This is a genomic window from Serratia sp. TMDUHS_CL (assembly GCF_037137105.1).
Lineage (GTDB): Bacteria > Pseudomonadota > Gammaproteobacteria > Enterobacterales > Enterobacteriaceae > Serratia > Serratia nevei.
In genome coordinates this window covers 111749-168340 of record NZ_JBBBDV010000007.1, presented here as the reverse complement: position 1 = coordinate 168340, position 56592 = coordinate 111749, and the positions used below count along the sequence as shown (strand labels likewise).

At 58.8% G+C, this 56592-nt stretch carries 58 protein-coding genes and 1 other RNA gene (2 of these 59 only partly in view); 20 read left to right on the top strand and 39 right to left on the bottom strand.

Annotated features, from left to right (window positions below):
* Together WCL58_RS15050 and acrR are read right to left on the bottom strand one after the other, a co-directional pair.
* On the bottom strand, positions 1-234 hold the 5' portion of the coding sequence (locus WCL58_RS15050; RefSeq protein ID WP_033647269.1) for a DsrE/DsrF/TusD sulfur relay family protein. The gene continues 120 nt to the left of window position 1, outside the view; 234 of the gene's 354 nt are visible here — the first part of the coding sequence; it begins with the start codon at positions 232-234; its stop codon lies beyond the left edge, outside the window.
* Between the two features lie 11 nt (positions 235-245).
* On the bottom strand, positions 246-920 hold the full coding sequence (gene acrR / locus WCL58_RS15045; protein ID WP_049235198.1) for a multidrug efflux transporter transcriptional repressor AcrR: 675 nt from the start codon (positions 918-920) through the stop codon (positions 246-248).
* 142 nt (positions 921-1062) lie between these two features.
* Between acrR and sdeX the strand changes: the two genes are divergently transcribed.
* The 4 genes from sdeX to ykgO all read left to right on the top strand — a co-directional run bounded on the left by sdeX (position 1063) and on the right by ykgO (position 6008).
* Entirely contained in the window at positions 1063-2250 is a 1188-nt protein-coding gene (sdeX, locus tag WCL58_RS15040) for a multidrug efflux RND transporter periplasmic adaptor subunit SdeX (protein WP_049199912.1), read from the top strand.
* Between the two features lie 17 nt (positions 2251-2267).
* Positions 2268-5414 carry a multidrug efflux RND transporter permease subunit SdeY gene (sdeY, locus tag WCL58_RS15035; protein ID WP_060423439.1) on the top strand — a complete coding sequence of 1049 codons (3147 nt, stop codon included), beginning with the start codon at positions 2268-2270 and terminating at the stop codon, positions 5412-5414.
* Positions 5415-5600: 186 nt separating this feature from the next.
* Positions 5601-5855, top strand: a complete 255-nt coding sequence (locus WCL58_RS15030; protein ID WP_336851329.1) for a type B 50S ribosomal protein L31 — start codon at positions 5601-5603, stop codon at positions 5853-5855.
* Between the two features lie 12 nt (positions 5856-5867).
* Complete coding sequence (gene ykgO, locus WCL58_RS15025) at positions 5868-6008, top strand: type B 50S ribosomal protein L36 (protein WP_004940304.1); 141 nt, start codon at positions 5868-5870, stop codon at positions 6006-6008.
* A 106-nt stretch (positions 6009-6114) separates the two neighbouring features.
* On the opposite strand, the gene WCL58_RS15020 is transcribed toward ykgO, so the two are convergent.
* Genes WCL58_RS15020 through WCL58_RS15010 form a run of 3 tightly spaced genes read right to left on the bottom strand, consistent with a single transcriptional unit; the run spans position 6115 to position 8586 of the window.
* Positions 6115-6993 (bottom strand): metal ABC transporter substrate-binding protein, encoded by an 879-nt coding sequence (locus tag WCL58_RS15020; RefSeq protein ID WP_089185570.1) that lies wholly within the window; start codon positions 6991-6993, stop codon positions 6115-6117.
* A gap of 25 nt (positions 6994-7018) precedes the next feature.
* Complete coding sequence (locus WCL58_RS15015) at positions 7019-7876, bottom strand: metal ABC transporter permease (RefSeq protein WP_060440564.1); 858 nt, start codon at positions 7874-7876, stop codon at positions 7019-7021.
* On the bottom strand, positions 7873-8586 hold the full coding sequence (locus tag WCL58_RS15010; RefSeq protein ID WP_060423430.1) for a metal ABC transporter ATP-binding protein: 714 nt from the start codon (positions 8584-8586) through the stop codon (positions 7873-7875). Before WCL58_RS15010 ends, WCL58_RS15015 begins: the two co-directional genes overlap by 4 nt.
* Before the next feature lie 407 nt (positions 8587-8993).
* Between WCL58_RS15010 and WCL58_RS15005 the strand changes: the two genes are divergently transcribed.
* The 3 genes from WCL58_RS15005 (at position 8994) to WCL58_RS14995 (ending at position 10128) form a co-directional block, all read left to right on the top strand.
* Positions 8994-9347: a hypothetical protein gene (locus tag WCL58_RS15005; RefSeq protein ID WP_336851328.1), complete on the top strand. Its 354-nt coding sequence runs from the start codon at positions 8994-8996 to the stop codon at positions 9345-9347.
* A gap of 158 nt (positions 9348-9505) precedes the next feature.
* On the top strand, positions 9506-9874 hold the full coding sequence (tomB, locus tag WCL58_RS15000; protein ID WP_004940312.1) for an Hha toxicity modulator TomB: 369 nt from the start codon (positions 9506-9508) through the stop codon (positions 9872-9874).
* A 50-nt stretch (positions 9875-9924) separates the two neighbouring features.
* Entirely contained in the window at positions 9925-10128 is a 204-nt protein-coding gene (locus WCL58_RS14995) for an HHA domain-containing protein (RefSeq protein WP_004940313.1), read from the top strand.
* A 282-nt stretch (positions 10129-10410) separates the two neighbouring features.
* Here the strand turns inward: WCL58_RS14995 and WCL58_RS14990 are convergent, their stop codons facing one another.
* Positions 10411-10929 carry a cytochrome b gene (locus WCL58_RS14990; protein WP_047728667.1) on the bottom strand — a complete coding sequence of 173 codons (519 nt, stop codon included), beginning with the start codon at positions 10927-10929 and terminating at the stop codon, positions 10411-10413.
* 52 nt (positions 10930-10981) lie between these two features.
* Complete coding sequence (gene gbpA / locus WCL58_RS14985; protein WP_060423422.1) at positions 10982-12409, bottom strand: N-acetylglucosamine-binding protein GbpA; 1428 nt, start codon at positions 12407-12409, stop codon at positions 10982-10984.
* 252 nt (positions 12410-12661) lie between these two features.
* On the opposite strand from gbpA, the gene gspS reads away from it, so the two are divergent.
* Positions 12662-13024, top strand: a complete 363-nt coding sequence (gene gspS / locus WCL58_RS14980; RefSeq protein WP_060423419.1) for a type II secretion system pilot lipoprotein GspS — start codon at positions 12662-12664, stop codon at positions 13022-13024.
* Here the strand turns inward: gspS and WCL58_RS14975 are convergent.
* The 16 genes from WCL58_RS14975 to ffs form a co-directional block, all read right to left on the bottom strand.
* Positions 13021-13836: a prepilin peptidase gene (locus WCL58_RS14975; RefSeq protein ID WP_147839403.1), complete on the bottom strand. Its 816-nt coding sequence runs from the start codon at positions 13834-13836 to the stop codon at positions 13021-13023. The two genes, gspS and WCL58_RS14975, sit on opposite strands and share 4 nt — an antisense overlap.
* Positions 13837-13871: 35 nt before the next feature.
* On the bottom strand, positions 13872-14318 hold the full coding sequence (gspM, locus tag WCL58_RS14970) for a type II secretion system protein GspM (RefSeq protein WP_141958128.1): 447 nt from the start codon (positions 14316-14318) through the stop codon (positions 13872-13874).
* Complete coding sequence (gspL, locus tag WCL58_RS14965) at positions 14315-15445, bottom strand: type II secretion system protein GspL (RefSeq protein WP_084826741.1); 1131 nt, start codon at positions 15443-15445, stop codon at positions 14315-14317. The genes gspM and gspL overlap by 4 nt, the downstream gene beginning before the upstream one ends.
* 3 nt (positions 15446-15448) lie before the next feature.
* On the bottom strand, positions 15449-16354 hold the full coding sequence (gene gspK, locus WCL58_RS14960) for a type II secretion system minor pseudopilin GspK (RefSeq protein ID WP_260439588.1): 906 nt from the start codon (positions 16352-16354) through the stop codon (positions 15449-15451).
* A complete protein-coding gene (gene gspJ / locus WCL58_RS14955; protein ID WP_060440570.1) occupies positions 16351-16962 on the bottom strand; it encodes a type II secretion system minor pseudopilin GspJ in 612 nt (203 codons plus the stop codon). Before gspJ ends, gspK begins: the two co-directional genes overlap by 4 nt.
* Positions 16959-17306: a type II secretion system minor pseudopilin GspI gene (gene gspI / locus WCL58_RS14950; RefSeq protein ID WP_047728681.1), complete on the bottom strand. Its 348-nt coding sequence runs from the start codon at positions 17304-17306 to the stop codon at positions 16959-16961. The genes gspJ and gspI overlap by 4 nt, the downstream gene beginning before the upstream one ends.
* The gene (locus tag WCL58_RS14945; protein WP_141958127.1) at positions 17218-17796 is read right to left on the bottom strand and encodes a prepilin-type N-terminal cleavage/methylation domain-containing protein; all 579 of its coding nucleotides are present in this window, start codon (positions 17794-17796) and stop codon (positions 17218-17220) included. Before WCL58_RS14945 ends, gspI begins: the two co-directional genes overlap by 89 nt.
* The gene (gene gspG, locus WCL58_RS14940; RefSeq protein WP_047730782.1) at positions 17793-18227 is read right to left on the bottom strand and encodes a type II secretion system major pseudopilin GspG; all 435 of its coding nucleotides are present in this window, start codon (positions 18225-18227) and stop codon (positions 17793-17795) included. Before gspG ends, WCL58_RS14945 begins: the two co-directional genes overlap by 4 nt.
* A 41-nt stretch (positions 18228-18268) precedes the next feature.
* The gene (gene gspF / locus WCL58_RS14935; protein WP_060423402.1) at positions 18269-19480 is read right to left on the bottom strand and encodes a type II secretion system inner membrane protein GspF; all 1212 of its coding nucleotides are present in this window, start codon (positions 19478-19480) and stop codon (positions 18269-18271) included.
* Positions 19470-20966, bottom strand: coding sequence for a type II secretion system ATPase GspE (gene gspE, locus WCL58_RS14930; protein ID WP_060440571.1), 1497 nt, complete (start codon positions 20964-20966; stop codon positions 19470-19472). The genes gspF and gspE overlap by 11 nt, the downstream gene beginning before the upstream one ends.
* The gene (gene gspD / locus WCL58_RS14925; protein WP_141960592.1) at positions 20963-22852 is read right to left on the bottom strand and encodes a type II secretion system secretin GspD; all 1890 of its coding nucleotides are present in this window, start codon (positions 22850-22852) and stop codon (positions 20963-20965) included. The genes gspE and gspD overlap by 4 nt, the downstream gene beginning before the upstream one ends.
* A 126-nt stretch (positions 22853-22978) precedes the next feature.
* Positions 22979-23482, bottom strand: a complete 504-nt coding sequence (locus WCL58_RS14920; RefSeq protein WP_072265459.1) for a type II secretion system protein N — start codon at positions 23480-23482, stop codon at positions 22979-22981.
* Positions 23483-23512: 30 nt separating this feature from the next.
* Entirely contained in the window at positions 23513-23998 is a 486-nt protein-coding gene (locus WCL58_RS14915; RefSeq protein ID WP_141958125.1) for a winged helix-turn-helix domain-containing protein, read from the bottom strand.
* A 403-nt stretch (positions 23999-24401) separates the two neighbouring features.
* Positions 24402-24896, bottom strand: a complete 495-nt coding sequence (locus WCL58_RS14910) for a FidL-like protein (RefSeq protein WP_047728690.1) — start codon at positions 24894-24896, stop codon at positions 24402-24404.
* Entirely contained in the window at positions 24881-25678 is a 798-nt protein-coding gene (locus WCL58_RS14905; RefSeq protein ID WP_060423389.1) for a winged helix-turn-helix domain-containing protein, read from the bottom strand. The genes WCL58_RS14910 and WCL58_RS14905 overlap by 16 nt, the downstream gene beginning before the upstream one ends.
* A 358-nt stretch (positions 25679-26036) precedes the next feature.
* Positions 26037-26133, bottom strand: an RNA gene (gene ffs / locus WCL58_RS14900) — signal recognition particle sRNA small type.
* Between the two features lie 156 nt (positions 26134-26289).
* Between ffs and WCL58_RS14895 the strand changes: the two genes are divergently transcribed.
* Complete coding sequence (locus WCL58_RS14895; RefSeq protein ID WP_033642088.1) at positions 26290-26604, top strand: MGMT family protein; 315 nt, start codon at positions 26290-26292, stop codon at positions 26602-26604.
* Between the two features lie 64 nt (positions 26605-26668).
* Here WCL58_RS14895 and WCL58_RS14890 read toward each other — a convergent pair whose 3' ends face one another.
* A complete protein-coding gene (locus tag WCL58_RS14890; RefSeq protein WP_016928846.1) occupies positions 26669-27160 on the bottom strand; it encodes a YbaY family lipoprotein in 492 nt (163 codons plus the stop codon).
* Between the two features lie 231 nt (positions 27161-27391).
* Between WCL58_RS14890 and tesB the strand changes: the two genes are divergently transcribed.
* Positions 27392-28255, top strand: a complete 864-nt coding sequence (tesB, locus tag WCL58_RS14885) for an acyl-CoA thioesterase II (RefSeq protein ID WP_004940320.1) — start codon at positions 27392-27394, stop codon at positions 28253-28255.
* 90 nt (positions 28256-28345) lie between these two features.
* Here tesB and amtB read toward each other — a convergent pair whose 3' ends face one another.
* The 5 genes from amtB to WCL58_RS14860 form a co-directional block, all read right to left on the bottom strand.
* Positions 28346-29632, bottom strand: a complete 1287-nt coding sequence (gene amtB / locus WCL58_RS14880; RefSeq protein ID WP_180548178.1) for an ammonium transporter AmtB — start codon at positions 29630-29632, stop codon at positions 28346-28348.
* A gap of 36 nt (positions 29633-29668) precedes the next feature.
* A complete protein-coding gene (gene glnK, locus WCL58_RS14875) occupies positions 29669-30007 on the bottom strand; it encodes a P-II family nitrogen regulator (RefSeq protein WP_004940327.1) in 339 nt (112 codons plus the stop codon).
* A gap of 278 nt (positions 30008-30285) precedes the next feature.
* Positions 30286-32064, bottom strand: a complete 1779-nt coding sequence (smdB, locus tag WCL58_RS14870; RefSeq protein ID WP_055312256.1) for a multidrug efflux ABC transporter permease/ATP-binding subunit SmdB — start codon at positions 32062-32064, stop codon at positions 30286-30288.
* Positions 32057-33832, bottom strand: a complete 1776-nt coding sequence (smdA, locus tag WCL58_RS14865; RefSeq protein ID WP_060440573.1) for a multidrug efflux ABC transporter permease/ATP-binding subunit SmdA — start codon at positions 33830-33832, stop codon at positions 32057-32059. Before smdA ends, smdB begins: the two co-directional genes overlap by 8 nt.
* 92 nt (positions 33833-33924) lie before the next feature.
* Positions 33925-34386 (bottom strand): Lrp/AsnC family transcriptional regulator, encoded by a 462-nt coding sequence (locus WCL58_RS14860; protein WP_004940330.1) that lies wholly within the window; start codon positions 34384-34386, stop codon positions 33925-33927.
* A gap of 122 nt (positions 34387-34508) precedes the next feature.
* Here WCL58_RS14860 and WCL58_RS14855 point away from each other — a divergent pair, with 122 nt between their 5' ends.
* A complete protein-coding gene (locus tag WCL58_RS14855) occupies positions 34509-35549 on the top strand; it encodes a PLP-dependent cysteine synthase family protein (RefSeq protein ID WP_015376851.1) in 1041 nt (346 codons plus the stop codon).
* A 60-nt stretch (positions 35550-35609) separates the two neighbouring features.
* Here the strand turns inward: WCL58_RS14855 and cof are convergent, their stop codons facing one another.
* Positions 35610-36434, bottom strand: a complete 825-nt coding sequence (cof, locus tag WCL58_RS14850; RefSeq protein ID WP_033647299.1) for an HMP-PP phosphatase — start codon at positions 36432-36434, stop codon at positions 35610-35612.
* 104 nt (positions 36435-36538) lie between these two features.
* Between cof and WCL58_RS14845 the strand changes: the two genes are divergently transcribed.
* Complete coding sequence (locus WCL58_RS14845) at positions 36539-38254, top strand: SgrR family transcriptional regulator (protein ID WP_336851327.1); 1716 nt, start codon at positions 36539-36541, stop codon at positions 38252-38254.
* Positions 38255-38369: 115 nt separating this feature from the next.
* Entirely contained in the window at positions 38370-39068 is a 699-nt protein-coding gene (gene queC / locus WCL58_RS14840) for a 7-cyano-7-deazaguanine synthase QueC (RefSeq protein ID WP_087763283.1), read from the top strand.
* Between the two features lie 35 nt (positions 39069-39103).
* Here the strand turns inward: queC and WCL58_RS14835 are convergent, their stop codons facing one another.
* From WCL58_RS14835 to bolA, 9 genes are all read right to left on the bottom strand, one after another.
* Positions 39104-39517, bottom strand: a complete 414-nt coding sequence (locus WCL58_RS14835) for an acyl-CoA thioesterase (RefSeq protein ID WP_060423376.1) — start codon at positions 39515-39517, stop codon at positions 39104-39106.
* Positions 39518-39671: 154 nt separating this feature from the next.
* The gene (locus tag WCL58_RS14830) at positions 39672-40052 is read right to left on the bottom strand and encodes a ComEA family DNA-binding protein (RefSeq protein ID WP_336851326.1); all 381 of its coding nucleotides are present in this window, start codon (positions 40050-40052) and stop codon (positions 39672-39674) included.
* 138 nt (positions 40053-40190) lie between these two features.
* Positions 40191-42074 (bottom strand): peptidylprolyl isomerase, encoded by a 1884-nt coding sequence (gene ppiD / locus WCL58_RS14825; RefSeq protein ID WP_049199887.1) that lies wholly within the window; start codon positions 42072-42074, stop codon positions 40191-40193.
* A gap of 178 nt (positions 42075-42252) precedes the next feature.
* Positions 42253-42525, bottom strand: a complete 273-nt coding sequence (gene hupB / locus WCL58_RS14820; protein WP_004940351.1) for a nucleoid-associated protein HU-beta — start codon at positions 42523-42525, stop codon at positions 42253-42255.
* Between the two features lie 216 nt (positions 42526-42741).
* Positions 42742-45096 (bottom strand): endopeptidase La, encoded by a 2355-nt coding sequence (lon, locus tag WCL58_RS14815; RefSeq protein ID WP_019454189.1) that lies wholly within the window; start codon positions 45094-45096, stop codon positions 42742-42744.
* A 194-nt stretch (positions 45097-45290) separates the two neighbouring features.
* Positions 45291-46562: an ATP-dependent protease ATP-binding subunit ClpX gene (clpX, locus tag WCL58_RS14810; protein ID WP_004940354.1), complete on the bottom strand. Its 1272-nt coding sequence runs from the start codon at positions 46560-46562 to the stop codon at positions 45291-45293.
* A 143-nt stretch (positions 46563-46705) separates the two neighbouring features.
* Complete coding sequence (gene clpP, locus WCL58_RS14805) at positions 46706-47329, bottom strand: ATP-dependent Clp endopeptidase proteolytic subunit ClpP (RefSeq protein WP_004940356.1); 624 nt, start codon at positions 47327-47329, stop codon at positions 46706-46708.
* A gap of 438 nt (positions 47330-47767) precedes the next feature.
* A complete protein-coding gene (gene tig, locus WCL58_RS14800; protein ID WP_004940358.1) occupies positions 47768-49072 on the bottom strand; it encodes a trigger factor in 1305 nt (434 codons plus the stop codon).
* A gap of 367 nt (positions 49073-49439) precedes the next feature.
* Entirely contained in the window at positions 49440-49754 is a 315-nt protein-coding gene (bolA, locus tag WCL58_RS14795) for a transcriptional regulator BolA (RefSeq protein ID WP_004940361.1), read from the bottom strand.
* Positions 49755-50068: 314 nt separating this feature from the next.
* Between bolA and WCL58_RS14790 the strand changes: the two genes are divergently transcribed.
* The 7 genes from WCL58_RS14790 to cyoE form a co-directional block, all read left to right on the top strand.
* Positions 50069-50647: a lipoprotein gene (locus WCL58_RS14790; protein WP_025160064.1), complete on the top strand. Its 579-nt coding sequence runs from the start codon at positions 50069-50071 to the stop codon at positions 50645-50647.
* A 51-nt stretch (positions 50648-50698) separates the two neighbouring features.
* Entirely contained in the window at positions 50699-52177 is a 1479-nt protein-coding gene (gene ampG / locus WCL58_RS14785; RefSeq protein ID WP_060423369.1) for a muropeptide MFS transporter AmpG, read from the top strand.
* A 440-nt stretch (positions 52178-52617) separates the two neighbouring features.
* Positions 52618-53568, top strand: coding sequence for a cytochrome o ubiquinol oxidase subunit II (gene cyoA / locus WCL58_RS14780; RefSeq protein ID WP_060440576.1), 951 nt, complete (start codon positions 52618-52620; stop codon positions 53566-53568).
* A gap of 3 nt (positions 53569-53571) precedes the next feature.
* Positions 53572-55563, top strand: a complete 1992-nt coding sequence (gene cyoB, locus WCL58_RS14775) for a cytochrome o ubiquinol oxidase subunit I (RefSeq protein ID WP_033637313.1) — start codon at positions 53572-53574, stop codon at positions 55561-55563.
* The gene (locus WCL58_RS14770) at positions 55553-56167 is read left to right on the top strand and encodes a cytochrome o ubiquinol oxidase subunit III (protein WP_019454194.1); all 615 of its coding nucleotides are present in this window, start codon (positions 55553-55555) and stop codon (positions 56165-56167) included. Before cyoB ends, WCL58_RS14770 begins: the two co-directional genes overlap by 11 nt.
* Positions 56167-56505, top strand: coding sequence for a cytochrome o ubiquinol oxidase subunit IV (locus WCL58_RS14765; protein WP_004940369.1), 339 nt, complete (start codon positions 56167-56169; stop codon positions 56503-56505). Before WCL58_RS14770 ends, WCL58_RS14765 begins: the two co-directional genes overlap by 1 nt.
* Positions 56506-56522: 17 nt before the next feature.
* Positions 56523-56592 carry the beginning of a heme o synthase gene (gene cyoE / locus WCL58_RS14760; RefSeq protein WP_025301761.1) on the top strand. The gene runs 821 nt beyond the window's last position, so 70 of the gene's 891 nt are visible here — the first part of the coding sequence; its start codon is at positions 56523-56525; its stop codon lies beyond the right edge, outside the window.

Sequence of the window (56592 nt, the reverse complement as noted above, 5' to 3'; positions counted from 1 at the left end):
GCACAGCTTGACCGGCACCTGCTGCGCGGTGAGGATCTCCAGCATCTGCTGCAGGTGATACCCTTCGTGCGGCTGCTGCCCGGCCAGCCCGGCCACCACCGCGTCGGACATCAGAAACAGCCGCAGATCGAGGCTGCTCTGCTGCTCTTTCATGGCAATGGCCAACCGCAGCGCATTGAACAAGGATTCATGGCCATAGGCGGCGCCATTGGCGATGAGAACGATGGATGACATGAAATCTCTCCTTATAAAGGAAGGCGGTCGGCGTCAGGCGTCGCCGCATCGGGTTTGAGGCGCAAGGTGGGGCAAAACTGCAGCATCTCCAGAAACGCGTCCACCAGCGCTTCGGCTTCGGCCCGCAGATCGAAACTTTCCGGCATAAACAGCCAGTTTTCCATCAGGCCGGTGATATAACCGCGCAGGATGATCGCCGCACGGCGGGTATGTAAATCGGCAGGCAATTGCTCGTGGTGAATGCAGTTATACAGCACCGCTTCAATGCGTTCGTAGCCGGCGAGGTACAGCACCTTGCGCGAATCCAGCAATGGCATCATTTCACCGACAAACTCGCATTTGTGGAATATAATTTCCATCAACGCCCGTCTACGGCCGTCTTCAACCGTAGACGTCAGAATGTAAATCAGAATTTCTCGGATAACCCGCAGTGGATTATCGGGAAACTTTGCCTGATACTCTGTTTCGAGCTGGTCAATTTTCGGCTCGGTAGATTCCCAAACTTCATTAAACAGGTCTACCTTATTCTTGAAGTGCCAGTAGATGGCTCCACGCGTAACCCCGGCAGCGGTGGCAATATCTGTCAGTGACGTTGCAGCAACGCCACGTTCAGAGAACTCTCTCACCGCAGCATCAAGGATTTGCTGTCGGGTTTCTTGCGCCTGCTGTTTGGTTTTTCGTGCCATGGCATTGTTATTTAGGGGGAGTGTGATTTACATACATTCGCGAATGTATGTACCATAGCACGCACATATAATTAACGCAGCAATGGGTTTTAAAGCTTGTGATCCATTGATCATTTTGAAATCGGACACTTGAGGTTTTTCTATGAACAAAAACAGAGGGTTAACGCCTCTGGCGGCCGTTCTGATGCTTTCAGGCAGCTTAGTGCTAACAGGATGTAACGATAAAGAAACCCAACAGCAAGGCGCCCACCAGCAGGCTCCTGAAGTGGGCGTGGTGACCTTGAAGGCCGAGCCTCTCAACATCACTACCGATCTTCCTGGCCGTACCGCTGCGTATCGTATCGCCGAAGTTCGCCCTCAGGTCAGCGGCATCATCCTGAAGCGCAATTTCGTTGAAGGCAGCGATATCAAGGCCGGGACGTCCCTGTACCAAATCGATCCCGCCACCTATCAGGCCAGCTACGACAGCGCAAAAGGCGATTTGGCCAAAGCACAGGCCAGCGCTTCCATCGCGCGCGTGACGGTAAACCGCTACAAGCCATTGCTGGGTACCAGCTACATCAGTAAGCAGGACTACGACAACGCCGTCTCCACGCTGCAGCAGGCGGATGCCGCCGTGGTGGCCGCCAAGGCCGCCGTGGAAACCGCGCGCATCAACCTGGCGTACACCAAGGTGACCTCCCCGATCTCCGGCCGCATCGGCAAATCCGCCGTGACCGAAGGCGCGCTGGTCAGCAACGGCCAGGCGACCGCCCTGTCTACCGTGCAGCAGCTGGATCCGATGTATGTCGACGTCACCCAGTCGAGCACCGACTTCCTGCGCCTGAAGCAAGAACTGGCCAGCGGCGCGCTGAAGCAGGAAAACGGCAAGGCCAAGGTGAAACTGATGCTGGAAAACGGCGCTGAATACGCGCAGGAAGGCACGCTGGAATTCTCTGACGTCACCGTCGATGAGACCACCGGCTCCATCACCATTCGCGCCCTGTTCCCTAACCCGAACGATACGCTGTTGCCGGGCATGTTCGTGCGCGCCCGTCTGGACGAAGGCGTGCGCAGCGATGCGCTGCTGGTGCCTCAGCAAGGCGTTACCCGCAACCCGCGCGGCGACGCAACGGCGTTGGTGGTCGGGGCAGACGACAAAGTTGAGCTGCGTACGCTGAAGGCAGACCAGGCGATTGGCGACAAATGGCTGGTTACCGATGGCCTGAAAGCCGGCGATCGCGTGATCGTCTCCGGCCTGATGAAAGTGCATCCGGGCGCGCAGGTAAAAGTGCAGGAAGTTGACACTCAGGCGCAAAAACAGCCGCAGTCTGAAGCGCAGAAGTCATAAAAAGGAGCCTGTAATACATGGCTAAGTTCTTTATAGATCGCCCAATTTTCGCCTGGGTAATCGCCATCATCGTCATGTTGGCGGGGGTGCTTGCAATAATGAAACTGCCTATCGCGCAGTATCCCACTATTGCACCGCCGGCGGTGAGCATTTCCGCCAACTACCCGGGCGCAGATGCCAAAACGGTGCAGGATACCGTCACGCAGATTATCGAACAGAACATGAACGGTATCGATAACCTGATGTACATGTCCTCCACCAGTGATTCCTCTGGTAGCGTCACCATTACCCTGACGTTTGATTCCGGCACCGATCCTGACATCGCGCAGGTTCAGGTCCAGAACAAACTGTCGTTGGCCACCCCGTTGCTGCCGCAAGAAGTTCAGCAACAGGGCCTGAAAGTAGAAAAATCCAGCAGCAGCTTCCTGATGGTGGCCGGCTTCGTTTCCGACGATCCGAACATGACTCAGGACGATATTGCGGACTACGTGGCGTCCAACATCAAGGACCCGATCAGCCGTTCGTCCGGCGTGGGTGAAGTGCAGCTGTTCGGTGCCCAGTACGCGATGCGTATCTGGCTGGATCCGAACAAGCTGAACAACTACCAGCTGACGACCACGGACGTAACCTCCGCCATCACCGAGCAGAACAACCAGATCGCCGCTGGCCAGCTGGGCGGCCTGCCGCCGGTGCCGGGGCAGCAGTTGAACGCCTCGATCATCGCGCAGACCCGTCTGACTTCGCCGGAAGAGTTCGGCAAGATCCTGCTGAAGGTGAATACCGACGGTTCCCAGGTGCGCCTGCGCGACGTCGCTCACATCGAGCGCGGCGCGGAAAGCTACGCGGTTACCGCTCGCTATAACGGCAAGCCTGCCGCCGGTCTGGGTATCAAACTGGCTACCGGTGCCAACGCCCTGAACACCGCCAAAGGTGTGAAAGACGAGTTGGCCAAGATGGCGCCATTCTTCCCGCAAGGGATGAAAGTGGTTTATCCGTACGACACCACCCCGTTCGTTAAAATCTCCATCAACGAAGTGGTGAAAACGCTGATCGAAGCCATCATCCTGGTATTCCTGGTGATGTATCTGTTCCTGCAGAACTTCCGCGCGACGCTGATCCCAACCATCGCGGTGCCGGTGGTACTGCTGGGGACCTTTGCGATCCTTGCGGCGTTCGGCTTCTCGATAAACACCCTGACGATGTTCGGCATGGTGTTGGCGATCGGCCTGCTGGTGGATGACGCCATCGTGGTGGTGGAAAACGTCGAGCGCGTCATGTCCGAAGAGGGGCTGCCGCCGAAAGAAGCGACCCGTAAATCGATGGGCCAGATCCAGGGCGCGCTGGTGGGTATCGCCATGGTGCTGTCGGCGGTATTTGTGCCGATGGCGTTCTTCGGCGGTTCAACCGGTGCCATCTATCGCCAGTTCTCGATCACCATCGTGTCCGCGATGGCGCTGTCGGTGCTGGTGGCCTTGATCCTGACGCCGGCGCTGTGCGCCACCATGCTCAAACCGATCCCGAAAGGCGATCACGGGGTTAAAACAGGCTTCTTCGGCTGGTTTAACCGCATGTTCGAGAAGAGCACGCATCACTATACCGACAGCGTGGGCAACATCCTGCGCAGCACCGGCCGCTATCTGATCATCTACCTGCTGATCGTGGTTGGCATGGGCCTGCTGTTCCTGCGCCTGCCTTCCTCGTTCCTGCCGGACGAAGATCAGGGCATCCTGTTGACCATGGTGCAGCTGCCTGCCGGCGCCACCGAGTCCCGCACCAACAAAGTGCTGGAAGAAGTCTCCGACTACTTCCTGAACAAGGAAAAGGACAACGTGGTTTCGGTGTTTACCGTCGCGGGCTTCGGCTTCAACGGTAACGGCCAGAACAACGGCCTGGCATTCGTCAGCCTGAAAGACTGGGGCGAGCGTCCAGGGGCCGGGAACAAGGTCGAAGCGATCGCGGGCCGTGCCATGGGCGCGTTCTCGCAGATTAAAGAAGGCCTGGTGTTCCCGTTCAACCTGCCGGCGATTATCGAACTCGGTACCGCAACCGGCTTCGACTTCGAGCTGATTGACCAGGGCGGCCTGGGGCACGAGAAACTGACCGAAGCGCGTAACCAGCTGTTGGGCATGGTTGCTCAACATCCGGACGTGCTGGTGGGCGTGCGCCCGAACGGCCTGGAAGATACGCCGCAGTTCAAACTGATCGTCGATCAGGAGAAAGCCAAGGCGCTGGGCGTCAGCATCACCACCATCAACAGCACGCTGAGCACCGCCCTGGGTGGTTCGTACGTCAACGACTTCATCGACCGCGGTCGTGTGAAGAAAGTGTACGTACAGGCCGAGGCGCCGTTCCGTATGCTGCCGGAAGACATCAACAAATGGTACGTGCGCGGTACGAGCGGCCAGATGGTGCCATTCTCCGCCTTCTCTTCGGCGAAATGGGAATACGGCTCACCGCGTCTGGAACGCTATAACGGCTTGCCGTCGATGGAAATTCTGGGCCAGGCCGCACCGGGCAAGAGTACCGGTGAAGCGATGAACCTGATGGAACAGCTGGCGTCCAAACTGCCAAGCGGCATCGGTTACGACTGGACCGGCATGTCCTATCAGGAACGTCTGTCGGGCAACCAGGCGCCGGCGCTGTACGCCATCTCGATTCTGGTGGTGTTCCTGTGTCTGGCGGCGCTGTATGAAAGCTGGTCCGTGCCGTTCTCGGTCATGCTGGTATTGCCGCTGGGGGTTATCGGTGCGTTGCTGGCCGCGACGATGCGCGGCATGAACAACGACGTGTACTTCCAGGTGGGGCTGCTGACCACCATAGGCCTGTCGGCGAAGAACGCCATCCTGATCGTGGAATTCGCCAAAGACCTGATGGAGAAAGAAGGCAAAGGCCTGATCGAAGCGACGTTGGAAGCGGTGCGTATGCGTCTGCGTCCAATCCTGATGACGTCTCTGGCCTTCATCCTCGGGGTTCTGCCGCTGGTTATCAGCAGCGGTGCAGGCTCCGGCGCACAGAACGCGGTAGGTACCGGCGTAATGGGCGGGATGATCACCGCCACCGTCTTGGCGATCTTCTTCGTACCGGTGTTCTTCGTGGTGGTTCGCCGCCGCTTCAGCAAGAAGAACGAAGACCTGGAACACAGCCATCCGGTAGAGCACCACTGATCGCTCAGTGATGTGAGCTCCACCCGATAATCGAAAAGGCCGCGCATGCGGCCTTTTTCTTTTGCTTCAGTTGCTTAATGCAAACCGTTCTCATTAATTCACTCTTGTGTGCAATTTGCGCTTGATCGTGATGCCAGGTCGGCGCATAATTATTGTTATAGTATAACATTACACGAGAGAGCCATTATGAAACCCGGCATCCACCCCGATTACCGCACCGTGGTCTTCCACGACGTCAGCGCCAATGCCTACTTCAAAGTGGGATCGACCATCAAAACCGATCGCACCATCGAACTGGACGGCGAAAGCTTGCCGTATGTCACCCTCGACGTCTCTTCCGCTTCGCACCCGTATTACACCGGCAAGCAGAAAGACTATTCCAAAGAAGGCAGCACGGCGCGCTTCCAGCAGCGCTTTGGCCGCTTTATCGGCAATAAGTAACAAGGAACCCCCATGCAGGTATTGAGTTCATTGCGTTCGGCGAAAAATCGCCACCCGGATTGCAAAGTCGTGCGTCGTCGTGGCCGCATCTATGTGATCTGTAAAAGCAATCCGCGATTCAAAGCGGTACAGGGACGTAAGAAAAAGCGTTAACTCCAAAGTGTCATCTGTCGCAAAGCCCCGTTGCTGCTCAACGGGGCTTTTTTTATGGCGAGAAAGTGCCTGCAAGCCGTCCCCCGCCGGCAGGCGGGGGCGGAGATTACTTCATGCTGCTCAGCAGCGCGTCGACATTGTGCTTGAACGCCTGCTCATAGGTGGCCGCCGGGCCGCCCGCGCGGGAGAGCGCTTCAGGGTACAGCTCGCCGCCCGCCTTGGCACCGGTGGCGGCGGCAATCTGTTTCACCAGCCGCGGATCGGTCTGATTTTCGATAAAGTAAGCGTTAACCTTTTCCTGCTTGATCTGTTTGATCAGGCCCGCCACGTCGCTGGCGCTGGCTTCTGCCTCGGTGGAAAATCCGACCGGGGCAAGGAAGGTGACGCCATACTCTTGCCCAAAGTAGCCAAAAGCATCATGGCTGGTCAGCACCTTACGTTTCTGTGGCGGTACTGCCGCGAACTGGGTTTTGGCCCACAGATCCAGCTTTTGCAGCTGCTGAATATAGTCGGCTCCGCGCTGACGAAAATAGTTGGCATCCTCGGGATCGGCGGCAATCAGGGCATTCATCACGTTGGTAGCGTACTGTACGCCGTTTTTCATGCTGTTCCAGGCGTGAGGATCGGTAATCGGTTTCCCGTCCTCTTCCATCTGACGAGTGCTGATCCCCTGTGAAGCGGTGATCACTTGCCCTTTATAACCCGAGGCGCTGACCAGGCGATCGATCCACCCTTCCAGCCCCAGGCCGCTGACGAACACCACATCAGCCTGAGCCAGCTTCTTGCCGTCCTGCGGCGAGGGCTCGAAGCTGTGCGGATCGCCATCCGGCCCCACCAGCGTGCTGACCTTGACGTGATCGCCGCCCACCTGTTTGACGATATCGCCCAGAATGGAAAAGCTGGCGACGGCGTCAACGGTCTTCGCCATCGCCCATGGGCTGGCCAGCAGAGCAGCGACCGCCAGCGATATAGGTAAACGTTTCATACTTTCTCCTTGCAAATGGCACTTCTCAACGGCGCACGAAGGCGCAAATGCCTCCGCGCGTTCCAAACAGGATCGAGACGAAAAAGATGACGCTGGCGCTGAGCACGATCGCCGGGCCGGCAGGCAGCGAAGCGTAATAGGACCACACCAGCCCAATCACGCTGGAAAGCGCGCCGATGCCCATCGCCGTCGCCAGCGTCTGCGGCAGATTGCGCGCCCAGAAGCGCGCGCTGGCGGCGGGCAACATCATCAGCCCCACCGACATTAAGGTGCCAAGGATCTGGAATCCCGCCACCAGATTGACCACCACCAGCGCCAGAAACAGGCCGTGGATCAGCGCCAAGCGGCGCGGCGCGTTGACGCGCAGAAAAGTCACGTCGAAGGATTCGATCACCAACGCACGATACAGCGCCGCCAGCGCCAGCAGCGAAACCGAGGCGATCGCACCGACCATCACCATGGCCTGTGCATCCACCGCCAGAATCGAACCGAACAGCACGTGCAGCAGATCCACGCTGGAACCGCGCAGCGAGACCAGCGTGACCCCCAGCGCCAACGACCCCAGATAGAACCCGGCAAAGCTGGCATCCTCTTTCAGCGGCGTGCGGCGGCTCACCAGGCCGGACAGCATCGCTACCGCCAGCCCGGCAATAAAGCCGCCCACGCCCATCGCCACCAGCGACATGCCGGAGATCAGATAGCCGATCGCCGCGCCCGGCAACACCGCGTGTGACAAGGCATCCCCTACCAGGCTCATGCGGCGCAGCAGCAGAAACACGCCCAGCGGGGCGGCGCTGAGCGACAACGCCAGGCACGCCATGAGCGCGCGGCGCATAAAACCGAAAGAGAGGAAAGGATCGATAAGCGCATGCCACAGCATCATGGCGACACCGCCCGCAGATCTGGCTGCCGTTCAGTGGCGTGATACCTCGGCACCTGCTCCAGCACTCGCTCGGCCGCGCCCCAGTGGCAAGCCTGCGGCGTCAGCAACAGCGCCTGCGGAAAATGCTCGGCAACCATCGACATATCGTGCAGCACGGCGATCACCGTTCTCCCCTGCCGGTGCAGCTGCGCAATCACCTGCAGCAAAATTTGCGTGGTGGCGCTGTCGATGCCGGTAAAAGGCTCATCCAGCAGGATCAGCGGCGCCTGTTGGACCAGCAGGCGTGCAAACAGCACTCGCTGCAGCTGGCCGCCGGACAGCTCGCCCACCGGGCTGTGCGCCAGCGCACTCATGCCAACGTTCGCCAGCGCCTCATTGACCTGGCTCGCCGCACGCTTGTTCATGCCGCCGAACATGCCGCTTTGCGGCCAACAGCCCATCGCCACCAGATCGCTCACCGCGATGGGGAACTGCCGATCCAGTTCCGCCTGCTGCGGTAAATACGCTCTGCGCGGTGGCTTTCCGCCGCTAAAACTCAGGCTGCCTCCCAACGGCGGCAACAATCCGGCGAAGGTTTTCAGCAGCGTCGACTTACCTGCCCCGTTGACGCCCACCACCGCAGTGAGCGATCCGGCGGTAAACTGCCCGCTCAGCGGCGGGAAAAGCGGCGTGGCCCCATAGCCTATCGCCAGCTGACGCAAGGTAATCATGGCAGCGACACCGCCCAGAAAATGCCGAGCCACAGCAGGGCCAGCAGCACAACGGCCCCCGCACAGCGCACGGCAGCGGAGGTGGTAAACAACGAATTCAGTGACGACGCGGCGTCATGTTGTGAAGAGGGAGTCAATGTCGTGATCAACGCGATGAATTAATGGTTACAATATAACATCACACTCACTGCAACGTCTCAAGCCCTGCCGTGCCAATTAATGCAACGGAACGTAACAGCCCCGCGCAGCGGCTCTCCCCCGCCACGTTCCCCTTATCAATCTCAGGGATATTCCCGTTCGACAGAAATGTTGGCATAGGGTAAAGAACGGCGGTAAATCGAAAAATTTACCGACGAGGTCGGAAAAGGAGTAAGATAAGCAGATAACATTGCTGTTGGCCGAGATTAATGCTTGTCACCCTTGCCTGTAGCCTGGAAGTGAACGCACCTTCTGTTAAAAAATTAAAGAAAGTGATTAATGACAATATAGCGGAGTTAGTGCCGGCGCTGACCAGCGGACTCAGTTTTTATTCTGAAAGCGCACGCTATGCCGAAGATTCATTAGAAATACTTGATATAGTGCCACAAGGTGACGGCGGTTATTCAATGAGTTATCGCTATAAGTGGGGCATTTTTAATGCCTGTCTGGATATCAACAGCGAAGATACCATCAACGACAGCGTCCGGTTTCGAGTGACGGAGCGGGGTTTAATCTTCGACATCATTGATAACTCACGTCCATCAACTGCGGATGAATTGTAAGTTTACGTAATAACTGCAGGCCAAACGCGAAAAAATGATTTATATTCATTTTACGGGAAGTTTATTTAACCACCGTTAAGCTGCCTCCGTTCATGATGTAAATCAGCTTACTCACATAGTGTTATCACACCGCAATTAAGACTTACGGAGGGGATGATATGGATGAGTATTCGCCTAAGCGACACGACATTGCTCAGCTCAAATTCTTGTGCGAAAATTTGTATGATGAAGGCATCGCGACCCTGGGAGACAGCCACCACGGGTGGGTCAACGATCCGACATCCTCCGTCAACCTGCAGCTTAATGAGTTGATCGAACATATCGCTTCGTTTGTGATGAGTTATAAAATTAAATACATGGACGAATCAGACCTGTCGGAGTTAGTCGAAGAATATCTCGACGATACTTATACGCTGTTCAGCAGCTACGGTATCAATGATTCCGACCTGCGCCGCTGGCAAAAGACCAAGGCGAGATTATTCAGAATGTTCTCAGGAGAGGACATCTGTACGACAATGAAAACTTAGGGGATAATTATTCCCGAGCTATTTTACGGTTATTAAACTAAAAGGCCACCATGACTAAAACCGACTATCTGATGCGTTTACGTAAATGCACCACGATTGATACTCTCGAACGTGTTATTGAGAAAAATAAGTACGAGCTTTCCGATGATGAACTGGAGCTGTTTTACTCAGCGGCCGATCACCGTCTGGCGGAGCTCACCATGAACAAACTGTATGACAAAATCCCCACCTCCGTTTGGAAATATGTCAGGTAATCAGACCCCAACGCGTTGAGCCGATGCTTTTATCGGCTTCAATGTCCACGTTGAATACGTATTTTTCCTATTGACAATGAAATGTTAATTACGTTCATCTTTATCGTTAATAATAAATAGACACACTTCTCTGTTCCTGTTCGGGGTATAACGCGATTAACGCGTGATGACTCTCGCCCCTGCTTTACGGCCACCAGCGTAACGGCCATGCCGCCAACTCCCCTATGCTCCTCGCGGCCACGCCGCCGCACTGCCTCCGGGCGGCGTGATCGCCCCGTAAAATCAGAGCATGCGGCGCAAAATCGCCTGCCGGGCAAAACAGTGGTGTTTAATCACCGCCGCGACGTGCAGCACGATCATGGCCGACAGCGCGATACACGCATAACGGTGCACGGCGAAAAAGAAGCGGTTAACGTCGAGATTTGCAATCGGGCGTGGGAAGTCAATCGCGCCGAAAACGGCAAAGCCGTGCTCTAGCATGAGGAATCCGCTGAGCAGCACCACGAAAATCAGCAGGTAGAATATTTCGTGCAGCAAATGCACCAATCCCTTCTGGTGCCCTTGCAACATATCGCCATAGGGCACCTTCGGCCGGAAAAAGCGCCAGATAAAGCGCGCCGCCATCAGCGGTGTCAGCACCAAGGCCAACGACATATTGGTCACGGAGAAAAAAGCGAAGATGCGCGCATCCGTCATAAAATGCAGCGAATAACCAACGATCATTACGTAGATCATGACCGCGGCAATGCCCCAATGCAGTAACCGACTAAAAAGATCGTAACGGGCAGGTTCGTGTGACATAAAACTCCTTGAAAAGCGGCCATCGCTGGCCGCTTGGCTATCCGATTTACGCTTACTTTTTCAGGATCCAGGCATCCTGCCAGTTGGATCCCACGCCCGGCTCATAATGAGTCGCGCCGCTGTTCCACTGCATGCAGTAACCGCTGTAAGGGAAAGGTTTGCACTGATACACCTTACCGTTCTTCGGCTGCAGCACCGTGGTGCCGGCGGTGTATTTACTCAGCTCGTTCGGGAAGACGAAGTTGTAGTCGCCGTTGCCGCCACCGCCGGTGGAGTCTGCTTCCAGGTTGAAGTTTTCGATATCAGGCTGAATGCTCTGCCCGTTGTCGTTGCTGGCGATCACTTTCAGCATGTGGTGGCCTTCGCTGACGTTGGTCAGCGCGATGGTCAGCGGCTGGCTGGCGTCTTCCAGCGTCTCTTTCACATAGCCTTTCTCCGTCTGGCCGTGATCGTAAACGCGCGCTTCAACCGTCAGCTTGCCTTTGACCTCGGCATTGAAGGTCAGCTGGGCTTTACCGTCCTTGATCTTGGTGCTGGACAGATTGCCGATGCGGATCTCCTCGGTAATGGCCGGCGTTTCTTCCTCATAGGAGATCACTACGCTCTTCATCGGGCTACCCTGCTTGGCGAAGACCGCGTTATTGCCGAATACCGGGTTGACGTTGCCTTTGCCGTCTTTCACTCCGGCGCGCACCGTTTTCTGCTCGACGTTGATCTTGGTTGCCAGTGCGTGGCTCCAGCGGTTTTTGTCGGTCAGCGCCTCGCTGTCGATCGCCAGCTCGGTTTTCATCGCCAGCACTTCGCCGCTCGCGTCGAAGAAGCGAGCGATCACTTTATCGCCAACCTGCAGGTTTTTACCGGTGAGGGATCCCTGCAGCTGCTTGCGCCATTCGGATACGACGCCGTCGTCCTCGAAGTTGACGTCAACCACCTGATAGAAACTGTTCACCGTGTCATTGATTTCCCACACGCCGTAAATCACCTGATAGCCGGTTCTCTCCGGCACCACGCACTGGTGCACTTCGCGATCTTTTGGCGCCTGAGCATGGCCATCAACCTCGCAGAACGGCTCTTTTTCGAAAGCCTCGCGCGACAGCGGCTTGTTCACGTCCCAGTCTTGTTTGGTGATGTAGTAACGCCAGTTATTGGTTTTGTGCTTGGCGGTGTGGTACCAGGTGAACGTCTGCGGCCCCGGCTTCATGGTGTTCAACGCCCAGACGTTGACGCCCTGGCGATCCAGCGGTTCGAAGCCATTAACTCCGCCGCTGGCCAGCTGGCCGTCGAGCGGCGTAGCGCCGCCAGGGAAGCCGGAAATCTGCTCAACGCTCTGCGGTTCCCACTGCGCCCGGCCGCAGTCGGTGTTGCTGCCCAGCTTGCACTTGTAGGCGCGGCTTTCGGGAACTTCGATATACCCATGCGACCAGGCGGCCGACGAGGCAGCAAGCGTTGCCATCATCAGGGCGATTTTGGATAATTTCATTACGACTCCAGTTAAATTTATTGGATTCCAACTGAGTGAGAAGAAACTCAAAGAGATGCGGCGATACCGCGAGAGGAATAATAAGTAGAAGCCCTGAACGCCCGGCACTTAGAATGCATTAAAATAATAAAACCTAATACGGCCAAGATATTAAATGGCATGACAAACGTTTAAAATAATCCGGAAATCGCGAAGCGCCGCCTTGCGGCGAAAGAAATAAGCGCACCGTTCCTATTCCACAGAGAGAATAACGTGACATTGAAAAATATCGCCGCAGCGGTCTTGGCCTCCCTGCTGCTCTCCGGCTGCCAGCACGCCGCCAAATCGGCCCCTGACGCCGCCGCCCAACGCGACCAGCTGTCGTCGCTGGTCGGCGCCGGCTTGTTTTTGAGAGAGCGTTGCAATCGCGCCGACATCCCGGCCGACGATAAGCTCACGGCGGCGGCGCTGCAGGAAGCAGAGAAAAAAGGGTGGTCGCCGGCGCTCAATCGCGCCCAGTTGCTTGCTGCAGGTCAACGCGTCGCCGCACAGCTGGCGGCCGACGCCACGCCGCTGCAGGAGAAGTGCAGCGAATTCAATCGGTCACTGGCGCCCTTTCTAGCCCAGCTCCGTTAGCCCCCCAGCGGCAGCGCAAACCATTGGCAGGCCACCGCGCCTGCGCCCGCCGTCGCCAGCCCCGGCCCGAAAGGCAGGGGCTGAGTTCCATCACCGCCGCGCCATACGCGCAACAACAGCCACAGCAGGCTGCCGGCGGAAGCAAACAGCAGGATCGACGGCAAAGCGGCATACCCGCCCCAGGCGCCAAGCGCCGCCAACAGTTTAAAATCGCCGTATCCCAGCCCCTCGCGGCCGGTCGCCAGACGAAATGCCCAATACAGCAGCCACAGCGTCAGATAGCCCGCCATCGCGCCGACCACCGCCGCCGGCAAAAAGGCCGGGTGCGCCAGGCAATGCCACAGCAACCCGCCCCACAACAGCGACAGCGTCAGGCAATCCGGCAGGAGTTGGCGCTCGCTGTCAATCGCCGCCAGCGCCAGCAACAACGCAACAAACGCCAGCATGAAAAACCAATCAACCCCGATGCCGAGACGCCAGGCCAGCATGATTCCCATCAGCATCAGAAATAACTCCACCAGTGGATAACGCACGGGAATAGGGCTGCAGCAATAACGACAGCGGCCACGCAACAGCAGCCAACTTAATAACGGAATATTATCGAACGCCGATAATTGTTTTATGCATGACGGGCAAAATGAACGCGGCCAAACGAGATCAAATCGCTCGGCCTGCGTCGTTTCTATTTCACGCTCAAGCATGATAGGCAGCCGATAAACGACCACGTTAATAAAACTGCCGACGCACAGACTCAACACGGCGCTAAATAACAGCCAGTGTTCATCCGCCGCCGCGTTTAGGGCGAATAGCATGATTTTTCTGATTCCTGATGATTCGTTAGCGTGAGTTACATCGACGGCTGCGTCGTCACCTGCAGCCGGCTGACCTGCACGACGCCCGGCGCCTGCCCCGCGCGCTCCACGGTGAGCGCGAGCACGCGGATACCGTGCTCGCGCTGCAGGGCAGCCAGCCACGACAGCAGGCTTTCGAACGGCACAGGCGGCAGCCTCACCAGCATCTCCGCGTCACTTTCCGTCAGGTCGGCGAGGGGAATGCGGTACGCTTGCGCGCTCTGCCGCAGCCGCTCCGGCAGTTGCTCGCGCGCAGCGGCGCCCGGCGGCGAGCGAGCCTGCAGTTGCTGGATGACACGTGCCTGCCCCTGCAGCGCCGCCAGCCGTTGTGCGCTTTTCTGCGCCTGTGAAAACTGATACAGGCAGTAGCCGCAGGCTACCAACAACAACAGGCTTAACAACACCGCCCGCCGCAACGCCTTATCGTGCCACCCGATATTCATCGCTCACCTCTCACCGTCAGGACCGCCTGGTTGGGTGCGCCGCCTTCTCTGAACGTCATACTGACCTCGCCATCGTTAACCGGTGCCGGCAGCGGCACGTCGTTTCTGTTCACCGTCACCACCAGACGATCGTCGGCAGCGTCGAAAGCCAGCGCCTGCAGCTGCGGGGGCGCCCATAAAGCGAGTGCCCCGGCCGCGTAGGGCAGCAGCCTGAACAGCTGCGGCGCATTCAGGGCGTCTTGCATACGCCGCACCTGCGCTTTCGCCGCCTGTTCCGCAAACGCCGGCGCGGTCTGGCCAGGCAGCAGGCGCTGAGACAGTACCGCTATCCGGCTCTCGTTCTGCCGGGCCATCTGTTGGTGATGCAAACCGCCCACCAGCAGCGAACCACTGAGCAACAGCAGCGCGCAGACGGTCTTATCGGGCAGGCGACGCGGCCAGCGTACGCTCGGTTTGAAACGCCCCTGCAGCAGCGTGGCGGGGCTGCTCCAGGCCTCTTGCGCCAGTTGCCAGAGCGGATCCTCGTCAATGCGCGCCGCTTCCCAGCCCGCCGGAATCTCCCCGCCGCAGTGCAAACACCAATCCGGCGTCGGCAGCGGAGTGCAATCCCGCCAGGCATCGGGCAGCGACAAGCTCTGCCCATTCCCCGTTCGGATCAGCCAGCGATCGCGCCAGCGCAGCGCGCTGCATTGGCCCGGCAGCGGCAATGCCAGCACGTCGGGCAGCATTTTATCGGCGCGAATGCCGCAGGCGCTCAGGCGCTCGACCCAGCCCTGCATCTGCGCCAGCGCGACGCCGGCGAGGGTGAAATCACGCTGCGCCTTGCCCAGCACCGCCCAGTGCATCTGCTCGGTATCGGTCAACAGCCCGGCCTCGTGGGCGTAGGCCAGCGCCAGTGGCGTCGCCTGCCGGGCCTTGCCCTGGAATGTCGTTTGTCTCAGCACCACATGACGGGCAGGCACCAGTACCACGACTCGGCTGCCCTGCGCCATGGCTGCCAACTCGCCGCCGCCGTCGGTCAGATCGAGGCGGGCGCCAAAGCGGCAGCGCGTCTCGCCGACGTGGCCCCAGCGCACATCGGCCATCGAGTCCTCGCTCAGCGCGATAAGCAGGATTGTGTTCGCCACCCTTTACCCCTCCCCTCTGTCGAACTGGCGTCCGCTGACCGTGATGCCTGACTGGCCCGGTTGCCACGCGCTGACGAGCCGATAGCGCCCGTCATTCAGCGTCAGCTGCAGCTGCGCAATCCAGCGGCTGTCGTCGAACTTCAATCGCTCGTCGAGAGCGTCGTCATCCAAGGCTTGCAGCGCTTTTTCCTGCGACAAAAACGTCAGCGTCTGCCACCCCTGCGGCGGGCGGGCCGCCAGCAACGTCCGCAGCCGTTCTCCGCCCAGGGCGTTCATCAGCATCGCCCGCAGCAGCGGCAACCGGGCCTCATCCACGGCGTCCGGGTTGATCTGCAATTCAGCATCCGGCGCCGCACAAAGCTGCGGCGCGAGGCGCAGGTATAGCTCACGATCGATACCGGCCAGCTCCCGCAGTTCGCTGATATCCCCCATCAGGTACCCTTCGCCATAAGCCCGGGCGACGATCGCATCGGCAATCGCGCCTGCCTGCGCGTCGGCGATGCCCAGGTTGTTCAGTAACAGCATGAATATCCGCCTCTCTTTATTGGGGGGAACCCCCTCGCTATCTCCGACCTCCGTTGGGCCGGCGGCGCGGATCAGGGCGTTTACGTTGAAACAGGCATCGACCCGGCGCAGGCGTATCGCCACTTCCCCCTCTTCGGTACGCATACTGAACGCCGCCCCAGAGGCTTCCCAGGCCTTGCGCTGCTCTCCTGCCTGCCGCCACCGCTGTTGGGCGTAGATCTCCCCGCCCAACAGCAGCCATTTCGCCCTCAGCCGATCCTGCTGAGACTGGGTGCGCGCCAGCGAACGCTGCCAGTGGTCATTGATATTGACCGCCACGATCGCCATCAGCGACATCATCAGCAGCACCATCAACAGCGCCATACCGCGTTGTTTTTTCATCATGGCCTCGCCGAGGGCAGCGCGATGATGCGCCGTATTTCCCCCAACGCGGGGGTCTCGACGGTGATCTCCACCGCCTGCGGCAGCAGCCCGCCGGCGCGCCAGGCCGTCAACCATTCGCCTTGCCGGTAAAAACGCAGGCGGAACCGCGTCACCTCCGGCAGCAACAGCACGCTGCGCGCCGTCGCCTGCGGGCTGCTCAAATTCGGGTAGCTGAGGCGCTCCAGCCGCCCCTGCCGGTGGCGATAGGCCACCCGCTCCTGCGTGGCACGCGGCAGCCGGGCCTGCGGATTCGACCAGCCGCTTCGGATCAGCAACAGCTGAAAATCCACGTCTTCCCCCTCCGCCGTCTGCAGCACCGCGAATTCCGGCGCCGCCGGCCTGCGTTTATCACCGATCGGCGCACGCGCCTGCGCATGAGCAAAATCGCGCTCGACGATCGCCAGCGCCCGTTGCAGCTGGGTCAGCTGCGTCGATTTGCGCTGGGTAATTTCGTCGTTTTTCAGCACGCCCCTGAAGACCGCCAGGGCGGTGAGCGACAGCATGGCGAACAGGGCGATGGCCAGCAGCATTTCCACCAGCGTAAAACCGCGTTGCAAAGCGCGCTTCATGGCAACCCCCGGTAAGCCTGTAACTCCGCCAGCACGTTGCGATCCTGCGGATCGCGCCTGACTTCGATCGCGATCGCCCGCATTCCGGCGTCGCTGGTCTCCTGCCCACGATAACGCCAGTGCCAGGTCTCACCGGCCATCACCGTGGTGCCCGAATGCCAGGCCAGCGTCGGCGGCTGCGGATCGAGCTGCAGCAGCGTCAGCTGGTTGTCCGCTACCCACAGCGCAACGGTCTTGGCTTCGATCTCGCTCAGGCTACGCACCTGGCCGCCGGTGCTGTTGATCAGCGCCAGGCAACCGATGGCGAAGATCATCAAGGCCACCATCACTTCCAGCAGCGTCATGCCCTGCTGGCGTCTCATTTTCCGCGTCATCGCAACGAATGTCCGTCGTTTCAAATACGAAGTAACCGGGCGCCTGCAATCGCCACAGGCACCGCCCTTGCGACAGCACTACGCTGAACGCCGTGGTTTCGCCCCCCGGATACAGCCACACCTGCGGCGGCCGCGTCGCCGCGTCATCGAGCGCGACGGTTTGCCCTTCAACGCTCAGCCACAGCGCGATGCCGTCCGGCAGGGCGTATGCCTCCCGGCTCGCCTGCCCCGCAGCGGCAACGCTGCGCCAACCGCCGCTGCCGAACGCCACGCCATAACTCACCCCTTCGCGCTCGGCCCGCTCGGCGAGGGCATTCAACCAATGGTTCAGCCGCTCCCCCTGCCGTGCCAACGCTTTCTCATCCGCCGGAAAACTCAGCATCACCAGGCCGCTGGTCACCCCCAGCAGCAGCAATACCAGCATGATCTCCAGCAGCGTAAAGCCGCGTATGCGCCTCATGGCGCGTCGGCGTCGGCCACCCAGTTGCCGATATCGTCATCGGTGTCGGCGATGCCGTCCGGCCCCAGAGAAAACACGTCCAGCTTGCCGTGACGCCCCGGATTACGCAGACGATACTCCTGCCCCCAGGGATCTTGCGGCAACCGGCGGATATAACCGTCTTCGGGATAATTTCTCGGGATCGGCGCCAGCGCCGGCCGGGTCACCAGCGCCGCCAGCCCCTGTTCCGCGCTGGGATAACGCCCGTTGTCCAGCTTGTACATATCCAACGCGTTCTCCAACGCGACGATATCGCTGGCGGCCTTTTGCCGATCGGCCTTCTCCTTGTTTCCCATCAGGCTTGGAATAGTCAGGCTGGCCAACAGCCCCAGAATGACGATCACCACCATGATTTCCAGCAGCGTAAACCCTCGCTGCCGCGACCTGCGCATCTTGCTGATATGACTCACTTTACTCTCCATTAACGGCATGATTAGCCGACCATATTATTGAGCTGCAATATCGGCTGCAGGATGGCCAAAATGATAAACAGCACCGAACCGGCCATCGCGATCACCAATAAAGGCTCAAACAGCCCCAGCGCCAGCGTGACTTGCCGGCCGAAGGCCTCCTGCTGCATCGTCGCCGCCCGTTCGAGCATCATGTCCAGCTCACCGCTGCGCTCGCCGGACATGATCATGTGCCGCATCATCGGTGAGAACAGCGCGGTGCCCTCAAGCGACGGCGACAATCCTTCGCCCTCCCGCACCCGCTCCATCGCCGCCAGCAGCCGTTCGCGGGCGGCATCGTTGCCCAACACGCCGGCGCTGATGCGCATCGCCTCCAGCAACGGCACCGCGCTGGCGTTCAAAATGCTCAGCGTTTTGGCGTAGCGCGCCGTGTTCACCGCCAGCGACAGCTTGCCGACCACCGGCAACCGCAGGATGAACGCATGCCAGCGCACGCGCCGCGCCGGATCCCGCAGGCGATAGCGGAACGCGCCAAGGCCCGTCAGCACCGATATCAGCGCCAACGCCCCCCATCGACGCAGCCCGTCGCTGGCGCCGAGCAGCATCCGGGTCGACAGCGGCAAGGTCTGCTTCATATGCACAAACTGTTCGATCACCTTCGGCACCACCGCCGTCAACAGGATCGCCACCACGCCGATTGCCACCGTCGTCAGCACCATCGGGTACACCAGCGCCTGCACGATTTTGTTCTTCATTTGCTGGCGCTGTTCGACGTAGTCGGCCAGCCGTTCCAGCACCGGCGCCAGATGGCCGGAAATCTCACCGGCGGCCACCATGGCACAATAGAGGCGGTCAAAAATCTGCGGATGCTGACCCAGCGCCTGCGCCAGCGGAAAGCCCTCCAGAATGCGCTGCCGCACCTGAGCCAACGCCGCCTGCAGACCTTTTTTCTCCGTTTGCCGCGCCACCGCCATCAGCGCTTCCTCCAGCGGCAGCGCAGCGGACAGCAGCGTCGCCAGCTGCCGGGTCAACAGCGCCACATCGCCGCTGCTCACGCCGCTCATCCAGCGGCCGGCAAACATGCCGGCGAAAGCGGGCCGCCTGCGCGCTTGCACCGCCAGCACCTGCCACCCCTTTTCACGCAGGCGATCGCGGGCGTGGCGCAGAGAATCCGCCTCCAACACGCCGCGCTGGGCGCGCCCCTCACGATCGCAGGCGCGATAATCAAACTTCATCGCCGTCCCCTTCGCGCGTCACTCGCAGCACTTCCTCCAGGCTGGTCTCCCCGGCGCGCATTTTGGCGATCCCATCCTGGCGCAGCGGCAGATAGCGTTCGGCGGCCAGTTTCGCGATGTCCAGCTCGCCGTCACCGCGATGGATCGCCATGCGCATCGGTTCATCCAGCACCAACAGTTCGTGCAAGCCGATTCGGCCGTGATATCCCTGCCCGCCGCAGGCCTCGCACCCCAACGGGCGCCAGCAGGTCACCGCCGGCGTCGGGGGCAGCCCCAGCAGGCGCCGCTGCGCGTCAGACAACGCATAAGGCTCGCGGCACTGCGGGCACAGCCGGCGCACCAGGCGCTGCGCCAACACGCCGCTGAGCGAACTCGAAAGCAGAAACGGTTCGACCCCCATGTCCCGCAGCCGGGTCACGGCGCCGATCGCCGTGTTGGTATGCAGGGTCGACAGCACCAAATGCCCGGTCAATGAGGCCTGCACCGCGATCTGCGCCGTTTCGCCGTCGCGGATCTCACCGATCAGCACCACGTCGGGATCCTGACGCAGCAGCGCGCGCAGCCCGCGCGCGAAGGTCATGTCCACCTTGGGATTCACCTGCGTCTGCGCAATGCCGGCCAACTCATACTCGACGGGATCTTCGATCGTCATGATGTTGCGCTGTTCATCGTTGATCTGGCTCAGCAAGGTATAGAGCGTGGTGCTCTTGCCGGATCCGGTCGGCCCGGTGACCAAAATGATGCCGTGCGGCTGGCGGATCAGGCGCAGCAACGCCTGCTGGTGCGCCGGCGCCATGCCCAGGCTGGGCAGTTCGAGCCGCACGCCCTGTTTGTCCAACAGGCGCATGACCACGCGTTCGCCGTGGCTGGCCGGCATCACCGACACCCGCACGTCAATCGCTCGCCCGCCGACCTTCAGCGCCATGCGCCCATCCTGCGGCACGCGCTTCTCGGCGATATCCAGCTTCGACATCACCTTGATGCGCGACACCAGCAGCGCCGCCAGCTTGCGCTGCGGCGCCAAAATCCGCCGCAGCGCGCCGTCGATGCGAAAGCGGATCACCAGCTCACTCTCGTAGGTTTCGATGTGGATATCGGAGGCGCGCTCTTTGATCGCCTCGCTCAGCAAGGCGTTGATCAGGCGGATAATCGGCGCATCGTCCTGTTCGTCCAACAGGTCTTGCTGCTGCGGCAACTCCTCGGCCAGCGCGTAAAAATCCAGTTCGCCACCCAGGTCGTCGATCATTTTCTGCGCCTGGCCGCTTTCCTGCTGGTAGTGCGCCACCAGCCGTTGATCAAAAGCCTCCGCCTCCAGCCGGGCCAGCGCCGGCTCGCCGGGCAGGCAGCGGTAGGCCTCCATTAATGCGGCGTGGCTTGTGTCAGGGTGACAATAAATCTGGATACCGTGCTGCCCGTCAACGGCCAGCACGCCATGCTGGCGCGCCCAGGAAAAAGGCAACAGCGGCCCCGCAGAACGGGGCTTCACGGGCGTGCTCCCCGCGAGTAAAACGCGTCGATACTTGCAACGGTGGCGAGAAACGCCCGATTGTCGGGAGCCTTCTTATCGCCGGCGATCTCGCCGCGCAGTGCGTCATTCAGCTCACGATCGTCCTGCTGTTCGGCGTCGAACTTGCCTAACTTGCGTTGGCTCTGCCGGGCATATCCCTCGGTGCTGCGAATGATGGTCGGGCGGATAAACAGCATCAAATTACGCTTGCTCGCTTTGGTGGCGGTCGAGCGAAACAGCGCTCCCACCAGCGGGATCTTGCCCAGGATCGGCACGCTGCTCTCCAGCTCCGAGTTGGACTTGTCCAACAGGCCGCCCACCACTACGGTTTCGCCGCTGTCCACCAGCACCGTGTTGTTAACCGTGCGGATATTGAAGGTCGCCCCCAGCGAATCCGGCGTAGCGCCGGCGCTGTCGGCAACGCTGGAGACCTCCTGTTCGATCTGCATCAGCACGGACTGGCCCTGGTTGATCTGCGGTTTGACCTTGAGTTTGATCCCCACCGTCTTGCGCGACACGGTATTGAAGACGTTATCGCTATTGGTGGTTTGCGAACCGGTCAGGATCGGCACATCCTGCCCGACGCTGAATTCCGCCTCGGCGTTATCCAGCGTGACGATGCTCGGCGTGGCCAGGATATTATTTTGGTTGTTGCTGGCGATGGCGGTCAGCAATACGCCCCAGTTACCGCTGTAGAAACCGGTCATCAGGCCGTTGGCCTTGCCGAACACGTCGCTCATGCCGTTTTCGAACCCCGCCGACACCCCGGGCATCTGGCCGGCGAACTGCGTGCCACCACCGTATTTGTTGGCCCACTGCACGCCGATGTTCAGCCCCTGCCCATCCTGCACTTCGACGATCACCGCTTCGACCAGCACCTGCGCGCGGCGCACGTCAAGCTTGGCGACCACCGCCTCCAGATCGCGCATCACATCCGGCGCTGCGGTGATGATCAGCGCATTGGTCTGCTCATCGGCCTTGATCACCACATTTTTCAGCAGCGCCACGTTGGCGGTGGCGCTCTCCTTCTCGTTTTGCAGGCCCGCACTCACGCCGGTCAACACCTCGACCAGGCTCTGCGCCTTGGCGTATTTGAGAGGGATAACCTGGGTATTGCCCTGGGTGACGCTCTTGTTATCCAGCTGGTCAATCAGTTCTTTGGCGTGTTCGCGGCTCCGATCATCCCCGGCGATCATCACGCTGTTGGTCCGCTCATCCGCCACCAGCCGCAGCGAGCTCGCGCCGGCCGTGCGCCGTTTGCCCTCTTCGCGAAACAGTTCGTTCACCATGCGCGCGATCTCCGGCGCCGCCGCATGCTTCAGCGCGAGAGTTTCGACCCGATTGCCATCGTCCTGATCCATCTCCCTGACGAGCTCGAGCAGGCCATTGACCACGCTGGCCCGGCCGGTGATCAACAACGCGTTTCCCTGCTCGTAATGCGCCACGCTGCCCACGCCGATGCTGTCGTTGAGCTGGCGCAATATCGGCGAAACGTCTTTGGCCGCGATATTGCGCAGCGGTACCACGCGCATCACCACTTCATCCCCTTCGGCGATCGCCTCGCCGCCGTTTTGTGCCAGCGCGGCTCTTTTTCCCTCTTTGGCGGCGATCACCTTCAAGACGTTATTGGGCATGCCGATGACCGTATAGCCATAGACATCCAGCACGTTGAGAAAGAACTGGTAATACTGCTTCTCGTCGAGCTGTTCATAGCTGCGCACCGTGACCTTACCTTTCACCGCCGGATCGATAATGATGGTTTTGCCCAGGTTTTTACTGACCGTATTGATAAATTCCTGAATGTCCGTGCCTTTGAAATTGGCGGAGAATTGCTCCGCGCGCGCCGCGCCAGCCAGCACAATCATGACGGCCACCGCCGCTAACGCGCGCCATAAGCCGGCGCTCCAGCCTGGGCCGGAACGATAAATAAAATGCGTAATCACAATGTCGCCTTATGCTATAAAACACCCCGCGCCGAAACGGCGCGCCGGCTACTCTTTAAACGTCAGCGTGGCGTAATAGCCGTTTTCATCGAGCAGTATTTTATTTTTCACTATCCGCACGATGACGGCATTGCTGCCGGCCAGACGGTCGCCAACGCCATAACCGGTTTGCTTGCCGCCATGCTCGACGATGACCAGGCTTTTTTTGGCGTTATCGCTGAACAGCAAACCCGCTATCTTGCCAAGCGCAGCGGCTTCCGGTGCGTTAGCCAGCAGCTCGGCACCGATCGCCCATTCGCCGACTTTATACCCGTGCGCCTTTTCGCCGTCTTTCGCCGCTTGATAGCGGCCAAACCAGTGCGCGTCATTAATTTTTCCGATATCCTCTTCCTGAGGAAAGACAATATGGCGCCCCGGCCCGGGCGCGTTTTCACGGCTCGGCTCAACGGGCGCGCCATCCCCGGCCATCATTCGCCATCCCAGCTGAAGCATGAACGCCAGATTCGTCAGAAAAAAAAGAAGCATAAAAAAATCTATCAACCGTTTGCTCACGGCACCCCCGGTTATTCAACGGCGCCAACGCTAAGCGGAAATACCGACCACCATCGCGACGGAAAACAGCAGCGTGATGACCAGAGCCACTTTATAATTCACGGCGTCCAGCCACGTTCGCCGGCGATTATTAACCGATGACGACGGGCATTCCCCCTGCAAATTAGCGGCCGCACGCTCGCAGGCTTGAAAGCTCAACATCACGCCAAATCGGGGAATGGTCTTGATCACCTCGCCAGGAATACCGTGGCGGGAGAGCAAAGAGCGGCATTGGAATATCATCTGATAATAGTTATTGTCGCTGATGGTCTCATGGTTGCAAAACCAGACAGCGCGAATAATGTCGTTCTTCTTATAAATACCGCTCAACAGGCACAGCATGAAGCGCCGCTGTAATTCGGTCATTTCAATGAGCACATTCTCTTTTTTAAACAACAGCGTTTTTTCATTGTTGTTTAATATTACCAACTCATTTTCCAACAGAGTCTCGTTCAGGGCAATGTTATGTATGTCCATCTCTCGCCTATCAGTTTAATGAAGTTCAAAGGCCCTCTGTGCCATCACCTTTGCACGCATGCGGCGAGATGCATTTTCAATGAAAATTAATGGTTCGCCGTTTCAAGAGCGGCCTCAATTAATCATGCGAAAAACATTCATGCAACTTATTTCTTTAAAATAAACAATATAAAATTAATATGGTCACATCACATTACCTTAGATTCATTAAATCTTTTAAAAACATGACGATAGCAGGTTTTATAAAATAGCTAAACCACCATTAAATTTGATTAATGATAAAGAAAATAGGCATTCACGCATAATAACCCATGTTATTAGTTGCGTGCTAAAAAGGCAGGAGGCGAGGATGTAAAGGGTAACAGAAATACACCTTAAGCTCACATAAAAAACGAGATAAAAATCAGGATTCGATATTACATAAAAACATCGGCGAGTAGGCATTGCTGAACATCAACGTATTCTTGTCTACGCTGCGAATATGATAAAACGTCGATTCATTGCTGAAAAAGTAAGTATACACCTCTTCCGGCAAGGTATCGCGCGGTGAATAATTCACCTCACCATAGTGGAAACGATAGAAACTGCCTTGCGAGACATAGCTGAAATTAACCCGTCGGTTGACGAAATACTTCTCTTCACCGTCGTTGGCCAGGCCCGACAAGATCATCACGCCCTTATCGCCCGACAAAAAGATGTAGTTTATTTTTAGCGACAGCTGGATGTCATCGTGTGCCGCCTGCGCGTCCAGCGAATTGAAATAATTGAACGTGGCGTTCGCTTCGCAGGAAAAATCACCGAACTCATGATGGCTGCGAACCAGGGAATACACCACGCTGCCAGTCAACACGCACAGGCCGACCAGCGTGGCTGACAAAATATTTAACTTTTTTTCCATGCCCGGATGTACTCGCTCTCACAATTATGCAAAACAGCCGCACTGTCCTTCGTGCATTTGGCGATAAACTGGCGTCCGCTGTCTTCATTGGCATTATGAGAACGGTTAACCTTGGTAATGACAATCTCACCGGGGCGGCAACGCTGGCCATAAAGATCCTTCCTGACCAAGAACTGCAAATAGTCGTCCTGATGATTCTCCAAAAAATGGCCGGCATAGTAGATCGGGCAGCCGTTTACCGTCCCCACGTAAGACAATACCTGCTTCTTTTCACTGTCGCGATGATGTTTGTAATAGATAAAGCACAGCGCCAGAAAAGATAATGGCACGACGATCGATAAGCTGCGCAGCAGAATAAAAAAATAGTGGTGGGTGTTTTTTGACGTTGCGGTCGGCGCAGCCAAGGGAACCGGGGCATCGGCAAGCGGCGGGGGATCGGGTAAATCAATCCGCAGTCGGTCGATCGGTATTATTCTATTGAGTCTATACCCCTTTTTAGAGAGGGTAACGATCAGGCGTTCATTGAAACCGACAGACGTCAATGCCCGCCGCGTCAGGCTGATATATTGATTCAACGTCGCCGAAGAGGCGCTCAGGCCGTGATCGGTCCACACCTGCTGCAACAGCGTATCCCGGCTCACCGCCTCGTGGCCATGCTCAAGCAAACATTTGAATACTCTAGAATTAACGCTGGATAAGAAAACTTCCCGTCCCTTCTTTATACTCTTCAATGAACCGTTTTCAGTGTTAAATGTAATATCTTTATCAATGATATAAATCATGTTCAGCCTGACAGCGCACACGGGTTATTATTTAAACTTATTCAGCGAGTTCGACGACCGCCGCGAAGCGCGGATAGTTTTTTCGCACAGAGAATAAACAATACTAACGCCATCCCAACAGGCGTGCAACTTTAAGAATTTTCCCTATGCCTGCGCCATTATTTGCCCCACAAATAACGATATAAACGCTATTTTTTTCACCGTCATCGGATCTGTTGGCAACCCTATAGGGGGAGAAGGGCAAAAACGGCGCAGAGGAAAAGACGCTCGCTCGCGGCGTGCGAAATGACGCTTGTGCAGCTGTCGACAGGAAGAATAACGGGGAAAAACGTTTTTGCGGGCCGCAAATGGGTGGGGACCCTGCCAGCTACATCCCGGCACACACGTCACCTGCTGCGGCTGCTTCCTTCCGGACCTGACCGAGTTCACAAGTTAGTGTTGCGGGAGAACCAACAGGGCCCCCATTGACGGCTTCTGTACTCCGAAGCGGTGGGCATTATCGGCGATGCCCTATCAAATAGCAAGCCAACCGGGACCAACCGCTGTTTTCTTACCCACCTGCGCTGTGGCACACTCTCCGCCTGGGTTTTGACTCGCGCAGGAACAGCAACATGCAACCAGAAGACGCCTCTTTCAGCCAGCGGGTATTCCACATCGTGGCCGCCATTCCTTACGGCAAAGTCACCACCTACGGCGAAGTTGCCCGGCTGGCCGGTTCACCGCGCGCCGCACGTCAGGTCGGCGGCGTGCTGCGGCGTTTGCCGGAAGGCAGCACGCTGCCCTGGCACCGGGTGATCAACCGCCACGGGCAGATATCGCAGCAGGGGGAGGATTTTCAACGGCAGCGGCAGGCATTGCTGGCGGAGGGGATTATTTTCGGCCCGCACAGCACGGTCGATTTCGATCGCTACGGCTGGCGCTGGTAAAACAAAACAGCCTTTGGCCGAAGCGCAAAGGCTGTTGATTTCATCTTGCTGTACCGCAGTAAGATTACTGCATGGCGGTTGGCGCAGCCTGAATCGGCACACCCTGAACCGGAACCAGCAGCAGATCGGCACGGGTGCCGTTGCGGTTGACCACTTCCTGGATGGTGTCGGTAATAAACATCAGTCGCCCGTTGACCGTCACCGCCGCGCTCAGAATGATACGCGCATTCGGTTGGATGTCGGACGGGTTATACGGCAGCGTAAAGCTGAACGGCGCCTGTTGCCCTTCAGTGCGTACCGCGCGCTGTGCAATCACTTTAGACGGCGCATCCGCCAGCGAGGCGTCAGAGAGGGTGACCGTCAGTACCGCGTCCGGCGGCAGCGCAATGCGCTGACGTATATTAACCGAACCTGTCACCGCCGGGCCCTGAATCTGCGTTTGCGCAGCCGCCGGGTTACCGGCCGCCTGTGTAGGCACATCAGCACTCTTTTGCGCGCATCCTGCCAGCGTGATCGTCAGTGCCGCGGCACCGCCTACGATTTGCCAGAGTTTCATGGATCGGTCTCCTTTTTTATTATCAACATGTTGGTGGCTTTCACCACCGCACCTATTAAACTTAGCACAAAACACTGACAAATCCACTTTGCTCCACCTATTAATCACTTAGCCTGTCCAAAGCGCCCACTATTAAGAGCATTCTCATCGGCCCTATAACGCAAGATGTTGACGCCGCGCCGTGATATTCCGCACACTGCGCAAAATGATTATTAGAAAGGTAACAACTTTATGAGCCAGGCATTGCAAAACCTCCTCGATCTGCTGGATCTGGAGAAAATCGAAGAAGGGCTGTTCCGCGGCCAGAGTGAAGATTTGGGGCTGCGCCAGGTGTTCGGCGGGCAGGTGGTCGGCCAGGCGCTGTACGCCGCCAAGCAGACGGTGCCGGATGAACGCAGCGTGCATTCGTTCCACAGCTACTTCCTGCGCCCGGGCGACAGCAGCAAGCCTATCGTTTACGACGTGGAAACCCTGCGCGACGGCAACAGCTTCAGCGCGCGCCGCGTCAGCGCCATCCAGCACGGTAAACCTATCTTCTATATGACCGCCTCCTTCCAGAGCCCGGAGGCGGGTTTCGAGCACCAGAACCTGATGCCGGACGTGCCGCCGCCGGAAGGGCTGCTGTCCGAATCAGAGATCGCCCAGAAGCTGGCGCATATGCTGCCGGAAAAAGTGCGCGAAAAATTTATCGGCCAAAAGCCGATCGAAATGCGCCCGGTGAAATTCCACAACCCGCTGAAAGGCAGCGTGGAAGAACCGCATCGCTACGTCTGGTTCCGCGCCAACGGCAGCATGCCGGACGATCAACGCATCCACCAATACCTGCTGGGCTACGCGTCGGACTTTAACTTCCTGCCGACCGCGCTGCAGCCGCACGGCGTCGGCTTCCTCGAGCCGGGCATGCAGGTGGCCACCATTGACCACTCCATGTGGTTCCATCGCCCGTTCCGCATGGATGACTGGCTGCTGTACGCGGTGGAGAGCTCCTCCGCCTCCGGCGCACGGGGCTTTGTTCGCGGCCAAATCTACACCCGCGACGGCGTCCTGGTCGCCACCACCGTGCAGGAAGGGGTGATTCGCCAGCGCGACGCCTGATCCGCGGCATAAAGAAAGGGGCGATGTTTCCATCGCCCCTGTCGGCTTCATCACTATTTTAGTCTTTAGCGCACTGCCCTGCTTCGAGTCTTATTGGTTGTAGGCGCTCTCGCCGTGGCTGTTGACGTCCAGCCCCTCGCGTTCCTGCTCTTCCGGCACTCTCAGGCCCACCATGACGCCCGCGATCTTGAAGGCGATAAAGGCGGCGACGCTCGACCACACCAGCGTGATCAGCACGCTCACCAGCTGGATCCAGACCTGATGGCCCATCGTCACCCCTTCGGCGTAGCCGGTGCCGCCCAGTGAAGAGGCGGTGAACACGCCGGTCAGCAGGCAGCCGACGATGCCGCACACCCCGTGCACGCCGAACACGTCGCAGGTGTCGTCCACCTTCAGCCATTTCTTCAGCGTCACGACGCCCCACAGGCCGGCGACGCCGCCCACCAGGCCGATGATCAACGCCCCGCCCACGCCCACGGTGCCCGCCGCCGGCGTCACCGCAACCAACCCGGCGATCATGCCGGAGCAGGCGCCCAGCAGCGAAGGCTTGCCGCGCAGCACCCATTCGGCGAAGGTCCAGGAGAGAATGGCGCCCGCGGTGGCGACGACGGTGTTGAGGAACGCCAGCGCCGCAATGCCGTTGGCCGCGCTGGCGGAGCCGGCGTTGAAGCCGAACCAGCCGATATACAGGATGGACGCCCCGGTAAACACCATCGGCAGGTTGTGCGGTTTGAAGGCCTCTTTACCGAAGCCGGCGCGTTTGCCGATCAGGTAGGCGCCGATCAGCCCGGCGCTGGCGGCGTTGATGTGCACCACGGTGCCGCCGGCGAAGTCCAATGCGCCGTCGGTGGCCAGGTAGCCGCCGCCCCACACCATGTGCGCGATCGGCAGATAGGACAGCGTGAACCACACAATCGCGAAGATCAGCACCGCCGAGAAGCGAATGCGTTCGGCGAAGCCGCCCACCACTAGTGCGACGGTGATACAGGCGAAGGAAGCCTGGAAGGCGACGTGGATCATCTGGCTGATGCTGCCGGTGACGCTATCGATGCCGATGCCTTTCAGCATCGCCGTTTCGAACCCGCCAAATACCGCATTGCCCTCGCTGAACGCCAGGCTGTAGCCATACAGCACCCACAGCACGCAGACCAGCGCGAAGGTGACGGTGACCTGCGTCAGCATCGACAGCACGTTTTTGCCGCGCAGCAGGCCGCCGTAAAACAGCGCGATGCCCGGCAGCGTCATGAACAGCACCAACGCAGTGCAGATCATCATAAAGGCGTTGTCGGCCTTATCAGCGACCGCCGGGGCGGCCAGGGCCAAAGAAGGAACCAGGGTTACCGAACTCAGGCCCAACATGGATAACAGTCTTTTCATTATCAATCCATCCCCATCACTTAGCTGAGTTCGCGGTTACAGTGCCGATTCGTCGGTTTCGCCGGTGCGAATGCGGATCACGCGTTGCAACTCGGCAACGAAAATTTTGCCGTCGCCGATTTTGCCGGTGTAGGCGGCTTTGCTAATCACATCAACCACTTCATCCAACTGATCGTCAGCGATGGCGATGTCGATTTTGACCTTGGGCAGGAAGTTGACGTTATATTCGGCGCCGCGATACAGCTCGGCGTGCCCCTTCTGGCGGCCAAAGCCCTTCACTTCGGTTACGGTCAACCCCTGAATGCCCACGGAGGACAGAGCCTCGCGTACGTCCTCCAGCTTGAACGGTTTGATTACCACGGTCACCAGCTTCATATTGCCCCTCCACGAATTAAACCCAAACTCACCCCTGGTACGCGTCATATGTAGCAAGGCCTGTGCCAGATTTGATTTTGCATGACGATTCAGCGGATTAGCGGGAACGCGGGCACCATCAGACCGCGGCGCCATACCGATACCCTGAATTGATTAAATATCGCGCACTGATTTGGTGCGCATCGCGTCGAAAAAGTGCAGAAAGGGGGCATGGCGCAGGCGGGTTGCCTGCTTGTGGTGCGTGGGAAAAAAAGAAGGGCCGCGATCGCGGCCCATGCTCAGGCGGGTTGGCTCTCTTCGCGCACCGCTTCCGCCAGCTGCTCGCCCGCCAGCTGCAGCTGGTACATCTGGTAGTAGCGCCCCTGCTGCGCCAGCAGCTGCTGATGGTTGCCCTGCTCTACCGCCTGGCCGCGATGCAGCACCAGGATGGAATCGGCATCGACGATGGTCGACAGCCGGTGGGCGATCACCACCAGCGTGGTGTGCTCGCGGATCGCACGCAGCGCGCGCTGGATCGCCTGTTCGGTGCCCGAGTCGATATTGGCGGTCGCCTCGTCGAGGATCAGGATCTGCGGCGCCTGCACCAAGACCCGCGCCATCGCCAGCAGCTGTTTCTGCCCGACGGACAGGTTATTGCCCTGCTCTCCCAGCCGGGTGTGAATACCCTGCGGGAAGCCGCGCACCAGACTCGCCAGCTGCACCGTTTCCAGCGCCTGCCACACGGCGTCTTCCTCGATGTTGCGCCCCAACGTAACGTTGGCCAGCACCGAATCGGCGATCACCACCGGATCCTGCTGCACCATCGCCACGCCCTGGCGCAGCGTGCGGTGCGACAGGCTGGAGATCGGGCGGCCATCGAGACGCACTTCCCCCTCGCTGACCGGGTAATAGCCCATCAGCAGGTTGGCCAAGGTGCTCTTACCGCTGCCGGTATGCCCGACCAGCGCCACGAAACCGCGCGAAGGCACCGCCAGCGAAATGTGCTGCAGCACCTTTTTGTCCGCGCGGTAAGCGAAGCTCAGATCGGTGATGTCGATGCGGCCACCGGCCAGCGGACGATCGTCGGCGCCGTAACTCTGCTGGCTGCGATCCATCAGCTCGAAAATGCGTTCACCGGCCACCACCGCCTGCTGCAGGATCGACTGCTGCGACGTGAGCTCGATCAGCGGTTCGTTCAGGCGCCCCAGGTAGTTGATGAAGGCATAGAGCACGCCGACGCCAATCACCCCCTCGCCGCTGAAGCCGAACAGCATCAGCAGCCCGCACAGCACCAGCGCCGAAAACAGGCTGAGCAGCGGTCGCAGCAGGAAACCGTCGAGCCGCAGGGTCTGCATGCGCGCCAGATAGTGCGACTGACTGGCGGCGCTCATGCGTTCACCGAAGCGCACCTGCTGGCGGAACTGCTGAATCACGCCCATGCCGTTGATCACTTCGTTGAAACCGTCGTTGATGTCCGCCAGATAGCTGCGCACCCGGCGCACGATCGGCGTGCTGTAGTATTGATAGATGCCCATCACCACAAACACCGCCGGGAAGATGCAGACCGCCACCAGCGCCATGCGCCAGTCGAGGCTGAACATCGCCACCAGCATGGCACCGATCAGCGCGGCGCTTTTCAGCACCGTGGAGACCACCATCACGTACAGATCCTTGATCACCTCGGTGTCGTTGGTGACGCGCGAGATCAATTGCCCGACCGGCTGCGTGTCGAAGGCGCTGAGCGGCTGGCGCAGCGCGGCGTCCATCACGTCGGTGCGCAGCCGCTGGACCACCCCCACCGCCGCCTGGTTGAACAGCAGCGCCTGGAAGTAGTGCAACGCCGCCGCCAGCAGCTCCAGCAGAATGTAAGCCGCCGCCAGCCCACCGACGATCGTCAGCGGCAGTTGCCCTTTGGCGACGTAATTATCGATAAAATAGCTCACCAGGATCGGCCCGGCGACTTCCGCCGCCGCCGCTATCCACAGCATCAGCACCGCCAGCCCCAGCGGTTTGCGGTACGGCGAGCCATAGGCCAGCAGCCGCTTCAGCGTCGGCCACAGCTTTTGCACTTTATTCATCGGCCAACGCCTCCTCGCCGTTTTCCGGCGCTTCATCCAGCGCCGCTTCCAGCTGCTGATAACGGTACATATCGCGATACCAGCCCGGCTGCGCCGCCAGCGCCACCGGATCGCCGCGCTGCGCAACGCCGCCGTGCTGCATCACCAGGATCTCGCTGGCTTCGGTCAAGGCCGACAGCCGGTGCGCGCTGATGATCACCGTGCGATCTTGCCCCCAGCTGCGCAGGTTGTGCAGGATCTGGTGTTCGGTACGGCCGTCCACCGCCGACAGCGCGTCGTCGAGGATCAGGATCTCCGCATCCAGCAGCAGCGCACGCGCAATGGAGATACGCTGTTTCTGCCCGCCCGACAGCATCACGCCGCGTTCGCCCACTTCGGTGTCATAGCCCTGTGGCAGCCGCAGAATGTCCTCATGGACGCTGGCCAACCGCGCCGCCTGTTCGATCTGCGCCTGCGTCGCCCCCGGATGGCCCAGCGCAATGTTGTTCGCCACGGTATCGGAGAACAGGAACGGCGTCTGGCTCACCACCGACAGCCGCGAACGCCAGTCGTCGAGTTTGACCTGCGGCAACGGCAGGCCGTGATAGCGGATCTGCCCTTGGTCGACGTCGAACTGGCGCTGGATCAGCGACAACAGCGTCGACTTGCCGGCACCGGTCGGCCCGCACAGCCCCAGCATCTGCCCCGGCTTCAGCGTCAGCGCCACGTCATGCAGCGCCGGATGCGGGTTTTCCGGGTAGTGGAACGCGCGGATATCCACGTCCAGCACGCCGCGGCCGGCCGGCAACGCCTGCGGGCCGTCCTGCACCGCCGGCGCCTCGTCGAGCAGGCTGCGGATGCGGCTGTAGGCCGCGCTGCCGCGTTCGACGATGTTGAACATCCAGGCCAGCGCCAGCATCGGCCAGATCATCAAGCCGAGATACATCACAAAGCTGGTCAGCTGCCCGAGCGTCAGCGACCCGTTCACCACCATCCAGCTGCCGCCGCCGATGGCCAGCAGGTTAGAGGCGCCGATGGCGATATAAATGGTCGGATCGAAGCGCGCATCCACCCGCGCCACGTGCATGTTCTTGGCGCCGGTCTGCGCCGCCACCTCGGCGAAGCGGTTGGATTGGTGATCTTCCAGCCCAAAGGCCTTGATCATGCGGATGCTGGTCATGCTTTCCTGCGCCTGATCGTTCAGGCTGGAAAACGCCGCCTGCGCCGATTTAAAGCGCTGGTGCAGCTGGTCGCCGTAATATTTGATGGCGATCGCCATCAGCGGCATCGGGATCAACGCCAGCACCGTCAGCTGCCAGCTGATTTGGGTGCTCATCACCACCAGCACCACCAGTCCCATCACCAGCGAGTCCACCAGCGTCAGCACGCCTTCGCCGGCGGCGAACACCACGCGGTCCACGTCGTTGGTGGCGCGCGCCATCAGATCGCCGGTGCGGTGGCGCAGGTAGAACGCCGGGTTTTGCCGGCTGAGTTGGCGGTAAAAGTTTTCGCGCAGCTCGACCGCCAGTTGGTAGGAGGCGCCGAACAGCAACACCCGCCACACATAGCGCAGCAGGTAAACGACGATCGCGGTGCCGATCATCAGCCCGAGCCAGGCCATCAGCACGCCGGTAGACATTTGTTTTTCGGTGACGCCGTCCACGATGATGCCGACCAGCTTAGGCGGCAGCAGTTGCAGGATGGCGATGACGATCAGCAGCACCACCGCCCCGAGGTAGCGGCGCCACTCCCGGCGGAAGTACCAGCCGATTTGAGCAAATAATCTCACGCAGTTTGATTCCAGGGTTTTATGGGATTTGTCTCTTTTTCTGCTTCAGCAGAGCAGGATACCACCGTTGAGCCGCCCGTCCGGTGAACTTTTCACTCCGGCACCGGCAGCGCGGTGGTGTATTTGATTTTTTCCATGGCAAAGCTTGAGGTGACATCGATGAGGCCCGGTACGCCGTTCACCAGACGCTTATAAAAGCCGTCGTAGCTTTTCATGTCCGCCACTTCGACCTGCATCAGATAGTCGTACTCCCCCGCCATGCGGTAGAACGCCAGCACCTCGGGCATCTGGCTGGTCAGTTGCACAAACGCCTGATACCACTCGCTGCTGTGCTGCTGGGTCTTGATCAGCACGAACGCCGTCAGCCCCAGGCCGAGCTTTTCGTTATCCAGCAGCGCCACCCGGCCGCGGATATAGCCCTCGTCTTCCAGGCGCTTCAGCCGTTTCCAGCACGGCGTCGAGGTCAAATTGACCGCATCGGCCAGCGCCTGCAGCGACTGGGTGCAATCTTGCTGCAGCATGCACAGCAGCTTACGGTCTGTTTTATCTAACATAGCGGCCACCAGGAGAAAAATTTTCTCTCATTAGGCGATTAAACAGGGAAAATGGCAATCCTTTTTTCCTGCCGACAGGCTATGCTACGCCATAAACCAGCCCCCTATTTTGAGGCCAAATCATGACAAACTCTTGGGTAAAATATGCTATCGGTGAAATAGAAGCGGATTTTCAGCGCTCCGCCGATACGCACCTGATTCGCCTGAACCTGCCGGCGTTTCCAGGCATCTGCCTGTATTTGAAGGACGAGAGCACCCACCCGACCGGCAGCCTGAAACACCGCCTGGCGCGCTCGCTGTTCCTTTATGGCCTGTGCAACGGCTGGATCACCGAGAACACCACCATCATCGAGGCCTCTTCCGGCAGCACCGCGGTGTCCGAAGCCTACTTCGCTCGTCTGATCGGCCTGCCGTTCATCGCGGTGATGCCATCCTGCACCGCGCGCCGCAAGGTGGAGCAGATCGCCTTTTACGGCGGCCGCTGTCACTTCGTCGATCACGCCGCCCAGATCTACGCCGCCTCCGAACAGCTGGCGAAAGAGCTGAACGGCCACTATATGGATCAGTTCACCTATGCCGAACGCGCCACCGACTGGCGCGGCAACAACAACATCGCCGACAGCATCTTCCGCCAGATGGCACGCGAACCTTTCCCGGTGCCGAAACACATCGTGATGAGCGCCGGCACCGGCGGCACCTCCGCTACGCTGGGGCGCTACATCCGCTATCAGGGGCACGACACCCAATTGACGGTGGTCGATCCGGAAAATTCGGTGTTCTATGACTGCTTCCACCACGGCGATCGCACCCTGATCGGCAGCTGCGGCAGCCGTATCGAAGGCATCGGCCGCCCGCGCGCCGAGCCGTCGTTCATCCCGTCGGTGGTCGACAACATGCTGCGGGTGCCGGATGCCGCCAGCGTCGCCACCATTCACTGGCTGGAAGGCGTGTTAGGCCGCAAGGTTGGCGCCTCCACCGGCACCAACGTCTGGGGTGCGCTGCAGCTGGCGAAACAGATGCGGGAAAACGGCGAGCAAGGGTCGATCGTCACCCTGCTGTGCGACAGCGGCGAGCGTTATCTGGATACCTATTACAACCCGGAATGGGTCAGCAACAACATCGGCGATCTGCAGCCGTATCTGGCGCAGCTGGCGGATTTGTAACGCCAGGCTCCGGATAAAAAAAAGCCGGGTAGTCATACCCGGCCGGCTGTAAGGAGAACCTCATTCTTCGGGGGAATAGGTGAGGCAAGGTGAACGCAGCCAATGTTGTAAATAGTGGGCCACCGCCTGTTGCTGGCAATGGCCGATAACCGGTAGCTGCGGCAGCAGGGATTTCAGCTGCGGCAGGGCGTTGCCCATCACCACGCCGTGCCCCACCGCCCCCAGCATCTCTTTGTCGTTCATCGCGTCGCCGAACGCCATGCAGTCGGCCATCGTCAGCCCCAGATGGCGGCTCAGCCGGTCCAGCGCCGTGCCTTTGTTGCAACCGAGCGGCAGCACTTCCAGACAGTCGTAAGCGGAAAAGCACAGGTCTGCCTCGTCGCCCAGCTGTGCCCGCAGCTGCACCTGCAACGCCAGCAGCTCCTCGTGCGGCGCGACAAAGCACACCTTGCTGTTGCCGAACGCCGGCAGGCGGCGCACGTCAGCCAGCTGAAAACGAAAGCCGCTCAGGTGGTGCGCCCGCAGCATCTCTTCCGGCACGGGAAACTCGGTCAGCCAACCTTCATCGCGGAACACATGCATGCTGGCGCGGGTGCGCCAATGATGATGCAGCACCTCTTCGGCGACCGCCGCCGGCAAATCGGTGGCGTGCAGCTGTTGGCCGCGGTTGTCATACACTCGCGTGCCGTTGCCGGTGATCAGGTAACCCTGCAGCCCCAGCTGCGCCATGATCGGCTGCGCGTCGAGGTAGTGCCGCCCGGTGGCGAACGTCACCACCATTTCCCGCTCCACCAGCTGGTTCAGCACCGCCAGCGTTTCCGGGCCAACCCGGTGATCCGGCATCAACAGCGTGCCGTCCATATCGAAAGCTGCCAGGCGATACATAAAGACCTCTTGAATGTGAACGCGATTACAATCCGTGCAGTATGGGATGGTATTTGCGGAAGTAATAGTGAACAATTTGAGAAAACTGTTCCGGATTTCTGCCCATGCGCCTGGTTCACCGTCTCAGCCAATATCAACGCCTGTACCAACAGCTCGGCAGCGCGCCGGTCGCCGTGACCATCGGCGAGCTGGCGGCGATGTTCTACTGCAGCGAACGGCACGCCCGCACGCTGGTGCAACAGCTGCAGGATCAGGGCTGGCTGAGCTGGCATTCGCAGCCCGGCCGCGGCAAACGCGCCCGCCTGCATTGCCTGAAAACCCCGGATGAACTGCGCGCGCAGCTGCTGCAACAGCTGCTGCAACAGGGCAACCATCAGGGGGCCCTGGAGATGGCGCAGCTCGATCCGCAGCACCTGCAGGATCTGCTCAGACCGCACCTCGGCGGGCAATGGCAGGCCGGCAGCCCGACGCTGCGCATTCCCTATTACCGCACGCTGGAAGCGCTCGACCCACTCACGCTGACCGGCCGCGCCGAGCAACATCTGGTATCGACCCTGCACGCCGGGCTGACGCGACTGATGACCGGTAACCCGGAACCGCAGCCCGATCTGGCGCACCACTGGCAAATTGGCGAGCACGGCCTGCGCTGGCGCTTCTTTCTGCGCAGTCAGCTGCGCTGGCATAACGGTGAACCGCTGACCGGCCAACAGCTGCTGCAAACGCTGGAAAAACTGCAGCGCCACCCGCGCAGCCAACCCAGCCTGGCCAACGTCGCGCACATCAGCCTGCCGCATCCGCTGTGCATCCAGTTCGATCTGCACCTGGCGGACTATTGGCTGGCTCACCGGCTGGCGGAGCTGCCTTGCCTGATGACCCACCCGGAGCTGCCGGGCATCGGCGCCGGCCCGTTCAAGCTGGCGCTGAATGAACCGCAGCTAGTGCGGCTGGAACAGCACGCCGGTTACCATCTGCAGCACCCGTATCTGGACACCATCGAGTACTGGATCACCCCCGACCTGCCCACCGCCGGCGCCGACACCAGTTGCCAGCATCCGGTGCGCATCACCATCGGTCAGCAAGACGATTTGGCGCAGGCCAGGCCGGTGCAGCGCAGCATGAGCCTGGGCTGGTGTTATCTGGCGCTGAACCTGCGCCACGGCGTGCTGAGCGAAGCCCAGGGGCAAAAGCTGCTGATGCTGATCCAGCAGTCCGGCCTGCTGAGCCGTCTACCTATTCCCAACAGCGTGATCACCCCCAGCCATGAAATGCTGCCCGGCTGGCGTATTCCCAGCCAACGGATTGAGGAAGATGTCACCCTGCCCGCCCGGCTGACGCTGCTGTATCGGCCGCCGGTCGAGCTGGAAACGGTGACGGTCGCGCTGCAGCGGCTGCTGGCGCAGCACGGCTGCGAGCTGGAGGTGCGTTACTACGCCGGTAAACGCTGGCAAAGCGAGGCGCAGATCGCCCAGGCCGACCTGCTGCTGGCAGACAACCTGATCGGTGAAGCGCCGGAGGCGACGCTGGAGAGCTGGCTGCGGCAGGATACGCTGTGGCGCGGTATCCTGACGGAAAGCCGCTGGCAGCAGCAGCAGGACACGCTGCGACAGATCCAGCAGCTGCAGGCGCAGCAACCGCGCTTCGCACAGCTGCAGGCTTATTATCAACGGCTGATGGCTGCCGCCATCATCACGCCGCTGTTTCACTATCAGTATCAGATCAGCGCGCCGCCGCGCATGCATGGCGTCACGCTAACCGCCCACGGCTGGTTCGATTTTTGCCAGGCGTGGCTGCCGCCGCCGGTGGACGACGCACCGGCCTGAGCCGAACCGCCCTGCGCCTGGCGGCCCTTTCTGCTACTATTGTCGCCGCAACGCAATTTTTATCCTGCCGCCCGAATGTGTATCGGGAGAGGCCAAAGCCCAAAAAGGTGATTTTATGAAGCGCGCGGTTGTCGTTTTCAGCGGTGGACAAGACTCCACGACCTGCTTGATCCAGGCATTGCAACAGTATGATGAAGTTCACTGCGTCACGTTCGATTACGGCCAGCGCCATCGCGCCGAGATTGAAGTGGCTCAAGAGCTGTCGGTCGCCCTCGGCGCCAAGGCACACAAAGTGCTGGACGTAACGCTGCTCAATGAGCTGGCCGTCAGCAGCCTGACGCGCGACAATATTCCGGTTCCCGCCTACGATCCCAATCAGAAAAATGCGCTGCCGAGCACCTTCGTGCCGGGCCGCAACATCCTGTTCCTGACGCTGGCGGCGATCTACGCCTACCAGGTGGAAGCGGAAGCGGTGATCACCGGCGTGTGTGAAACCGATTTCTCCGGCTATCCGGATTGCCGCGACGAGTTTGTTAAAGCGTTGAACAAGGCGGTGACGCTGGGCATCGCCCGCGATATCCGCTTCGAAACGCCGCTGATGTGGCTAAACAAGGCCGAGACCTGGGCGCTGGCGGATTATTACCACCAGCTGGATCGCGTGCGCCAGGATACGCTGACCTGCTACAACGGCATCAAGGGTGACGGCTGCGGCGAATGTGCCGCCTGCAACCTGCGCGCCAATGGCCTGATGCAGTACCGGGCCAACCAGGCGGAAGTGATGGCGGCGTTGAAACAGAAGGCCGCTCTGGTCTGAGGCAGTGACGGCGGCAGCCTCTGCCGCCCGTGAGCTTACTGCAGATTATCCTTCGGCGTGAGCGCCTCCAGGCGCTCGCGCAATTCTCCTTCGATCGGCAGCGCACGCTGCGTTTTCAGATCGACGCACACGAAAGTCAGCAGCGCGTCAGCCACCGGCGTCCCCGCCGGATCCTGCGTCACCTTTTGGCTCAGCACCCCGCTCTTGCCATTGAGCTGCACCATCTGGCTGTCGATACGCAGCTTATCCCCCAATACCGCCGGGCTGCGGTAATTGATATTGATGTTCACCACGATGAAAGCGATGTTGTTTTCCGTCATCCAGCGGAACCCGGCCTCGTTCTCCAGCCATTCCCAGCGCGCCTCTTCCAGAAACTCCAGATAGCGGGCGTTGTTAACGTGCTGGTAAACATCAAGGTGATAACCGCGAACTTTGATAAAGGTTTGCATAGGGAACGATCGCTCCTGCCTGGTGATTACAGAAAGAGGGAGCCGCAGCGGCTCCCTCGCCCGTTTGGTCAACGCGCCAAACTGGTAAGACCTGTAAAATGTAGCAGAGGAGTGACGGCCTCAGCGGCATTTTGCCACGCAGCCGCGACCGGGATCACATTTTCAGCCGGGTGCGGTTCTTCTCAAACAGCGCCGGCCCGATGCCCGGCACCTCCTGCAACTGCTCAACCTGGGTGAACGGCCCGTTCTGCTCGCGGTAGCGCACGATGCCTTCCGCCTTCTTCAAACCGATGCCGCTCAAGGCGGCGGCCAGCTGTTCGGCGGTGGCCTGATTGATGCTGACCGCCGCCTCCTCGGCTGTCTTGGTCATCACCGATTGCCCGCCATTGCTCGCCGGTGCTGAGAGCATGGGTGCCGGCGCCTCGGCTTTATCCACCGCGGCGGCCGGCCCCGCCAGGCACAAAAGCAGCGCGGTGAGCGCAGCTTTGACGTGATGACGGTAACCTGATAACGCTTTTTTCTCTGTATGTTGCATGCTGTATCCTCCTTGTGTGTGACAGCACGGCTACCTTGCCGCGGCGGCGAATATTCAGCAATCGGCGGATATCAGATGTGGAAAAGGCCGCGAAAGCGGCCTTTGTTTGTTGCACTGCGTTGCAGAAAAATGCGGCGATTACTGAGGCTGTTGCTCAGCGGCGCCCATTTTGATCTTGGCTTCTTTACGCAGGCTCGCCAGCAGCGAATCGAAGGAAACGCCGGTCGCGCCCTCTTCCATCTTGCCGACGAAGGTTTTCATTTCGTCTTCCGGCAGCGTGCCTGGCTTCACCGCATCGAGCGCGATCAGCACCACGTTGTCCTGGCGATCCTGCGACATGCCGTACACCGGTTTGCCGTCCTGCGGGTGCGGCAGCGCGAACACGCTCTCCACCAGCTGGCTGTCTTCCGGCGCGCGCGCCATCTTCTGCACGGCGCCAAAGCTCAGGCCGGCGGCTTTCATCGCCTCGTCGCCCTTGCCCTGCTTCAGCTCAACCAGCAGCTTCTCGCCCTGCAGTTTCGCTTCCTGCACCGCTTTGTTGCGCTTCACCAGCTCGGCCACGCGGTCTTTCACCTGGTCGAATGGTTCGATACCTTCCGGCTTATGGCCGCTCACGCGCACCACGAAGGCGCGGTCGCCATCTACGGTGATCACGTCGGAGTTGCTGCCCGGCGCGCCGTTCTCGCCGATCAGCGAGCCGTCGAAGATCGCCTGCACGACCGGCTTGAAGTTCAGCGCGGCAGGAATGTTGTCACGAGTGAACCAGTCGCTTTGCGCCGCTTTCACGCCGGCCGCTTCTTCAGCCGAGGCCAGAGATTCGTTGTCGCTGGTCGCCGCTTCGCTCACCTTCTGCTGCAGCGCGTAATACGCGTCTACCGCTTTCTCCTGCTGCACCTGCTTGGCGATGGCGTCATGCACTTCGCTCAGCGGCTTCACTTTCTCAGGTTCGATATCATTCAAACGCACGATCAGGAAGCCGACGGAAGATTTCACCACGCCGGACAGCTGCCCTTTCTCGGTCAGGTTAGCCTGCTTCAGCTCGTCGGCGGTGGTTTCCGGCTCCAGCCAGCCCAGCTCGCCGCCGGTGCGGCGTGAGATGATATCGGTGGATTTCTCTTTCGCCAGGGTGGCGAAATCGGCGCCCTTCTTCAGCTCGTCCAGCACGGCGTTGGCTTCCGCCTCGGTTTTCAGCTGAATCACGCTGTAGTTTTTACGCTCCGGCTGGCCGTAGCTGCTCTTGTGTTGGTCGTAGTAAGCGCTGATGTCCTCTTCGCTCACTTTCACCTTGTCCTGCATGGACGCGGCGTCCAGCGGGATATAGCTCACCTTCACCTGCTCAGGTGCGATGAAGCTGTTTTTGTTCTGATCGTAATACGCCTTCAGTTCGTCGTCGCCGGCGCTCTGTTTCGCCTGCAGCGCCTTCAGATCGATGGTCGCCAGGCGCACGTCGCGCTCCTGCAGCACCAGCGCCGCCATGGCTTGCGATTCGGACGGCAGCACGAAGCCGGACTCGCCGAAGGCCTGAATCAGCTGCTGATTGACCAGCTGCTGGCGCATCGACTGCGCGAAGTTGTCGGCGGTGTAGCCCATGCGGCCGATCAGGTCGAGGTATTTGGCGTTATCGAACTGGCCGTTGGTCTGGAAGTAAGGCGCCTTGCGGATGGCGTCCTTGATCTGATCGTCGCTGACCGCCAGGCCCAGCTTCTTGGCGTACTGGTCGAGCAGCATGTTGTCGATCAACTGGGACAACACCTGACGGCGCATCTGCTGCATGTAGCCTTCGTTGCCGGCCAGCGCGGAGAACTGGTCACCCAGCTGCTGCTGCATGCGGCTACGCTCGCTTTGGAAAGCCTGTTCCAGCTGAGCGCGTTCGATCGTCTGACCATTTACTTTCGCAGCATAATCGCCGGAGCCGCCGATCAGGTAGTTACCCACCCCGGTCAGAACGAATGACAGGATGATCAGGGCCAGGATGATTTTGAGCACGACGTGATTAGCAGCCGCGCGTAAATTGTCCATCATAGTGTGACAACACTCCGCTGTGATGTGGATTAACAACCCTTGTGCAGGCGCGTTCCCTGCGACAAAAATAAAAAAAGCGCATCAGTCCGATGCGCCTTGTATCTTACCTTACCAGCACCGCTGCGTCAGGTGATTGTTTATTACAAAACCCTGTTACGCTAAACGGTTAGACGCTAAATCAGTTTACAGCGTCTTTCAGCGCTTTCCCTGCACGGAAGGCCGGTACTTTGGCTGCCGCGATTTTGATCTCTTTACCGGTCTGCGGGTTGCGGCCGGTACGAGCCGAACGTTCACGCACGGTGAAGGAACCGAAACCTACCAGAGCCACGTCATCCCCTGCTTTCAGAGAGTCGGTAACGGAAGCGATTACTGCGTCTAAAGCACGTCCCGCTGCCGCTTTGGAAATATCAGCACCTGCGGCAATCTTGTCGATCAGTTGTGACTTATTCACTCTATCATCCCCTCTAGAATTCTATCGTCGCACCGAAAAATCCCTACGGTTGCGACAGCGCAGCTGTTATATCAATCCCATCGAACCTTAGCAAGCCACCGACTGGGTGGCAAAACGCGGGCCGACAGAGATCTAACTTAGCGGTACAAAAAAATACTGGCAAGTCCGAAATGGCTTGCCAGTATAAGTTTTATCAATGGTTTTTGCGATTCGTCACTATTTTGCCGCTACCGGCAGTGCGCCGAAGGCCGGGTTTTGCAACGCAATGTTCAAAACTTCATCGATTCGCTGCACCGGATGAATCTCCAGATCGGCGATAACATTGTCCGGGATCTCTTCCAGATCGCGCTTGTTCTCGTAAGGGATCAGCACGGTTTTGATGCCGCCGCGATGCGCCGCCAGCAGCTTCTCTTTCAGGCCGCCGATCGGCAATACCTGGCCGCGCAGCGTGATCTCGCCGGTCATCGCCACATCGGCGCGTACTGGGTTGCCGGTCAGACAGGAGACCAGCGCGGTGCACATCGCGATACCGGCGCTCGGGCCGTCTTTCGGCGTCGCCCCTTCCGGCACGTGCACGTGGATGTCGCGTTTCTCGTAGAAATCGGCGTTGATGCCCAATTTCTCCGCGCGCGCGCGCACCACGGTCAGCGCCGCCTGAATCGATTCCTGCATCACTTCACCCAGAGAACCGGTGTAGGTCAGCTTGCCTTTGCCCGGCACGCAGGCGGTTTCGATGGTCAGCAGATCGCCGCCCACTTCCGTCCACGCCAGCCCGGTGACTTCGCCCACGCGGTTTTCGGTATCCGCACGGCCGTAATCGACGCGCTGCACGCCCAGGTAATCCTTCAGGTTGTCGCCGTTGATCTCGATATGCTTACGCTTCTTGTCCATCAGCAGCGTTTTCACCGCTTTACGGCACAGCTTGGAGATTTCACGCTCCAGGCTACGCACCCCGGCTTCGCGGGTGTAGAAGCGAATGATACCGATGATGGCGCTGTCGTCGACCGTCAGCTCGCCTTTTTTCAGCGCGTTGCGCTCAAGCTGCTTCGGCAGCAAGTGCTGCTTGGCAATGTTGAGCTTCTCGTCCTCGGTGTAACCCGACAGGCGGATCACTTCCATACGGTCCAGCAGCGGCGCAGGAATGTTCATCGAGTTCGAGGTGGCGACGAACATCACGTCGGACAGATCGTAATCCACTTCCAGGTAGTGGTCGTTGAACGCCACGTTCTGTTCCGGATCCAGCACCTCCAGCAGAGCGGAGGCCGGATCGCCGCGCATGTCGGAAGACATCTTGTCGATCTCATCCAGCAGGAACAGCGGGTTCTTCACCCCAACCTTGGCCATCTTCTGGATCAGTTTGCCCGGCATCGAACCGATGTAGGTACGGCGGTGACCGCGGATTTCCGCTTCGTCACGCACGCCGCCCAGCGCCATACGCACATACTGGCGGCCGGTCGCTTTGGCGATCGACTGCCCCAGCGAGGTTTTACCCACGCCCGGCGGCCCTACCAAACACAGGATCGGCCCCTTGATTTTGCTGACGCGGCTCTGTACCGCGAGGTACTCGAGGATGCGATCCTTGACGCGCTCCAGGCCGTAGTGATCGGTATCGAGCACTTCCTGCGCCTTGACCAGGTCTTTTTTCACCTTGCTGCGCGCATTCCACGGCACCTGCAGCATCCAGTCGATGTAGCCGCGCACCACGGTCGCTTCCGCTGACATCGGCGACATCATCTTCAGCTTCTGCAGTTCCGCTTCGGTTTTCTCGCGCGCCTCTTTCGGCATCTTCGCCGCATCGATCTTGCGCTTCAGCGCTTCGTGCTCGTCCGGCGCGTCGTCCATCTCGCCCAGCTCTTTCTGAATCGCCTTCATCTGCTCATTCAGATAGTACTCGCGCTGGCTCTTCTCCATCTGCTTCTTGACGCGGTTGCGGATGCGTTTCTCGACCTGCAGCAGGTCGATCTCCGACTCCATCATCGCCATCAGGTATTCCAGACGCTCGGTGATGTCGGACATCTCGAGCACCGACTGCTTGTCGCTGAGTTTCAGCGGCATGTGGGCAGCGATGGTGTCCGCCAGGCGCGCGGCGTCGTCGATGCTGTTCAGTGAAGTCAGCACCTCCGGCGGGATTTTTTTGTTCAGCTTGATATAGCCTTCAAACTGATTGATCGCGGTGCGCACCAGCACTTCCTGCTCGCGCTCGTCGATCGCTGGCGACTCAAGGTATTCCGCCTGCGCGGCAAAATGCTCACCGCTGTCGGACAGCGTAGTGATGCGTGCGCGCTGCAGCCCCTCGACCAGCACTTTTACCGTGCCGTCCGGCAGCTTCAACATCTGCAGGATCGACGCTACGGTGCCAACCGAGAACAAGTCGTTAATGCCAGGTTCATCCGTTGAGGCCTCTTTCTGTGCCACCAGCATGATCTTCTTATCGTGATCCATTGCGGCTTCGAGGCACCGAATCGATTTTTCCCGGCCAACAAATAACGGGATCACCATGTGCGGATAAACCACCACGTCGCGCAATGGCAGGACGGGGATTTCAATGCGTTCGGAACGCTCAGGGTTCATAGAGCTCTCTCTTAGTTTAATTTCCGCCAGGTTGAGGGGGAATCTCATGAGACGCAAGCATCTAACGTTTCATAAAATCTGGTTAATGAGTATATGGGGATGAATCTCTTACATTCAACGGCAAGAATGCAGGAAAAAGAAATGGGGGATGAAATCCCCCATTTTGCTGATAACGCTCTGGTTTAACTGGCTAATTATTCGCCAGATGCCTGGGCTTCCGGCTTGCCGTAAATCAGCAGCGGCTTGGATTGGCCGGCGATGACCGACTCGTCGATCACCACTTTGTCTACGCTGTCCATCGACGGCAGATCGTACATGGTGTCGAGCAGCGCGCCTTCCACGATGGAACGCAGGCCGCGGGCGCCGGTTTTGCGCGCCATGGCTTTCTTGGCGATGGCGTTCAGCGCTTCGTCGCGGAACTCCAGCTCCACGCCTTCCAGATTGAACAGCGCCTGATACTGCTTGGTCAGGGCGTTCTTCGGCTCTTTCAGGATCTGAATCAGCGCATCTTCGCTCAGCTCGCTCAGGGTCGCCACCACCGGCAGACGGCCGATGAACTCTGGGATCAGACCGAACTTGATCAAATCTTCCGGTTCGGCCTGCAGCAGCAGTTCGCCCTCGGTCGCCTTCTCGGACTCGCCCTTGACGGTCGCGCCGAAGCCGATGCCGGAGCCGGTGTTGACGCGCTGACCGATCACCTTATCCAGGCCGGCGAAAGCGCCGCCGCAGATAAACAGGATCTTGGAGGTATCAACCTGCAGGAACTCCTGTTGCGGATGCTTGCGCCCACCCTGCGGCGGAACCGCGGCGATGGTGCCTTCAATCAGCTTCAGCAGCGCCTGCTGCACGCCTTCACCCGAGACGTCACGCGTGATCGACGGGTTATCGGACTTGCGGGAAATCTTATCGATTTCATCGATATAAACGATGCCGCGCTGCGCTTTCTGCACGTCATAGTCACATTTTTGCAACAGCTTCTGGATAATATTTTCCACGTCCTCGCCCACGTAACCGGCTTCGGTCAGCGTGGTGGCGTCGGCCATGGTGAACGGCACGTCCAGGAAGCGCGCCAGCGTTTCCGCCAGCAGGGTTTTACCGCTGCCGGTCGGGCCAATCAGCAAGATGTTGCTCTTGCCCAACTCGATACCGTTGCTGGTATCGCCGTTGCGCAGGCGTTTGTAGTGGTTGTACACCGCAACCGCCAGCACTTTCTTCGCCTGCTCCTGGCCGATGACGTAGTCATCCAGGTGGTGGCGGATCTCGTGCGGCGTCGGCAGCGCACTGCGCTCACGATGCGGGGCAACTTCTTTAATCTCTTCGCGAATAATGTCGTTACACAGATCGACACATTCATCGCAGATATACACTGACGGCCCGGCAATCAGCTTACGCACTTCATGCTGGCTTTTGCCGCAAAAAGAGCAGTACAGCAGCTTTCCTGAACCGTCTTTGCGCTTATCTGTCATCAGTCAAACCTCTTCTTTAGTCTTGTCCCGCAGGAAAATCACGGCGGCAGTGCGCCCAAACTCATATCGGGAACGCCGAGGGGCCACAACAGAGCGAGCCCCTGCCCACTCTGATTACTATAGTCCATCGGCGCCGCGTGGTTCTAGCTGCGGTGTGTCAGAATGCCGTCAACCAGGCCGTATTCCACGGCTTCTTCCGCGGTCATAAAGCGATCGCGCTCGGTATCGCGCTCGATCTGCTCCAGCGGCTGGCCGGTATGCTCGGCCATCAGTTCGTTCATGCGCGCTTTCACCTTAAGGATTTCACGCGCATGGATTTCGATGTCCGTCGCCTGGCCCTGGTAGCCGCCCAGCGGCTGGTGAATCATCACGCGCGAGTTAGGCAGGCAGAAACGTTTGCCTTTGGCACCCGCGGTCAGCAGGAAGGAGCCCATCGAGCACGCCTGGCCCATACAGATGGTGCTGACGTCCGGCTTGATGAACTTCATGGTGTCGTAAATCGACATGCCCGCGGTAATTACCCCACCCGGCGAGTTGATGTAGAGGTAAATGTCTTTTTCCGGGCTTTCCGCTTCGAGGAACAGCATTTGCGCCACGATCAGGTTGGCCATGTGATCTTCCACCTGGCCGGTCAGGAAAATGATGCGCTCTTTCAGCAGGCGGGAATAGATGTCGTAAGAACGCTCCCCGCGTGAAGTCTGCTCTACCACCATCGGCACCAGCGCCATGTTCGGTGCAAATTGATCTCGTTCGCCACTGTATGACATTACCGTCTCCTAATAGAAATTGCCTTGGCGGCCAGGGTGTCACCCTAATACGCCGATTCTACTTGAGAACGGCCATGATGACTATGCTCAAGCATTCGACCCGCGCCACACGTACCCGACGGTTATTTCATCCCGCGCACTTTGGCAAACAGCCCCAGAATTATTCTTAACAGATTGGGGGATCCCGGCGCGATTTCAAGCCCAGAGGCCGATTTTCTCCGCGCGCCGAAAACGATGCCGTTATTCTGACCGTTATCATGCCAGCCAGTTCCCCAGGCAACAGGGTAAATATAGTGCATATTGCCCCGCTTAACCTGAGATTAATCAGCAACGTGGCAAAAAGAAAAGCCCGCAACCTGAGGTTGCGGGCTTTTTCATCGTGCGCCGGTTCGCCAGGCGAAACCGGGGGCGCCGTTCATCGCGCCCGGCACGCCGGCATTACGCCTGTTGAGTCTGGTTCATCAGCTCGCTGAAGGTAGTGGCTTTTTCAGTCACTTTCGCTTTTGCCAGCAGGGCTTCAACCGCTTGCTCTTCCAGAGCCACGTTGCGCATGTTGTTCATCAGCTCTTTGTTTTTGCTGTAGAACTCGATGACTTCGCTCGGATCTTCGTAGGCAGAAGCCATTTCTTCGATCAGTGTCTTCACGCGGTCTTCGTCAGCTTTCAGATCGTTGGTGCTGATCACTTCGCCCAGCAGCAGGCCAACCACTACGCGGCGTTTCGCTTGTTCTTCGAACAGCTCGCGTGGCAGTTCCAGCGCTTGCTTCTCGTTGCCGCCGAAACGCTGTGCAGCCTGACGACGCAGTACGTCGATTTCGCCGTCGATCAGGGCAGCAGGCACGTCGATTTCGTTCGCGCTCACCAGACCGTCGATCGCCTGAGACTTGATGCGGTTACGCACGGCGCCTTTCAGCTCGCGCTCCATGTTCTTGCGAACTTCGGTGCGCAGGCCGGCAACGGAACCGTCCGCCACGCCGAAACGCTTGATGAACTCTTCGGTCAGTTCCGGCAGCTCGCGCTCTTCAACTTTCTTCAGCACGATAGCGAATTTGGCCGCTTTGCCCTTCAGGTTTTCCGCGTGGTAATCTTCTGGGAAGTTCACGTCGATGGAGAACTCTTCGCCCGCTTTGTGACCGACCAGGCCTTCTTCGAAGCCTGGGATCATGCGGCCCTGGCCCATTGCCAGTACGAAGTCGGACGCTTTGCCGCCTTCGAACTCTTCACCGTCGATAGAACCGGTGAAGTCAACGGTCACGCGATCTTCAGCTTCCGCTGCGCGATCGGTTTCTTTCCAGGTCGCCTGCTGCTTGCGCAGAGTGTCCAGCATCGCGTCGACGTCTTCGTCGTTCACTTCAACCACTGGTTTTTCAACTTCGATGTTTTCCAGGCCTTTCAGCTCAACTTCTGGATACACTTCGAATTCAACGGCGAAAGTGAAGTCTTCACCTTCTTTGTACTCGCCCGGCACGTAGTTTGGTGCGCCGGCCGGATTAATCTTTTCTTTGATGATCGCGTCAACGAAGCTGCGCTGCATCGCTTCGCCCAGCACGTCCTGACGAACAGAGGCGCCGTAACGCTGTTCCACGATGTTCATCGGCACTTTGCCTTTGCGGAAGCCGTCGATACGCACGCTTTTCGCTGCGTTGATCAGCTCTTTCTTCACCGCCTGCTTGATAGTATCAGCCGGTACAGTAATAGAGAGACGGCGCCCAAGGCCTTGAGTGGTTTCTACTGAAACTTGCATCTTGTTACCTCAAAAAAATCACAGTGCTCGGTCAACTCCGTTCCAAGAACCAGGACGGCTACAAATAAGAACCGAGTTCCCTGATGACAGAAGCGTCCCGAAACCATTCCGGAAAAATAAGACGCGACATTATAGCGGCGCATGCATGGCGAGTCGAGGAAAGCTAGGCGACGCAGGCGCGCTAAAACTCACACTTTTGCCGATTCAATCGCCAAAAGGCCGCCAAAACAGACCGAACGTTGGCCATATTGCGCGTCGGCCGTGTCGTCGTCAAAAACAGAAACGGCCCGCAGGCCGTTTCAAAATTCGTCAGTAGTAATACCCTAATTCGAGGGCAAAGTTCCACTGATACCTGAAAATTTCCCCCTCAGGCCAGCGTCCCGGCGCCGCGGCACGGCGGCGAGGCCGGCACGGTATCCTGCAATCCTTCCCACTCTTTGAGCGTATAGGTGTGCAGCGCCAGCGCGTGTACGCCATCGGCCAGTTCTTCCGACAGTACGCCGTAGATAGAGCGGTGGCGCGTCAAAAACCGTTCGCCGACGAAGCGATCGCTGACCAATACCACTTTGAAATGGCTTTCTGAACCCGCCGGAACGTTATGACGATAGCTTTCATCAACGACTTCCAGATACGCGGGCTCAAACGCCGCCCTTAACTTTGCTTCTATTTGCTCGCGAATCATAGGATCTCCTTACAACACCGGCAGAGGACCGTGCCCATCTAGTTCAATATTAGCCGGTTTTCCCCCGTTTAGACCATCACCGGGACAAATTTCTCTTTTCTGCGGTCAGATGATGAGCGTCATCCCCGCCGCTTGGGGGATTATCCGATTGAGCGGGCCAAAAAAGCGTGTTTTTATCAACGGCAGGTAAAAATTTGTCACTCAGGCGCCTTCCGCGCTTCCACCGCACAGCGGCGATGCTATGATGTCGGCAATTTGTTGTCGGCTATCCCGCTCTGATTATTGCTAAATCCATCGAGAATGAGACAGAAAACATGTTAAAGAAACTTTGTCTTCCTTTGCTGGCCGCCCTGCTGCTGGCCGGTTGCGCGACCAGCAGCAACACCCTGAACGTCACGCCGAAAATCGTTCTGCCGCAGCAGGATCCTACCCTGCAGGGCATCACCATCAGCATCAACGGCGCGGATCAGCGCACCGATCAGGCGCTGGCCAAGGTGAATCGCGACGGCCAACTGGTCACGCTGACGCCATCGCGCGATCTGCGTTTCCTGCTGCAGGAAGTGCTGGAGAAACAGATGGGCGCTCGCGGCTACATGATCGGCGCCGACGGCCCGGTGGCGCTGCAGATCGTCGTCAATAACCTGTACGCGGACGTTTCCGAAGGTAACCTGCGCTACAACATCACCACCAAAGCCGACATCTCGATCATCGCCCAGGCGAAGAACGGCAACAAGCAGGTGAAAAATTACCGCTCGACGTATAACGTGCAGGGCGCCTTCACGGCCACCAACGAGAAGATCACCGACGCCGTCAACTCCGTGCTGGGCGACGTGATCGCCGACATGGCGCAGGACACCAGCGTCAACGACTTTATCAAGCAAAACGCGCGCTAATCGACGCGCCTTGCGCCGCCCGGCGGATCGGGCGGCGCAGACAGGGAACTCATGTCGAAACACTATCTGAACATCTTCACCCAGCGTAACTCCGCCATTCTACTGCTGCTGGGCTTCGCGTCGGGTCTGCCGCTGGCATTGACCTCCGGCACGCTGCAAGCCTGGATGACCGTCGAAAACATCGATCTGAAGACCATCGGCATTTTCTCGCTGGTGGGCCAGGCCTACGTATTCAAATTCCTCTGGTCGCCGTTCATGGACCGCTATACCCCGCCGTTTCTCGGGCGGCGGCGCGGTTGGCTGCTGATCAGCCAGCTGCTGCTGGTGGCGGCGATCGTGGCGATGGGCTTCATGCAGCCCGCGCAGCACCTGTGGTGGCTGGCGGCGTTGGCGGTGCTGGTGGCGTTCTGCTCCGCCTCGCAAGATATCGTGTTCGACGCTTATAAAACCGACCTGCTGAAAGCCGAAGAGCGCGGGGCGGGTGCGGCGATCTCGGTGCTGGGCTACCGGCTGGCGATGCTGGTTTCCGGCGGCCTGGCGCTGTGGCTGGCGGATCGCTATTTCGGCTGGCAGGCCACCTACTGGCTGATGGCCGGATTGATGCTGATCGGCGTGGCCGCCACGCTGATGGCGCCGGAGCCCGATGAAAGCATCCCGGCACCGCGCACCATGGAACAGGCGGTCGTCGCGCCGCTGCGTGATTTCTTCGGCCGCAACAACGCCTGGCTGATCCTGCTGCTGATCGTGATGTACAAAATGGGCGACGCCTTCGCCGGCAGCCTGAGCACCACGTTCCTGATCCGCGGCGTGGGGTTCGACGCCGGTGAAGTCGGGCTGGTCAACAAAACGCTCGGCCTGTTCGCCACCATCGTCGGCGCCCTGTTCGGCGGCGTGCTGATGCAACGTCTCACCCTGTTCCGCGCGCTGATGCTGTTCGGCGTCCTGCAGGCGGTCTCCAACCTCGGGTATTGGATCCTGGCGGTGACCGACAAGAGCCTGCTCACCATGGGCAGCGCCATCTTCCTCGAAAACCTGTGCGGCGGCATGGGCACCGCGGCCTTCGTGGCGCTGCTGATGACGCTGTGCAACCGTTCGTTCTCCGCCACCCAGTTCGCGCTGCTGTCGGCGCTGTCCGCCGTGGGGCGCGTCTATGTCGGCCCGATCGCCGGCTGGTTCGTCGAAGCCCACGGCTGGCCGTTGTTCTACCTGTTCTCTATCGCCGCCGCCCTGCCCGGCTTGCTGCTGCTCGGCATCTGCCGCCAGACGCTGGAACACACCCAGCAACATGGCGACTTTATGCCGCGCACCGAGTTTTCCGGATCTTACCGCTGGGCGCTGCGCCTGCTGACGCTGGGCTGTTCGCTGTTGGGCCTGTGGTTGCTGTTGCTGATCGCCAATGCGCTGGACTGGACGCAGGCACCGCTGTTGGCCGATCGGCTGCTGCAGGTCGGCGCCGCGCTGAGCCTGCTCGGCGTCGCGATGGGCAGCGCGCTGGATTACCTGGCACTGCGCCGCACCCGTTTGGCATAATCTGACCGGCCGGCGATTTCGCCGGCCGAAAAAAAAGCGATCCGCGGGTATATTTATTTTGGTAAAAAAAGATAATCGACGCGGAAATTATTTTTTTATCCGACTGCCGCACTCGGAAATAAAATTAAATTCACCTTTAAGACACAATTATTTTACATTAAATAAACCTTTTCTGCGTATTTCCCCGCCGCGCATTTCTTCGCCAAATTCATCATACCTTTAGTTTTCCTTAACATACGGGCTGCTCGTCACGATTCAGCGTGCCAACGCGTTGTTGTCATTGGTAAATTGTCACGCAGGGTTACATCTGTGACCCCCTTAACAGAAAGTGTCAACAAGCCGCTGACACTCCCTTAAGCATGTTTACAGTACTGCAACCTTCCCGTAAAATGCCCGCACACATGAAACGACAATTGAGCCTTTGTTATTGAGGTCGTTAGATGAGACTTAAGAAATACAATAAAAGTATTGGGATGCTGTCATTAATCGCAGGCACTGTATTGCTCAGTGGCTGCGATATGGTTTTGATGAATCCCAAAGGAGCAATTGGTGTTGAGCAACGGACACTGATTATCACTGCAATCGCGTTGATGTTGATCGTGGTGGTGCCAGTTATCTTCATGGCGTTCGCCTTTGCCTGGAAGTATCGTTCTTCCAACAAAGACGCCAAGTACAGTCCGAACTGGGCCCACTCCAACAAGATCGAAGCGGTCGTCTGGACCATTCCTATCATTATCATCGCCATCCTTGGCACCATTACCTGGAAGACTACCCACGAACTCGACCCGTTCAAGCCGATTGTCACCGACAAGAAGCCGATGACGATCGAAGTGGTGTCGCTCGACTGGAAATGGCTGTTCATCTACCCGGAACAAGGCATTGCGACCGTTAATGAGCTGGCTTTCCCGAAAGATGTTCCAGTCGAATTCAAGATCACCTCTAACTCGGTAATGAACTCGTTCTTTATCCCGCAGTTGGGTGGACAGATTTATGCGATGGCCGGCATGCAGACCAAACTGCACCTGATCGGCAACGAAGCCGGTGCCTACAAGGGCATCTCCAGCAGCTACAGCGGCGCAGGCTTCTCCGGTATGAAATTCACCGCGATCGTTACCCCGACCGAAGGCGACTTCGATCAGTGGGTGGCCAAGGTGAAGGCATCGCCTAAAAACCTGAACACCACCGACGACTTTAACAAACTGGCAGAGCCGAGTGAAAACAACCCGGTTGAGTACTTTGCCGCTGTCAAACCGAATTTGTTCAAAGAAACAATTGCCAAATTCATGGGCGACATGGATATGCACAAGGGCGCTGGCGCGCACGAAGGCATGGACATGAGCCAAGGTATGGACATGGGTGAACATGCTGCTCACGCCGGAGCCGAGGAATAACTGATGTTGGGAAAATTAACACTTGATGCGGTTCCGTACCACGAACCGATCATCATGGTCACCGTAGCCGCAATTATTGTCGGGGGCCTGGCAGTGCTGGCGCTGCTGACATATTTCGGCAAATGGAAGTGGCTGTGGAGCGAATGGCTGACTTCGGTCGACCATAAAAAAATTGGTATCATGTACATCATCGTGGCGATGGTCATGCTGCTGCGCGGCTTCGCCGACGCCATCATGATGCGTAGCCAGCAGGCGTTGGCGTCCGCCGGCGAAGCCGGGTTCCTGCCACCGCACCACTACGACCAGATCTTCACCGCGCACGGCGTTATCATGATCTTCTTCATGGCGATGCCTTTCGTAGTCGGCCTGATGAACGTCGTGGTGCCGCTGCAAATCGGTGCGCGCGACGTCGCCTTCCCGTTCCTGAACTCTCTGAGCTTCTGGTTCTTCGTGGTGGGCGTTGTGCTGATCAACATCTCCCTGGGGGTCGGTGAGTTCGCTCAGACCGGTTGGCTGGCGTATCCGCCGCTGTCCGGTAAAGAGTACAGTCCTGGCGTCGGGGTCGATTACTGGATCTGGAGTCTGCAGATTTCCGGTCTGGGTACCCTGCTGACCGGCGTGAACTTCTTCGCCACCATTCTGAAGATGCGTGCCCCTGGCATGCCTATGATGAAGATGCCGGTGTTCACTTGGGCGGCCCTGTGTACTAACGTCCTGATCATCGTTTCTTTCCCAATTCTGACCGTCACCATCGCGCTGCTGACCCTGGATCGCTATCTGGGCACCCATTTCTTCACCAATGATATGGGCGGCAACATGATGATGTACATCAACCTGATTTGGGCCTGGGGTCACCCAGAGGTGTATATCCTGGTTCTGCCGGTGTTCGGCGTGTTCTCCGAAGTCACCGCGACCTTCTCCAGAAAACGCCTGTTCGGCTATACCTCACTGGTATGGGCAACCATCGCGATCACCGTTCTGTCGTTCATCGTCTGGCTGCACCACTTCTTCACCATGGGGTCCGGCGCGAACGTTAACGCCTTCTTCGGTATCGCCACCATGATCATTTCCATCCCGACCGGGGTGAAAATCTTCAACTGGCTGTTCACCATGTATCAGGGCCGTATCAAGCTCAACTCCGCGATGCTGTGGACCGTTGGCTTCATCATCACCTTCTCCGTGGGTGGTATGACCGGCGTTCTGCTGGCGGTGCCGGGCGCGAACTTCGTGCTGCACAACAGCCTGTTCCTGATCGCTCACTTCCACAACGTCATCATCGGCGGCGTGGTGTTCGGTTGCTTCGCGGGCCTGACCTACTGGTTCCCGAAATCCTTCGGCTTCACGCTGAACGAAAAATGGGGCATCCGCGCGTTCTGGTTCTGGATCATCGGCTTCTTCACCGCCTTCATGCCGCTGTACGCATTGGGCTTTATGGGCATGACCCGTCGTATCAGCCAGAACATCAACCCTGAGTTCCACCCTCTGCTGCTGGTTGCAGCCGGCGGTGCAGCGCTGATCGCCTGCGGCATCCTGTGCCAGCTGATCCAGATCTTCGTCAGTATCCGTGACCGCGAACAGAACCGCGATCTGACCGGTGACCCATGGGGTGCTCGTACTCTGGAGTGGTCAACTTCGTCTCCACCGCCGTTCTATAACTTTGCCGTAGTGCCGCAGATTCATGACCGCGATGAATTCTGGGACATGAAAGAAAAAGGCGAAGCGTATAAGAAACCGGCTAAATACGAACCGATTCATATGCCTAAGAACACCGGCGCCGGCGTTATCATCGCCTTCTTCAGCCTGGTCTTCGGTTTCGCAATGATTTGGGAAATCTGGTGGATGGCTCTGGCCGGCTTCATCGGTATGATCGTTGTCTGGATCGGCAAGAGCTTCGATCACGATGTTGACTACTATGTGCAGGTTGATGAAATCGAGCGCATTGAGAACCAACACTACGAACAAATCCGTAAAGCAGGCGTGAACCATGTCAACTGAAACTCTGACCAATCATAACGCAGCCCATGCAGAGCATGGGCACCACGATGCGGGTGAGACCAAAGTCTTCGGATTCTGGATCTACCTGATGAGCGACTGTATTTTGTTTGCGAGCTTGTTCGCAACTTATGCAGTCCTGGTGAACGGGACCGCGGGCGGTCCCTCAGGCAAAGACATCTTCGACCTGAAGTTTGTCCTGGTCGAAACTTTCCTGCTGTTGTTCAGCTCCATCACCTACGGCATGGCGATGATCGCCATGAACAAGGGTAAAGTTGGCGGTGTAAACACCTGGCTGTTCCTGACCTTCCTGTTTGGTCTGGGCTTTGTGGCGATGGAAATCTATGAATTCCATCACCTGATCGCCGAAGGCTTCGGTCCGGATCGCAGCGCGTTCCTGTCCAGCTTCTTCGCGCTGGTCGGCACCCACGGTCTGCACGTAACTTCCGGCCTGATTTGGATCATCGTGATGATGATTCAGGTGAGCAAGTTCGGCCTGACCGCGACCAACAAAACCCGCCTGATGTGCCTGAGCCTGTTCTGGCACTTCCTGGACGTGGTCTGGATCTGCGTATTTACCGTTGTCTACCTGCTGGGGGTTATGTAATGAGCCATTCATCCCATGAAACCTCTCACGGCGGCGCAAGCCACGGCAGCGTGAAGTCATACCTGATCGGCTTTATCCTGTCGATCATCCTGACGGTAATTCCATTTGCGATGGTAATGAACGGCACTGCCTCTCATTCCACCATCCTGGCGGTTGTTGTCGGTATGGCGGTTATCCAGGTGATTGTTCACCTGGTTTACTTCCTGCACATGAACACCTCATCGGAAGAGCGCTGGAACCTGGTGGCATTGCTGTTCACCGCTATGATCATCGGTATCGTTGTTGTAGGTTCACTCTGGATTATGTACAACCTCAACATCAATATGATGGTCGATTAAGAGCTGAGCTGCACGTGATGATTAAGCAATACCTGCAAGTCACTAAACCAGGAATTATTTTCGGCAATTTAATTTCTGTCGTTGGGG

Coding starts and splice junctions, on each gene's coding strand:
- acrR (WP_049235198.1), bottom strand. CDS start 920: ATGGCACGAAAAACCAAACAGCAGGCGCAAGAAACCCGACAGCAAATC.
- sdeX (WP_049199912.1), top strand. CDS start 1,063: ATGAACAAAAACAGAGGGTTAACGCCTCTGGCGGCCGTTCTGATGCTT.
- sdeY (WP_060423439.1), top strand. CDS start 2,268: ATGGCTAAGTTCTTTATAGATCGCCCAATTTTCGCCTGGGTAATCGCC.
- WCL58_RS15030 (WP_336851329.1), top strand. CDS start 5,601: ATGAAACCCGGCATCCACCCCGATTACCGCACCGTGGTCTTCCACGAC.
- ykgO (WP_004940304.1), top strand. CDS start 5,868: ATGCAGGTATTGAGTTCATTGCGTTCGGCGAAAAATCGCCACCCGGAT.
- WCL58_RS15020 (WP_089185570.1), bottom strand. CDS start 6,993: ATGAAACGTTTACCTATATCGCTGGCGGTCGCTGCTCTGCTGGCCAGC.
- WCL58_RS15015 (WP_060440564.1), bottom strand. CDS start 7,876: ATGATGCTGTGGCATGCGCTTATCGATCCTTTCCTCTCTTTCGGTTTT.
- WCL58_RS15010 (WP_060423430.1), bottom strand. CDS start 8,586: ATGATTACCTTGCGTCAGCTGGCGATAGGCTATGGGGCCACGCCGCTT.
- WCL58_RS15005 (WP_336851328.1), top strand. CDS start 8,994: ATGCTTGTCACCCTTGCCTGTAGCCTGGAAGTGAACGCACCTTCTGTT.
- tomB (WP_004940312.1), top strand. CDS start 9,506: ATGGATGAGTATTCGCCTAAGCGACACGACATTGCTCAGCTCAAATTC.
- WCL58_RS14995 (WP_004940313.1), top strand. CDS start 9,925: ATGACTAAAACCGACTATCTGATGCGTTTACGTAAATGCACCACGATT.
- WCL58_RS14990 (WP_047728667.1), bottom strand. CDS start 10,929: ATGTCACACGAACCTGCCCGTTACGATCTTTTTAGTCGGTTACTGCAT.
- gbpA (WP_060423422.1), bottom strand. CDS start 12,409: ATGAAATTATCCAAAATCGCCCTGATGATGGCAACGCTTGCTGCCTCG.
- WCL58_RS14975 (WP_147839403.1), bottom strand. CDS start 13,836: ATGCTATTCGCCCTAAACGCGGCGGCGGATGAACACTGGCTGTTATTT.
- gspM (WP_141958128.1), bottom strand. CDS start 14,318: ATGAATATCGGGTGGCACGATAAGGCGTTGCGGCGGGCGGTGTTGTTA.
- gspK (WP_260439588.1), bottom strand. CDS start 16,354: ATGATGAAAAAACAACGCGGTATGGCGCTGTTGATGGTGCTGCTGATG.
- gspJ (WP_060440570.1), bottom strand. CDS start 16,962: ATGAAGCGCGCTTTGCAACGCGGTTTTACGCTGGTGGAAATGCTGCTG.
- gspI (WP_047728681.1), bottom strand. CDS start 17,306: ATGACGCTGCTGGAAGTGATGGTGGCCTTGATGATCTTCGCCATCGGT.
- WCL58_RS14945 (WP_141958127.1), bottom strand. CDS start 17,796: ATGAGGCGCATACGCGGCTTTACGCTGCTGGAGATCATGCTGGTATTG.
- gspG (WP_047730782.1), bottom strand. CDS start 18,227: ATGCGCAGGTCGCGGCAGCGAGGGTTTACGCTGCTGGAAATCATGGTG.
- gspF (WP_060423402.1), bottom strand. CDS start 19,480: ATGAAGTTTGATTATCGCGCCTGCGATCGTGAGGGGCGCGCCCAGCGC.
- gspD (WP_141960592.1), bottom strand. CDS start 22,852: ATGATTGTGCTGGCTGGCGCGGCGCGCGCGGAGCAATTCTCCGCCAAT.
- WCL58_RS14915 (WP_141958125.1), bottom strand. CDS start 23,998: ATGGACATACATAACATTGCCCTGAACGAGACTCTGTTGGAAAATGAG.
- WCL58_RS14910 (WP_047728690.1), bottom strand. CDS start 24,896: ATGGAAAAAAAGTTAAATATTTTGTCAGCCACGCTGGTCGGCCTGTGC.
- WCL58_RS14905 (WP_060423389.1), bottom strand. CDS start 25,678: ATGATTTATATCATTGATAAAGATATTACATTTAACACTGAAAACGGT.
- WCL58_RS14895 (WP_033642088.1), top strand. CDS start 26,290: ATGCAACCAGAAGACGCCTCTTTCAGCCAGCGGGTATTCCACATCGTG.
- WCL58_RS14890 (WP_016928846.1), bottom strand. CDS start 27,160: ATGAAACTCTGGCAAATCGTAGGCGGTGCCGCGGCACTGACGATCACG.
- tesB (WP_004940320.1), top strand. CDS start 27,392: ATGAGCCAGGCATTGCAAAACCTCCTCGATCTGCTGGATCTGGAGAAA.
- amtB (WP_180548178.1), bottom strand. CDS start 29,632: ATGAAAAGACTGTTATCCATGTTGGGCCTGAGTTCGGTAACCCTGGTT.
- glnK (WP_004940327.1), bottom strand. CDS start 30,007: ATGAAGCTGGTGACCGTGGTAATCAAACCGTTCAAGCTGGAGGACGTA.
- smdB (WP_055312256.1), bottom strand. CDS start 32,064: ATGAATAAAGTGCAAAAGCTGTGGCCGACGCTGAAGCGGCTGCTGGCC.
- WCL58_RS14860 (WP_004940330.1), bottom strand. CDS start 34,386: ATGTTAGATAAAACAGACCGTAAGCTGCTGTGCATGCTGCAGCAAGAT.
- WCL58_RS14855 (WP_015376851.1), top strand. CDS start 34,509: ATGACAAACTCTTGGGTAAAATATGCTATCGGTGAAATAGAAGCGGAT.
- cof (WP_033647299.1), bottom strand. CDS start 36,434: ATGTATCGCCTGGCAGCTTTCGATATGGACGGCACGCTGTTGATGCCG.
- WCL58_RS14845 (WP_336851327.1), top strand. CDS start 36,539: ATGCGCCTGGTTCACCGTCTCAGCCAATATCAACGCCTGTACCAACAG.
- queC (WP_087763283.1), top strand. CDS start 38,370: ATGAAGCGCGCGGTTGTCGTTTTCAGCGGTGGACAAGACTCCACGACC.
- WCL58_RS14835 (WP_060423376.1), bottom strand. CDS start 39,517: ATGCAAACCTTTATCAAAGTTCGCGGTTATCACCTTGATGTTTACCAG.
- WCL58_RS14830 (WP_336851326.1), bottom strand. CDS start 40,052: ATGCAACATACAGAGAAAAAAGCGTTATCAGGTTACCGTCATCACGTC.
- ppiD (WP_049199887.1), bottom strand. CDS start 42,074: ATGATGGACAATTTACGCGCGGCTGCTAATCACGTCGTGCTCAAAATC.
- lon (WP_019454189.1), bottom strand. CDS start 45,096: ATGAACCCTGAGCGTTCCGAACGCATTGAAATCCCCGTCCTGCCATTG.
- clpX (WP_004940354.1), bottom strand. CDS start 46,562: ATGACAGATAAGCGCAAAGACGGTTCAGGAAAGCTGCTGTACTGCTCT.
- clpP (WP_004940356.1), bottom strand. CDS start 47,329: ATGTCATACAGTGGCGAACGAGATCAATTTGCACCGAACATGGCGCTG.
- tig (WP_004940358.1), bottom strand. CDS start 49,072: ATGCAAGTTTCAGTAGAAACCACTCAAGGCCTTGGGCGCCGTCTCTCT.
- bolA (WP_004940361.1), bottom strand. CDS start 49,754: ATGATTCGCGAGCAAATAGAAGCAAAGTTAAGGGCGGCGTTTGAGCCC.
- WCL58_RS14790 (WP_025160064.1), top strand. CDS start 50,069: ATGTTAAAGAAACTTTGTCTTCCTTTGCTGGCCGCCCTGCTGCTGGCC.
- ampG (WP_060423369.1), top strand. CDS start 50,699: ATGTCGAAACACTATCTGAACATCTTCACCCAGCGTAACTCCGCCATT.
- cyoA (WP_060440576.1), top strand. CDS start 52,618: ATGAGACTTAAGAAATACAATAAAAGTATTGGGATGCTGTCATTAATC.
- cyoB (WP_033637313.1), top strand. CDS start 53,572: ATGTTGGGAAAATTAACACTTGATGCGGTTCCGTACCACGAACCGATC.
- WCL58_RS14770 (WP_019454194.1), top strand. CDS start 55,553: ATGTCAACTGAAACTCTGACCAATCATAACGCAGCCCATGCAGAGCAT.
- WCL58_RS14765 (WP_004940369.1), top strand. CDS start 56,167: ATGAGCCATTCATCCCATGAAACCTCTCACGGCGGCGCAAGCCACGGC.